A 57,671-nucleotide genomic window follows, 5' to 3' on the forward strand; every position below is an offset into this window, starting at 1 on the left:
TTCAGCAATCAGGGCATCATAAGCAGCATCGTCTTGAGTAATGTTAGTAACAAGCTCGCCTAACCAGTTCAACGCACCTAAACCTGTGTTTTGATAGTCACGTTGAGCCAATGCACTCATATTACGAGAAGCGATCTGCATCGCGTAGCTATGACCAGCACCAGATAAACGAGACTGCCAGCGTGTCTTACGTTGTTGCAACAACTCAATAATTCGCTCTTTTTCATCAAAGCGGAGTTGTTCAAATGCTAATTTTAATAGATGAATTGCATCAAACTTCTGCGTTAGAGATTTAGTCGTTAATGTTAACCAAGCGCTAATTTTGTCTTTATCATCAACTTTACTGCGTAATGAAGCGCCCATTCCTAAACCACCACTTACAGCTGTTTGTAAGTTTTGTAATTCAAGATAGTCATACTCACCTGCACCAACTTCACCCATTAAGATAGAGAGCAAATTAAAGTATGGCGATTTAACAACATCATCAGGAATCTGAATGAGAACTTGTTGATAGTAAATACCATTCGTTCCTGCATGATACAAATTCAACGGCGTATCCATTCGATTACAGATAATTTCGCGCAATTGACCTTGTACAATATGCAAGTCAGCTGGAACGTCTTCTAGGCCTACTTTTGGTAATAGCTCAAGATTATCTGGCGTATCTTGACGCTCTTGTAACGCTTTGGTTTTAGCAACGATCTCTGCTTTGTCTTCTTCAGTGAGCTTTTCACCAATCGCAGCTAAACGTGCTTTTTCAGCTTCTTGCTCTTTCGCTGACTTAGTTGCATCAGGTACTAAAGTCATTTGTACGCGGTGCGGATTATCTAACAAATGTGTTTGAATTAAATTAGATAACCACATTGGGTCTTGAAGTTCTTCTTTGACCTGAGCAATAGCACTGTCAACATCCCAAATTTGAATCGGGTCGTTATGGTGAATAGCACCACTTAAACCATTTAAGATCAGGCTTAAGCCATATGGTGTGCCATCACCATTAATTTCACGTTGATGCAATTCGATTTGATGCAAAATTGCATCAACTAACGATGAGTCAATTGGTTTTGCAGCCACTTCACGTAAAACATTTAAGACACCATCTCTAAAGCTTTGTGCATGCTCTGGATTTGAACCTTGAACGCCGCAATAGAAGGTCATTTCAAAATTACTGTCGTCTACTCCCATTAAAGGACCAGTCGACTGAGCATAACCACAAGTTTCTAAATAATGACGTAGTGGTGAAGCAGAGTTTTCTAGTAAAACACCTTCGACCAAACGCATACCTAGACGCAGTTTGATATCACTCGCTTGTGGTAACAACCAAGACAACACATGGTAAGTTTTGTCTTTTAACTCATCACCATCAACAGCATAGGTTTCAGTGACTTCAACAGGAGCTGTTAAACGTTTTTCTGGTTTTGAATATAAAGTTGTACCCGCAGTAAATTTATGTAGAGCTAGTTTTTCAAATTGCTCTTGTAACTCATACGCCGTTTGGTTACCGAAAGTCATAAATACCGCATTACTTGGATGGTAATGAGTTTTATAAAATTCGACTAACTGTTCATAGGTTAAGTCAGGAATGTCTTTTGGATCACCACCTGAGTTGTAGTGATATGTAGTTTCAGGGAATAGATGATGAGCCAACTGATGATAAAGCTGGTCAGACGGCGCACTCATCGCACCTTTCATTTCATTGAACACTACGCCTTTATATACAGGCTGACCGTTTTCAAGTTCAATACGGATTCCTTCTTGAGCAAAATCAAGAGGATTCAAATTTGCCGAGAAAGCTGCATCAAGATAAACAGAGAGTAAGTTTTGGAAATCTTTCTTATTTTGAGTTGCAAATGGATAGGCTGTCCAATCTGCTGCTGTAAACGCGTTCATAAATGTATTTAATGAACGGCGAATCATTAAAAAGAATGGGTCACGAACAGGAAACTTTTCAGAACCACATAAAGCGGTATGCTCTAAAATATGTGCAGTTCCTTTAGAGTCCATTGGTTGTGTTCTGAACGCAACAAGAAATACATTTTCATCATAATCAGTTGCCAAGTGATAATGCACCGCACCTGTGACTTTATGCTTATATTCAGACACTAAAATATCTAATGCTTCAACATGGTGCTGACGTAGCAACTGAAACGCAGGGTGAACAGTTTGAGAAATGGTTTCAGTGACATCTACAGTCATGTGATCTCCTAATATATCGGATAAGTGAATAAGTCTCATTATAGCCTGAGTCGGCTTGAGATTGGCGAACAAAAGCCAAGTAAAATACTATGTTTTTGTTGAGTATTAGTTTTCATGGGCATAGCTTTGATATCAAGCACATAGCCAGCTTAGTTGTATCCTACCAGAACAAAACCTTTTAATACTATCTATATGCTACACGACAAATAAAAAAGCTCACCAAAATGATGAGCTTTTTAGACTTTTTCAATTAAAAACGATAGCGAAGTGCAACTTGAGCATTTAAAGGATCGCCCATCATATTTGAATCATTTGCTCCACTATGGCCTGAAACAAAATAATCGCGATCAAACAAGTTATTTAGATTTAAGTTCACATCATAACGTTCACTTTGATAACCTAAAGCTGCATTTACAACCGCATACCCTGGTAAAACGTTTTTGTTATCTGGCGCACTAAAGCGTGATGATTCACCACGACCACCTACAGCTGCATACCAATGATCATTAATTTGATATTTTAACCACAGGTTAGCTGTGTTGTTTGGCGTAAGCGCTGAGTGATTACCCGTAAATCCAACAGTCGACTTTTCAATCTTACCATCCATATAAGAATAGCCAGCTAGCACTGACAACTGATCAGTCAACTGACCTGTTAATGAAAGTTCAATACCTTTTGTTTTTTGCTCGCCTGCCAATAGTGCTTGATTTGGATTAGCTGGATCTTGGTTTTGAATATTGGTTTGGCTCATTTCAAATAAAGCCAATGTCACATTCAATTGATCATTCACATCCCACTTTGCACCCACCTCATAATTTTCAGTTTTTGTTGGTTTTAAATCATCACTGTTTTGATAAAAAACAAATGAATCAGCCAAAGGCTGGAAAGAACGATTATAAGAAGTATAAAGTGAAAGATTATTTACTGGCTGATAGACCACCCCAATTCGTGGAGAATAAGTATTGTCAGTACGGTTTAAGTCTAAATTCGTACTCGTTTTATCATCACGATCTTGAGATAGATTGTCATAACGTAAACCAACTAAAACTTTAAGCTGATCTGTTACTGTCATTAAATCTTGCAGATACACACCATAGTTTTCAAAGGTATTACTATTGTTATTGCGTGCAACTGTTGTTCCGGTATTAATAGGTGCCCAGTAGTCTAATTTAGGATTATATAAATCAGTGGTTGTCTTAGCACCTTGCCAAAGTATCTCATCTTTATGCTGTTTGCTATATTCAGCACCAATTAAGGTATTGTGCTTTAAGAAACCTGTATTAAATAAACCACTTAATTCTTGCTGAACATATATACCATCTTCATTACGCAGGCGTTTATTTTGAGTCAAAGTAATTTTTGTCTTATCAGCAGGATGTGTATCAACACTATATTGACGATCTAATGAGTAGTTATAGTGGCGAACTGCACCATGATATTTGAGTTGATCATTAAACTCATGATCTAAGCTGATAGTCTGGCTTGAGATTTCAGTATCGACATCCCCAACTTCTTTACCGTTTAATGCACCATAAAAAGTTTTAGGATTTGTCTTAACTGGTTTACCTGTAATTGGATCTGTCGGGAAACCTTGATCAGCTAGACGATCATCGTGCAAGTAGTCGGCCTGAAGTAAAAGTTTGGTTTTATCAGTAATATCCCACTGTACAGATGGAGCCACCGCCTGTCGTTTTAAAAATGCCTGATCGCGATAACCATCTGAGTCTTCAACTGCACCAGTTAAACGAACTTTAACATTCTCGGCTACTTTTTCATTTACATCGACTTCTGCACGACGTTGCCCTGTAGTACTGCCAATCAGGCTCACTTCACGCAAGGATTGATCCATTGGCTTTTTATTAATTTTATTGACTAAACCTCCCGCCGAACCACGTCCATATAATACAGAAGCAGGTCCTTTTAGTACCTCAACTCGTTCAACATTCGACATATCACGAAAATACAAAGCATCATCGCGAATACCATCTACATAATTATCTGTGATTGCAGAGAAACCGCGAATCATGACCTGATCACGTTGCCCATCCCCCACACTAAAGCTCAAACCAGCAACGTTTTGCAAAGCACCTTGCATAGAAGTCACTGTCTGCTCTCTTAGAATTTGTTTCGGTACAACATTTACAATTTGAGGAACATCTTTTAATTGCATAAGTCCTTTAGTGGCACTTGATGCTTGTCCTACCTCTTGTTTTAAACTGTTTTCCTTCTCAGCTTTTACTGAAATCGTTGGAAGGTTGGTTACAGCCTGTGAGTCTGTCTCTGCTGCATATACATGGCCTGTTATAACCCCAACTGATGAAATAAATAAAATAGAACGTTTCATGTAAGTTCGCTATGAATAATTTCAGGCGAAGTTTCAATGAAATACTATACATTTGTAAATATTATCAAGAATCATTATTAATTGATAATATTTATTAAAAAGAATATTTCGATTGCTTAGGCAAACAATAAAACTCTACTAACTGCTGAATTACCTGAATTTTATTCAATAAACTACAGCAAATGTGAGCAATGGTGTAAAATTATCAGTCTGATTTTTTTATTCTGTGACAACACATATGGCAACTGTAGATCTTTTTGCAATTGGTAATGCATTAATCGACCAAGAATTTAAAGTGTCTGATGATTTTCTTAGTCAGCAAGGCTTACAAAAAGGCACCATGCAGTTGTCTGACGGTGAAACACAATCTGCCCTTTATGAAAAATTAAAGCAAACTCAAGACTACAAAGGCCAAGCAAGTGGTGGTTCTGCTGCAAATACAACTGTAGCTTTTAGTGCATTAGGTGGAACTGCTTTTTATGGTTGCCGCGTTGGCAACGATGATTTGGGTTCAATTTATCTGCAAGGTCTAAATGATGCAGGCATCCAGACTACGCCAAAGTCAATCAGTGAAGGTGTAACAGGCACCTGTATGGTACTTATTAGTCCAGATTCTGAGCGTACCATGCATACCTATTTAGGAATTACAGCTGAACTCTCTCAAGACCAAATCGATTTTGAGCCATTAAAAACAGCAAAATGGCTTTATATTGAAGGCTACCTTTCTACGAGTGAAACGGCACGTAAAGCGGTAAAACAAGCTCGAGAAATAGCTAAAGCTCACGGCGTTAAAATTGCGTTATCTTTATCAGACCCTGCAATGGTTCAATACGCACGTGAAGGCTTAGAAGAGCTTATGGATGATGGTGTAGATTTATTGTTTTGTAATGAACAAGAAGCTTTAATGTATACCAATACTTCTACTATTGAGGATGCACTCACTCAGTTGCGTTTTAAAAACCATACTGTTGTGATTACACAAAGTGCCAAAGGTGCTTTAGTTGCAAATTCAACCCAACATTTTCATGTACCTGGCCGTCACGTAGAAGCTGTAGATACCAATGGCGCTGGTGATGCTTTTGCTGGTGCCTTCCTCTATGCATTAAATCATCATGAAGATTTAACTGCTGCGGCGCAGTTAGCTATCTTAATTTCTAGTGAAGTTGTGTCTCAATTTGGTCCTCGTTTAGCCATTAATGACTATGCTAAACTTCTCGAAAATTTTCAGAAGGAATGTGCTTGAAATGGAAAGGATCTGTATGACGGAAGAAGTTCCTGAGCGTGAAGCTAGAGCTTTTGACACTTTACAAGGAACGACTATTTTCATTACACAGCGTGATGGCTCATTCTATGCCTATCAGAATTTATGCCCGCATTTGCAAACCGAACTTGAGTATTTAGAAAATCAATTTCTAGACCAAGACAAAGAATATATTCAATGCTCTACTCACGGTGCTTTATTTAACGTGGAAACTGGCGAATGTATTTCAGGTCCTTGTTTAGGTGATTTTTTAAATAAAGTTGAGATTAAAGTACATTCAGATGGCGGTATTTATATCGTAGACTGAGATCATCAACATTAGAGTTTCTACCATGGCTGATTTCTTTTTTAATTATTATCTTATGCCATTTCATTTAAGTGTTGTGGCTTTGATATTGCTCAGTGTGGTAGAAACTATTGGTATGTATATCGGGTTACGGCCGAGTCAACTCCTAAAAAAAATTGCACCAGACTGGCTTACTAACTCACCTATACTTAATGTTAAGTTTTCTAAAGCTCTAATTTTTGTTTTTTTACTCATTAATTTCAGTTTTGCTGGTTACTTCTTACAGCTGTCTTTCTTTGCTATACAACATTACTTTATCACCCCTTTTTACTTAATCATCCCTGCACTGGTCATTGCAATCTTTTTTACCGTATTTATGATTCATTGTCTTGATCAAGTGATTAAACCAAAGCATACACATACCAATTACAATCTTTTAGGGCGACTAGCAACTATCTCTAGTGGTAGTGCCAGACCCGGTTTTTCAGCTCAAGCACGTGTACGTGATGAGTTCGGCCAACTACACTACGTGCAAGTTGAACCAGAATATGGCGAGCTAGAATTATATTCACAAGTCATTCTTATTAAAGTGCATAAGAGCCATTATGTTGCCAAAAAAATCTCCTTATCAAACGATCTTTTTGCACCCGATTAATTTTCCATAATTTTTGTCTTTTATCAGTTTAATAACTTTATTATTCCCTTCTATCTTTTTATTTTTTAATTAAAATTAATCCAACTATTTTAGTTAGAAATAAAAATAACTTTATTATATCCAACCATTTTAATCAGAATTAAATTTAACCATACCATTTTAATCAACTTAAAATATTTATTTACAAGTGTTTTAGTTGGATTTAATAATCAATCCAAACTATTTTAGTAAGATATTTTATTTAAAATTATTTAAATACATAAGACACTGTTTTATATAAAAAAGATAATTAAGTTTTTATTTAAAGTATATTTATTGTTTATTTTTAATATATTTTGATTAATAATGAAATTAATATGTATCGAGGTTTATTTTATGAGCCTTAAAAATCCAGATATTAATGCCAAATTAGTTAGAGAAATTACGATTATTCTAATAATTAAAGTCGTGCTTCTCTTAACAATCAAACATATTTGGTTTGACGCTCCCACTATCCCCCAAAATTTCGACAATCAAGTCGCTGAGCATATTGCAGGCGATAACACTTCCCACATTAAGGAGACACGTTGATGATTTCTGAAAGCGTGGTTGATCTTTCGCGGTTCCAATTTGCCATGACCGCAATGTATCACTTTCTTTTCGTACCTTTGACCCTAGGCCTTGCATTTATTCTGGCTATTATGGAAACCACTTATGTGATATCTGGTAAAGAAATTTACAAAGATATGACTAAGTTTTGGGGAAAATTATTTGGTATTAACTTTGCCTTAGGTGTAACTACAGGCTTAACCATGGAGTTCCAATTCGGGACAAACTGGGCATATTACTCACATTATGTAGGTGATATTTTCGGTGCACCATTAGCAATTGAAGGCTTAATGGCATTCTTCCTTGAGTCAACATTTATTGGTTTATTCTTTTTCGGATGGGATCGCCTGAGCAAAGTACAACATTTAGGTGTAACTTGGTTAGTTGCTCTTGGCTCTAATATGTCAGCGCTCTGGATTTTAGTTGCGAATGGCTGGATGCAAAACCCGGTAGGTGCAGCATTTAACTTCGAAACCATGCGTATGGAGCTTGTCGATTTCGGTGCACTTATTTTCAACCCAGTTGCACAGGTTAAATTTGTACATACTGTTTCTGCCGGATATGTAACAGGTGCGATTTTCGTACTTGCCATTTCAAGCTACTATCTACTCAAAAAACGTGATCTTCCTTTCGCCCGCCGTTCATTTGCAATTGCCGCAATTTTCGGACTCGCTTCTACACTTTCAGTGATTTTGCTTGGTGATGAATCTGGTTATGAGCTAGGTGATGTGCAAAAAACTAAACTCGCTGCAATTGAAGCCGAATGGGATACTCACCCTGCTCCTGCCCCATTTACGTTATTTGGTGTACCCAACCATGAAGAAATGCGAACAGACTATGCAGTTAAAATTCCATATGCATTAGGTCTAATTGCAACTCGTTCAACAACTAAAGAAGTCACTGGTTTAAAAGACTTAATGCAACAGCATGAAGTTCGTATTCGTAACGGTATGCTTGCTTATGCTGAACTTGAAAAACTACGTGCTGGTGATCGCTCACCTGAGTTGTTAGCTTCATTTGAAAAAAATCAAAAAGATTTAGGTTATGGCCTACTTCTTAAAAAATATGCACCAAATGTTGTAGATGCAAGCGAACAAAACATTCAAGCAGCTGTGAAAGACACTGTTCCAAATGTTACAGCGTTATTCTTCTCGTTCCGTGCAATGGTTGCATCTGGTTTCTTAATGTTGCTTCTTTTCATTTTAGCGACTTGGGCTGTTGCGAAAAGAAATGCTGAGAATAAACCTTGGCTACTTAAATATGCATTATTTGCCTTACCACTTCCATGGATTGCTGCACAAACTGGTTGGTATGTAGCTGAGGGCGGCCGTCAGCCATGGTCTATTGGTGAGATTTTACCAACACACTTATCAGCTTCAAGTTTAAGTACAGGCGATGTGTGGGGTTCCATCCTCGCGTTAGCAGCGTTTTATACCGTCCTTTTAATTATTGAAATGTACTTAATGATTAAATTTGCTCGCTTAGGACCAAGCTCACTTCACACTGGTAAATACCATTTTGAAAAACAAGAGCAAAAAGCAGCTGTTAATGGAGAGGCTTTATCATGATTGAATACGAACTCCTAAAAATCATATGGTGGGTGTTAGTTGGGGTCTTGCTTATTGGGTTTGCTTTAACCGATGGCTTCGATATGGGCTCAATGGCACTCATGCCTTTTGTTGGCAAGACTGATAACGAACGACGTGCTGCTATTAATACCATAGCACCACACTGGGATGGTAATCAGGTCTGGTTTATTACAGCAGGTGGCGCGTTATTTGCTGCGTGGCCAATGGTTTACGCGGTTGCATTCTCCGGAATGTATTGGGCCTTATTACTTGTGCTATTTGCCCTGTTCTTACGCCCTGTAGGTTTTGACTATCGTTCTAAACTCGAAAATAAAAAATGGCGCAACTCTTGGGACTGGGGCCTTTGTATTGGTGGTGCGGTGCCTGCTCTAGTTTTCGGTGTAGCATTCGGTAATTTATTCTTAGGTATTCCTTTTAGTTTAGATAGCACATTGCGCTCTGAATATTCGGGTAGCTTCTTTGCTCTTCTTAACCCGTTTGCTTTAGTTTGCGGCGTTGTCAGTTTATCTATGTTGTGTGCGCACGGCGGTGCTTGGCTTATGCTTCGCACAGACGGCGCTTTAAAACAGCGTTCTGCTAAGGCCACTCAAATTATGGCAGCAGTATTCTTGGTTTGCTTTCTTGTTATTGGAGCTTGGTTATACTTCGGTCAAGTTCCTGGTTATAGCTATGCTGCTGCAATTGATACAAATGCTGCACTTAACCCTTTAGCTAAACAGGTAGTCACAAATAACAACCCAGGTTGGATGAACAATTACACTAATTATCCAATTACCAAGATCGCTCCAGTTCTCGCAATTTTAGGGGCAATTATTGCATTCTTTACAGCATCAAAAGCAAAAGCAGGCTTAAGCTTTGCTGGCACAAGCTTAATGATTGTAGGTGCGATCTTAACTGCTGGGTTTGCACTCTTCCCATTTTTATTGCCATCAAGTGTCAATCCAAACTCTAGCTTAACAATGTGGGATGCCGTATCAAGCCATCGTACTTTAGGGGTTATGACTGTTGCTGCATGCATATTCGTTCCGATCATTTTGCTCTACACCAGTTGGTCGTATTACAAAATGTGGGGCGTGATTACCAACAAACATATCGAGTCAAACTCGCACAGCTTGTACTAATAAGGAGAAGCATATGTGGTATTTCGCATGGATTCTTGGAATTTTGATGGCATGTTTTGCGGGTGTACTCAGTGCACTTTATATCGAACATCATCAAAATTTAGATGAGGAATAAATCATGGCAAACGCAATGACAGCACCAAATCAACGAAAAGCTCAAGCATTCGCAATGGCCATTTCATTTCTGTTGGCATTGCCGCTTGCTGTAATTTTACTGGTGCATCCTTCCCTCATGTTAGATGCAAACGGACACTACAATCATAGCCAGCTTATGCTGGTGATGGTGGGTATTTCTGGAGGCTTCATTTACGGGGTTGGTTTTGTACCACACTTCTGGTTATGGAAATGGTTATTTAGCCCATGGGTAGCTTGGCCTCTCATGTTGCTAGGCTATTACATCTGGTTTTTAACCTAAAAAAAGGACCTCATTTGAGGTCCTTTTTCATTTCAATTAGTTTAATTGGTATAAGTGGTATTCCAACGTCTGCTTCAGCCGGATATGGTTCTACATGACCTGTTTTTGCATAACCACGTCTCTCATAATAAGCAATTAGCTCCGAACGTACATTTAAAACATACATGAGTGCACTGTCCAATTCTGGTGTTTTTCGCAAAGCGAACTGTTCAGCATACTCCAAAACACAGCGACCTACCTTCATATTCTGTAGATTAGGATCAGTACAGAAAGTCCCTATCTCAACCGTATTTTTTTGAAATGTCAGACCAATACATGCAACAATTTGTGAAGAATCTATTTCTGCAACCAATAATACTGAGTTAGGTAATTCTAATTGCTGTGTCAATTGTTCTTGACTAATACGTTGGCCTTTTACGAATTCAACTTCAGTTGTCCAGCTTCTACCTTGTTGTGTTCTATAAGAATGATTAATCAAGTCTAAAAGTGATGGAATGTCACTTAGTTCAGCTAAACGGAAATTTAAATTCATCATAAATATGCTTAGGCTATTTTAAATATTTAAAAAATAAAGCCGATATTAAATCGGCTTTATCTTGAATAGCAATTGCTTAATTTGATTGTTCAGCTAACCACGCCATAAATTTTTGACGCTCAGCCTTAGAAGATTTTTGCCAAAGCTCGACTAGACGCTGATCATTTGTTTGTGCAACACCTGCCGAAGGTACTGTTGCGGCAATAGATGTTGTAACTTGAGAAGTAGATGGCTTGGCAGCAGCATAAACAGGTTCAGGCTGTGGTTTAGAAGGTTTTGTCGTAAAGTCAGCCACCTTACCCAACAAACCCGTTGCAAACCAAGGTTTTGCTTCGTTGTTTGCACCAGTTTGCTGAACAACCAGTTCGTTATTTGAGTTATATAAAGCGACTGTTGGTTGCTCAGCATATTTCTTTGCTTGCTCATATTTTTTTGGTACACCCACCATAGCAAGCTTATAAGTTTGACCATCTTTTAAAGTTGGAGTTTGAATTGTAACAACACCAGACTTAACAATATCGTGTTCACCATTTAGATGTTCAAAGTATTCTTGATAACGCACACTTAGGTTTGTTTCACCCGCATCAACTTTGTAGTTATTTTTAGAGGAACGGAATAATCCTGAATTGACTTCTTGACCGTTCACCGCAAGGATTACAATTTCCTCAGGTGCCGTAATTGTAACTGCTGAAAATACCGAACCGCTTAGTAATAAACCAATTGCAGCAACACTTAATCTTAAAGTCATCTGTTCACGTCTCTATAATATTTAATAGTTTGTAAAAACATGAGCAATATGCAATATGATTATGACGATTTTATGACACTATCTGTTTTAGCATAGCTACACTTAAAACTTTTAAAATATACTATTGAATTATAATAAATAACTATTTTTCATGTTAATTTTGAACACAAAAAAAGAGTACCATTGAGGTACTCTTTTGATTAACTAAAATTAGTTAAATGTTTTGAAACGATCTTCATCGTTAATAAATGCTTTCTCACCAGCTGGTGCTTCAACAGAACCAAATACTAATTGAGCACGTAATTTCCAAGTTGATGGGATATCAAATGCTTCAGCAGCGTCAGCATCAACAATTGGGTTATAGTGTTGTAAAGAAGCACCTAAACCAAGTTCTGAAAGCGCAGTCCAAGTTGCAAATTGTGCAATTGCGGTTGAATGTTCAGACCAAACTGGAAAGTTGTCTGCATATAGTTCAAATTGCTCTTGCAAGTTTTTAATAACAGCTTGATCTTCGTAAAATAGTACTGTACCAACACCGGCAACGAAACTATCAATTTTTGCATTAGTACCAGCAAAAGCATCTGCAGGAACAATTTTACGTAATGCCTCACGAACCAAATTCCAAAATTTAGTATGTGATTCACCATATAGAGTAACTACACGTGAAGATTGCGAATTAAACGATGAAGGACTATGTTTAACGGCTTCACGAATTGTTTCTTCAATTTTTGTGCGATCTAATGCAACATTTTTACCAATTGCATAAATAGTACGACGGTTTTTAATTTTATCTAAGAAAGTAGACATTTTTATTTCCTACCTATTTGTTTGACCATTGGCCGTTGTTTGGGAATGAATATAGTCTATGAAACTCATTTCTTATAATCAGCATTAAAAATATGACAGTTCGTTTTATTTTCGCAACAATAAAAAAAGATATGGATATAAAAAAACCTCACTATTTCATGAGGTTTTTTAGAGTTTAGCTGTAAATTACTTTTCTGTTTCAAATAATGCCGCTACAAATGATTTTGCCGAGAACGGTCTTAAATCATCAATTTTTTCACCCACACCAATAAAACGAATTGGTACATGAGTACGACTAGCAATATTAAACAGTACACCACCTTTTGCAGTGCCGTCCAACTTAGTAATAGTAATACCAGTTAAACCTACTGCTTGATCAAATTCTTGTACTTGGTTAATTGCATTTTGCCCCGTACCTGCATCTACTACTAACATAATTTCATGAGGTGCCGTAGCATCAATTTTTTGCATAACACGCTTAACTTTCTTAAGCTCTTCCATTAAGTTACTTTTGTTATGTAAACGACCTGCGGTATCTGCAATTAACACATCAATACCTTTAGCACGCGCACTTTCAAAAGCATCGAAGATAACCGAAGCACTATCTGCACCATGGCCTTGAGCGACAACAGCAATGTCGTTACGCTCACCCCAAATTTGCAATTGTTCAGTAGCAGCTGCACGGAATGTGTCACCTGCTGCTAACATAACTTTCTTGCCTTCGCCTTGTAAACGCTTAGCCAGTTTACCAATAGTGGTTGTTTTTCCAACACCATTCACGCCCACCATTAAAATCACATAAGGTGATTTATTAGGGTCAATATGCAAAGGCTTCACACGTGGAGCCAGTAAAGCAACCAACTCTTCTTGTAATGCTTTATAAAGCGAATGTGAATAAATCAAATCGCCACGTGCAGTACGTTCAGTCAAGTTGGTAATAATCGTTTTTGTTGCATCTACACCAATATCTGCAACTAATAATTGCTCTTCAACTTCTTCAAGCAGCTCATCATCAATTTCTTTACCACCAATTAAGATATTTACCATACCATCGGTGAAATTACGGCGAGTTTTGCTTAAACCTTCTTTCATTCGCCCAAAGAAACCTGATTTTGGTTGCTCTGGTTCAGTTGAAGGTGCTGTCTCGACAACTTCTGGTGCTTTTACTTCTTGCTTAACAGGTGACTCAACGATAGGAACATCGATAGCAGGTAAATTAGGCAATGTGACATCGTCATCCCCGATCTCAGCATCTATCAAGAATTTATTTTGCATATTCGATTGTTGTTGCATGCCGATTCCTTGAAAAGCAGCGTGTTAAAAAATAGAAAGTTTAGCATAAATTCAAGTTTTTGCCTGCTCCAATAGCGAGCAAAACCTTTCTAAAATAAAGACCATGCTTATTGAGTATCTTCTTGTGCTAACGCAGGATATTCCTTGATGTGATCATGTTCAAACTGATAAGCGTACATTAACTTTAGATACTCTGCCCTATGAATTTTTGATTGATTCATTATCAACTCTGCCATATCTTGAGTTCTAGGATATGTAGCCTGTCGAGAAAGTTGTACAATTCGTTGATACTGTTCCGAGTTCACAGGACGAAGCAATGCTAAATAAGACAGCATAAAAATACAGCCAATGATAATAATCACAACCAGATTAAAACATTGGTCTGCCTTTAACTCAGACTTTAATTTAAGAAAATTTTCTTTGAATGTGAGCATGCCCTACCTCTAATTGATGTAGTGTAGGGTTCAATGCACTTCAGCACAAGGTCAAAATCCAGTAAGACTAATATTCTTTAGCCTTACTGGATGATAAACTTTAGCTTATTAAAGAACGTATTACAGAGAAGTATAAGATTGCTGCAATAATTACTAGCACCAGTAACATAGCAAAAATACTTAATCCTTCTTCAGCATCAGCTGGATGCAATTCATCTTCATCTGCAATTTTTCTAAGTTCACCATCATAAACCTGATAGAACCAAGCTTTTTGATTAGGATCCAATTGGCGAGCATAGTCAAAAACCCGTTTACGTTGCGCCAAACAATAATCACCTAAATGTATTTCTTGATGGAAAATTGCTTCGTCTAATAATTTACGATGGTAATGAGCAAGCTCTATGATTTGCTCCTCTTTAGGAGGAGTATCAAAAACAAAGCCATCGATAGTATTTGTCATAGTTATTCTCCTTGTCTTTTATTCTCATATTGATTTTACTCAAAATTATTTGTGAATAATGTTTAATCATGTATCCTAATAGTGAACCAACTAATGCTGAACAATAGTTGACAAATCCATTAATTTGTAATATTAGTTTAACAATTCTAAGTTACATTAGTTCAAAGGCAGTGGCCTTTAGAAAAAGTAATCATAATTAAAATAAGGAGTTTTATATGATTCAACGTATCTCTCATCATGATTTAGAACATGTATACGCAACTGCAGTTAATACAATTCACTCTCAAATGAATTTCCAAGATGCTGTTGCGCAGTTAGAAGAAGTTGCGCGTGCTGGTCACGGCAAAGCTGCCCTATTCTTAGCAGAGCTATATTATCAAGGTTTCCGTGTAGAACGTGATTCCATGAAAGCACAATATTGGCAGAAACTAGCCACCATGCAAGCATAAAGAGACGTCACTTAGGTGGCGTTTTTTTATACCTGTAAAAAGTTCAATATAAATTAACCATAACTATGTTCATCTTGCGCTTCGCCAAAGCTTAAGTCGCTTTGTCTTGCTCAGGTGGCGTTTTTTTATATCTGAAAAAACTAAAGTTATTAATTTTTTCTGCAACCCTACTTCACTATTCTTAGTCATAACACAGCATTATTTTTTAGTATTGATTTATATAGATATTTCAAGTCATCAATATTTGTTTACGATTTGACACCTGTTTAAACTGAAATGTCATGTGGTTTTCTTATAATAAGCAAGACAAGTTGAAAACCTTTAAATTTAAAATGAACAGTTTAAGTAATCTACAACCGGTTTCTAAAGACTTGATGATCAAGATTTATATTTTAAGAACCATGATGTATTGTGGAGTTCTTTGGGGACTATTTGATGAAGGCTGGGCCATTAAATCAGATCAGGAAGATTTTATTTTTCCTTTTTGGTTAAATGGAGTGCAAGCACATCGATATGCCAAAACTCATTGGCCTAATTACAAGCCAAGAAAAATTACCCCAAAAGACTTTCATGAATCTTTATTACCTACTTTAACACGGTTAAAAGTTACCCCTGCATTATTTAACTCATCTCATCGTAAGTTGAAGTTATCTACTCAACAAATGCATCATTTCTTTTTTAATCATCCAAAATGGCAGGTAGCTTAAAGTTTTTAAGCTACCAAACTTAGAGTGCTTTTTGAGCGTTTAAGCGTAAAACTAATATTTGAATGACTCGTAAGTCTTTGCTTTTTTCAAAAATCGAGCTAATTTAAATCAAAATGATAAAACAACAGGACAGAAGAAATGACTATCGTTGCACAAGTAATTAAGAACAAATCTGAACAAGCCATTTTTACAATTTCACCCGAAGCGACTGTCCTCGAAGCAATTACGATTATGGCGGAAAAAGGTATTGGTGCTTTAGTCGTAGCAGAAGGTGAAAAAGTTGTTGGAATATTATCTGAACGCGATTACACACGAAAAGTAACGCTTATGGAGCGTTCGTCTTATAGCACCACAGTTGCTGAAATTATGACGGCAAAAGTAATTACCGTAGGTTTAAACAATACAGTTGAAGAATGTTTACAACTCATGACTGATCGTCATTTACGACACTTACCTGTATTAGATAATGAAAAATTAGTTGGTTTTATTTCAATTGGTGACTTAGTTAAAGCAGCCATGGAAGATCAGAAAGTTTTAATTGAACAATTAAAGCAATATATTTCAGGCTAAATACAAAAATAAAAATGGGCGATTAACGCCCATTTTTATTGTCTTTAAAAATTAAAGATAATTCGTAATTAAAGCAACTAAACGCTCTAGCAAAATATCAGCTTGAGCTTGTGTCATGTTAATTGGAGGTAATAAACGAACCACCGAACCTGCCGTAACGTTAATAATAAGTTTGTATTCATCACGAGCAATCGCAACAAGTTCAGCACAATCTTTAGGTAGTTGAATACCGATCATCATACCGAAACCACGTACTTGCACATTCTTATCCGACAATTGGGCACGTAATTGATCAACAATATAATTACCTACTACTGCTGCATTCTCTACCGCATTTTCCTTCTGGATTGTGTCAATTACCGTATAAACCACACGAGAACCCAATACTGTACCGCCATAAGTAGAACCATGACTGCCTGGCCCTAACAAACCTACAGCCTTACCTTGAGTCATTACAGCACCTACAGGGAAACCATTACCCAATCCTTTTGCTGTAGTTAAAACATCCGGAATAATATTTGTATGTTGATACGCAAAGTATTTACCGGTACGACCATTACCAGTTTGGATTTCATCTAGCATCATCAACCAGTTATGCTGATTACAAATTTGGCGAACTTCTTCTAAATAGCTAAATCCTTGAGGTGCAGTATTAATACCACCTTCACCTTGGATTGGTTCAATTAAAATAGCAACGATATCTGGATGCTGTAAGGCTGCCTCTTGAATGGCTTCAATGTCACCAAATGGGACTCGAATAAAGCCTTCCACCAAAGGTGCAAAACCGTCTTGTACTTTCTTGTTACCAGTTGCAGAAAGTGTCGCCAAAGTACGACCATGAAATGATTGTTCAGCAACAATAATCTTTGGCAAGCTTATACCTTGTTGAGTACCAAATTTACGAGCAATTTTAATCGCTCCTTCGTTTGACTCAGCACCACTGTTTGAAAAGAAAATTTCTTCCATACCTGAAACCTCAGCAAGCTTTTGCGCCGCCGCAGTTTGCCATGGAATTTCAAATAAATTGCTCGTATGCACGAGAGTAGCTGCTTGTTCTGCAATAGCTTCTGCAATAGCTGGATGAGCATGTCCTAGTCCACATACAGCAATACCAGTAAGTGCATCTAAATATTCTGTACCATCTTGTGTATAAAGATATGCCCCTCGGCCTCGGACAAAACTGATCGCTTGGCGACCATAAGTAGCCATTAAGTGTGTTGGTTGATCAGGTTGTACTGGAGCCAGGGTAATATCAGTCATCACGAACTCTTTCTGTATGAGGTTTTAAGAAGGGTTTATATAAACAAAAACTTGCACTGATGAAAAGTCTCATCCTTCATTTATCTAAAATTTCGTCTGCTTTTTGCTATCGCTTCGGTTTATACAATAAAATATTGAATATTCTGTGCAACTTTAAGCAACAAGGCGGTTTGCAAAGCGATGTGAACACCCCCTATAATGCTGCAAGATTAGTTGAGGATCTATTTATGACTGAACAAGCACGTGATACTGAAGCGTTAATTCGCGATCAAATTGCGAAGCATCCCGTTTTACTTTACATGAAAGGCACTCCACAGTTTCCACAATGTGGTTTCTCTGCACGTGCAGTAGAGGCGCTCAGTCAAATTGGTCGTCCATTTGCATATGTGAACATCTTAGAAAACCCTGATATTCGTGCAACTTTACCAAAAATTGCAAACTGGCCTACTTTCCCACAATTATGGGTAAACGGCGAGCTTATTGGTGGTAGCGATATCATGCTTGAAATGTTCCAAAATGGCGAATTAAAACCATTAATCGAACAATACAGCGCAGCTCCAGAAGCTTAATAATAAAAAAGCCAATCGAAAGATTGGCTTTTTTATACTTATAAATTTAACAATCACTTATACCGATATAACGAAATAGTCCATCAACACCAAGATCTGCTTTTAAAATAGTTAAATTTTTATACGGTGTGGTAGTTATCGCTTCAAAAATATTCATGTTCGGATCTTCATGCAACTCATCTACGTTTTGATTCATAACTTCTTCAAAACGATCAGCTACAAATTCAAAGCCTAAATCCATTGCAATAAACAATGTATGTTCACAAGGTTGGACGTACTGCTCTTGTGTCCAATCAATAACTGAAAGCTTACAGATTGGGCAAAGGATATTGGCCGATGCATTTTCTAATTCAACTAACTGGTAAGACATACTTTTAAAAAACCGAGAAAAATCTATTTTATGAAAAATAATATGTAAACGCTATATTTGTTTTAAGCTTCATAAAATAAATTACAAAAACATTTCAATGTAATGACATTATAATTTCAAATTATTTAATTCCCTTTACTCTCTTGTATTTATCGGCTTTTTACAAAAAATTAAAATCAAACTTTATCGTTGCAAAACTAATAATGTAAAATCTTTAGTGTTGCATAAATAGGATATTTTAATGCTCACAGATCTTGATGATTTTTATTGTTTTGCCCTTGTTGTTGAGCATGGTGGATTTAGTGCTGCCGAACGTGTTACGGACATTCCAAAATCAAAATTAAGTCGTCGTGTTTATAATTTAGAGGAAAATTTAGGGGTTCGCTTAATTCAGCGCAGTTCTCGTCATTTTGCTGTTACCGATATCGGGATGGATATCTATAGACACGCACAAGTTATGATGAATGCTGCTCAAGCAGCCCATGATTTAGTTGATCACTTAAGTATTCAACCAAGAGGCGTAGTCAAAGTAAGCGTTCCTGTAGACATTGCCCAAAACCAGCTACCTAAAATTTTACCGGCATTCTTAAAAAAATATCCCGAAATTCGTTTACAACTTATTGTAAGCAACCGTCGCGTTGATGTGATTAATGAAGGTATTGATGTAGCTCTACGTGTCAGATCTAAATTAGATGATGACCCTAGCTTAGTACTTAGACAGTTTGCGCTCATAGAACAAAGTTTATTCGCAAGCCAAGCTTACTTAAATGAGTTTGGTAATATTAAGTCACCTGATGAGTTAAGCGATCATCGTATTTTAAGCTTGTCCGAAGAGCATTTAGATCAACAATTTATTTTACATGGTCCAGATAGCCAACTGAAAAAAGTGAAAGTTAGCCCCACTGTAATGGGAACAAATCTTTATATGCTTGCCCAACTTGCAAGTCAGAATTGTGGTATTGCCTTATTGCCAGAAACAGCAGCTGAAGATTTTGTAAAATCGGGTCAGCTTGTACAAATCTTACCGGACTGGAAAGCAGCTCACGGTATATTTCATGCTGTTTACCCATCTCGTAGAGGATTACTCCCAGCAGTGCGTGTATTTATTGATTATCTTGTGGAACATCTCTCAGAGCATTAATAAATTAAGCTCCATAAAAAAGTTCGATAATATATCGAACTTTTTATTTTATAACGATTAAATTTTTGGATAATTTCCTACCCCTTCTGGCCAAGGTGTAAGTAGCTCAAAACCTGTATCTGTAACTGCAACCATATGTTCCCATTGAGCAGATAAAGAAAGATCTTGAGTAATGACGGTCCAACCATCATTTAATTCTTTAACTTGAGGTTTGCCTGCATTCACCATAGGTTCAATTGTAAAGACCATACCTTTCTTTAGAACCAAACCTTGTCCACGTTGTCCATAATGCAGAATATTAGGCTGCTCATGGTAAACTTTACCAATGCCATGCCCACAATACTCTCGAACAATGCTATAACCCTCGCGATGAGCAACCGATTGAATAGCGTAACCAATATCACCTAAAGTAGCGCCAGGTTTAACTGCATGAATACCAGCAACCATTGCCTCATAAGTTGTTTCAACCAACTTTTTCGCATGTGGATTTACGTTTCCAACGTAGTACATACGGCTCGTATCGCCAAAGTAACCATCTTTAATAATCGCTACATCAATATTAATAATATCGCCATCTTTTAAAACTTTATTTGGAGATGGAATACCATGACACACTACTTCATTGACTGAAGTACATATTGTTTTTGTGAAACCGTGATAACCAACATTGGCTGGTATGACCTTTAAAGTATTTACGATGTAATCATTGCAAATATTGTCTAAATACTCAGTTGTTACGCCTGGCTTAACGTACTTCCCTATCATTTCTAAAACTTGTGCAGCCAAATGCCCAGAAATTCTTAATTTTTCCAGATCTTGTTCTGTTTTAATTGTAACAGTAGAAGCTCTCATTCAATTTTATCCTCGTAGGCACTGTTTTGATCACACCTACAAAAATGTTAGTTAATTTATAGTATTTTAGAATGGATATATGATAGGCGGAAAGCTTTAAATGTCCAAATATTCAACATTCATAATAGTATTTTATATTTTTATTTTTACATAATTTTTTTAAAAAATCAGAGTTAAAAACTATTTTCTCTATTTCTTTCAAAGGTTTTTCAAATAGATAACTTAACCAGTTGATATTTTTCATATCTCTGACTGATTTAGAAAACTTGAAAAATCTCTTTTTCACATAAAATAGCGCTTGATCATGCTCTCTTTTACTCTAAAATTCTTTCTTTTTTGTTAAATTTAATTTATGCAACAACTTCGTACTGGAGATATTATTGCCTTAGGTTTTATGACCTTTGCCCTCTTTATTGGGGCAGGTAATATTATCTTTCCTCCCATTGTCGCACAGCAAGCTGGTGATCATGTATGGTTAGCGGCCATAGGCTTTTTGATTACTGCTGTTGGCTTACCCGTAATTACGATTATGGCACTCTCTCGCATGCAGGGTTCCATTGAAATCATTAGTTCACCTTTAGGCCGTATCGCAAGTCTGATTTTAACAGTAGTATGTTATTTATCAGTTGGTCCTTTATTTGCTACACCACGAACTGCAACAGTTTCTTATGAAATTGGTTTTTCCTCTTATTTCGGAACATCAAGCAGTAGTCTTTTAATTTATAGCGCAATCTATTTTACATTTGTTACTTTAGTTTCGTTATATCCAAACAAGCTTTTAGATACAGTTGGACATGTTCTAGCACCTCTAAAAATTATCGCTTTAGCAATTTTAGGTATTGCAGCGGTTATGATTCCTGCGGGCTACGTTCCTGCTCCAATTAATCATTACGTTAACTCTCCTGTTTCGGAAGGTTTCGTAAATGGTTATCTTACTATGGACACTTTAGGTGCTTTAGTATTTGGTATCGTTATTATTCAAGCAATTTATTCGCGTGGTGTTACAGATAAAAAGCTAGTCACCAAATATGCAATTATTGCTAGCCTTATTTCAGGTGTTGGTCTTACTTTAGTGTACTTAAGCTTATTTAAATTAGGTTTAGGTAGTCACGAAGTTGCTCCAAATGCCGCAAATGGTGCTGTAATTCTGCATGCCTATGTTCAACATGCTTTTGGAAATATGGGTTCATTATTCCTAACTGGACTTATTTTCTTAGCGTGTATGGTAACTGCAATTGGTTTAACTTGTGCGTGTGGTGAATATTTTGCTCAACTCACCAAGTTACCTTATAAGCTTTTAGTATTTATCTTAGTTGGTTTCTCTTTCATTATTTCTAATCTTGGATTGACCAAACTCATTGCTGTATCAGTACCGGTTTTAAGTGCAATTTATCCACCAGCTATTGTGGTTATTATGCTCAGTTTCTTCTGGAAATTTTGGCATAAACCATCTTTAATTGTTGGTTCAGTAACAAGTATTGCTTTAATTTTCGGAATTATCGATGGGCTTAAGGTTGCGGGTTTTGGAGATAATCTTCCTATGTTCCTTCAACATTTACCATTAAATGAACAGAATTTAGCATGGTTGATCCCATCTTTAGTTGTTCTTGTGGTAACTACCCTTATCGACAAAGTTAAACATAAAAGCATTTAACCTGGTGTTTTTTTGAAATCGAGTTTTACCCAAACATGATTTTATATATTGAATAAAATGCTGCGTTTACCCAACCAGCATTTTATTTCCAACACTAGTATTTAATGACAATTCAACTATAGATATAATTAATTTTTGCTGTAATATTACATTAAAATAATTTTTAGCTTACTCAGTAAAGAAGAGCATAAATGAAAAGTAAATATTATTTAACATTAGCAGATGCAGAGTTTTTAATGGAAGAAGCTCAAAAATATGCAATCGAACACAACTTCAAAGTCAGTATAGCTATTGTTGATGAAACAAGCTCTTTATTACTTATGAAACGCCTAGATGGTGCCTCTCCTCTCAGTACACATATATGCCTAGAAAAGGCTAAATGCTCATCAATGAGTGGCCGTCCGTCAAAATTTTACGAAGAACTTCTTCAAAATGGCCGTCTTGGTTTCTTAAGTCTACCAAGTGCTAAAGGTATGCTAGAAGGCGGAAAAGCGATTATTTATGAAGGCCAGATTTTAGGTGCAATTGGTGTTTCTGGTGTCCAATCTTTTGAAGATGCTGAAATTGCACAACACGCAATTGATGTCTTCTTAAAGAAACAAAGCAACTAAAGTAAATTGAGAGAAAAGAGAAATTATTACACTTTTCACCTAAAAATTTCTCTTTTCTAAAATATTAAGTATTTTATACAAAAATATTTAATATTTACCTTTTTTATACCTTAACTATTTATAAATATAGAGGTTTTCATAAAACTGTTCAAAAATTTTTCAATTGACTATTGAATTAAGCTAAAAATACAAGTACAACATTAAACTTATTCTTGACTAAAACATTCGGTTTTAGCGCAACCACAAGGAGGGATGGAGATGTTATCATTACATTTCAACAAACAAGTCTTCATTAACACTCTGAACAGTAAAGATTCAGTTGTTTATGGAGTAACAACACTTGCTCTTATGCTGACTCTACTGTTTCAAGGTATGATTAAAGGGAATCTGAAACCCGAATACTTTATGTATGCCATGGTTGTTTCTTTTGTATTTTGTGTATGGGCCTTTGTCGACCACAAAATGCGAAAATTAGCTAAAAGACGACTTAGTCAACAGAAATAAGAATTCAAAAATGGATGAGCAATCATCCATTTTTTATTTATTTAAAAATAGAAAAATCGTTCCCATTACCAAAATAGCAGTTGCCAGCAGCTCAGTAATAATTAAAGCAATCATCATAAATGTCATCAGCCATGTCGGCAAATTAACCTGCCCTAACCTATGCGGTTGTTTAAACTGATTGGTCGTATCCTGTAAAAACCCATGAATGATATAAACTAAAATTGAGAAACTAAAAAACAGTATATTTGCCAATACACACCATACAGCAATATCCTCATTTAAAACCGTGAAATAGCTCAATACAGCTAGAATGAGCGTAGCTGCTGCATAAAGCAAACTGCTTCTATGTGCAATATCTACATAATAATGTGCACGGCTTAATTCAGAACGGCGAATTTGCCAATATTTCCATACCCCGGTTAACATTCCTATCCATAAAAAGACACCACTAAAAACAATAGCCAACTGTACGGCTTTCGATAAATCCATCATTTCCTTTATTCGTTTTATTAAAATTTGATGAGCTATATAACATAAATCTTGACTTTATAGTCACAATTTAATCAAGTGCCTTTTCGGAACTCATGTACATTAAGATAAATGATTAGCCAATTAACTTTAAATCTATGGATAAGACTTTTGAATCTTTTTGGATTACCTGTAAAGATGGTTATCAGCTTGCAGCTCAATTTTATCCTGCTCAAGAAAAGAAAACTGAATATCCTATTCTCATTTGTCCAGCAACAGGTATAACTAAAAACTTTTATCACTCTTTCGCCGCATGGTTAAGCCAACAAGGCTACGATGTATTGAGTTTTGACTTTCGTGGTATTGGCGAGTCCCTACATGGCGCTTTAAAACAAAGCACCGCAAGTATTACCGACTGGGGAACACTTGATATTCCTGCTGCAATTGATGCTTTATTAATAAAAACGAAAGCAAATCAAGTTATTCTTATTGGACATAGTGCTGGTGGACAACTACTAGGAGTCGTACCTAATTATAATAAAGTCGCAAAAGTAATAACGGTTGCTGGTTCAACTGGACATATTAAAGGCCTTAAAGGAAAAACCAAGGTTTTAGCACCAGTTATGTTTAATCTTATCTTCCCTATTTCTAGTCTCGTTAAAGGCTATGGCGCAACTCAATTCATTGGTATGGGAGAAAACCTACCTAAAAAAGTTGCTCAACAATGGCGAGAGTTTTGTAGTCGTCCCGGATATGTAAAAAACGCTATAGGCAAGAAGATTTTTCATGATTTTCATTCAGATATTCAATGTCCAATTACTGCTATTTGGGCTGATGATGATGAGATTGCAACCAAACGGAACGTACAAGAATTATTAAGTTTATATCCAAATGCAAATAAAAAAATGATTGAACTTAGCCCAAAAGATTTAGGCTATAAATCAATTGGCCATATGCTGTTATTTAAAAAATCACATCAAAAACTTTGGTCTATTTTAGAACAAGAAATTAAACATTAATCACTGCTTTTATTTTCGCCTCTAAGTCAGTAATCCGGCTTAGAGGTTTTTTTGTATTAAAAACGAGCAGCTTTTTACTTAAATGCGTCGATATACCGTTAAAGTTCTGCTAAGGTAATTCATCTGAAGCTGTTGTCAAAAAACAGGTATATTTACTTGTTTAATGCAAACAGCTTCTTTTTTTCTGTTTTAGCTAAAGCCAAAGAAATTGTTCAAGGATAATTATGCTAGCACTAGAGCCTCAACATATTCATATGAATCAACATGCTGTTGATAAAACACATGCATTAAAGTGTCTAGTAGATATATTAGAAAAAGATGGGTTAGTTACGCCTGAATATATAACGGGACTCATCAATCGTGAACAACAAAGCGCGACTTATTTAGGCCAAGGCATTGCCATTCCCCACGGTACTCCTCAATCACGTGAATATATTTTAAAAACAGGGATTCGCTTAGCCCATTTTCCCGAAGGTGTGATCTGGGATGGAGAAAATAAAATTTATTTAGCTGTAGTGATTGCAGCAAAATCTGATGAACATTTGCAAGTTTTGCAAATTCTTACTCGTGCATTAATGCATGACGTCAGCGAACAAGTAAAGAATGCGTCTAAACCTGAGCAGATTATCGAATTACTACAAGCTCAGCCATTATCTTTAGCACTTCATGAAAATCTTATTCAAACCGAAATCGATGCACAAGATATCGAAGATTTATTTTGGGCAGCTTCTCAAACACTCAAAAAACATAATTTTGTAAAATGTGGTTTTCTAAGTTCACTTGATCCAGAACAAGCCATTCAACTGCAAGATCAAATCTGGTCCATTTCAAGCAATCACTTTGTTCAGCAACCAGCTATTAGTATTACTAAACCATCACAGGCTTTAGAACTAAATGGTAAAAAGCTGAACACCCTCATTTGTATAGCAGCCAATGACCAACTCGATAATGAAAGATTTAATCGTTTAATTGATATTTTATTTAACCCTGAGCAAGTTGCCGAGCTAGATAAAACTCAAACGCCAAACGAAATTGCAAAAATTATTGGAGCTGACGTTGTTCCGGACTGGCCTCAACGTTCAGTAGTATTAGCAAATGCACACGGCTTACATGCCCGACCAGCTACACACTTAGTCAATCTTACAAAAACCTTTCAAGGCGACATCCAAGTTGCAGTAGACGATGGTAGCTTTGTTTCTGCCAAAAGTTTAACTCGTCTTTTAGCGTTAGGTTGTAAGCGTGGCCAAACTCTACGTTTTATCGCTGAGCCAGAAACCGATGCCGTAGAGGCTTTAGATCAAGTTATTTTGGCAGTGCAGCAAGGCTTAGGTGAAGAAGTTGAAGCGCTACCTGTAACCAGTGAAACACCTGACCAACTCCCTGCTCAAACGGCAATATCCAATGCTACAACATTGGGTAACAATACGGGCATTGCAGCATCAAGTGGCTTAGCCTTTGGACCTGTCCATGTGATTAAACCAAAGATTTATCAATATGAACGTATGGGTTCAGGCGTAAAAGTCGAGAAAGAAAATTTAGATATTGCCCTACATGCAGTAAAAAACAATATTCACCAAGTTATAGCCAAAGCTGATGCTTCTGAAATTAAACAAATCTTTCGAGCTCACCTAGAAATGCTTGATGATCCTGATTTAATTAATGGTGTATATCAAAAAATTTATCAAAATTTATCAGCACCGGCTGCGTGGCATGAGCATATTGAAGCTGCAGCTAAAGCACAGGAAGCACTACCAGATCGTTTACTCGCTGAACGCGCAACAGACCTACGTGACATTGGTGATAGAGTTTTAACCCAATTATGTGGTGAAGTAGTAATTGAAGAGCCTAAAGAGCCTTATATTCTAATCATGCATGACGTGGGGCCAAGTGATGTCGCTCGTCTAAACAAAGACCGTGTCGCAGGTATTCTAACTGCTATAGGCGGTGCAAGTGCGCATAGTGCAATTGTCGCACGTGCTTTAGGCATTCCAGCTATTGTTGGTGCTGGTGAACAAGTCCTAGAAATTGATCCGAAAAGCACTTTACTTATTAATGGTGATACTGGAACTTTTGTTTTAAATCCAGATGCAGCGCAAATCGAACAAGCCAAGCAAGAGCGTGAGCAACAGCGTCAAATTCGTGAAGAAGCTGAACGCCATAGCCACGAGCCAGCAATTACCTTAGATCAACACCAAATCGAAATTGCAGCCAATTTGGGTAAAGTTCAAGCGACAGCACAAGCAGTAGAATGTGGTGCTGAAGCAATTGGCCTACTTAGAACCGAACTTGTTTTTATGTCTCATAGCAGTGCACCTAATGAGGCTGTTCAAGAGGCTGATTACCGAGTTGTATTAGATGCACTTGCAGGTCGCCCGCTTGTAGTACGTACATTAGATGTAGGCGGTGATAAGCCTTTACCTTACTTACCAATTGCTGAAGAAGAAAACCCATTCTTAGGGTTAAGAGGAATTCGTTTAACTTTAAGACGCCCTGAGCTTTTAAAACAGCAATTAACCGCTCTACTAAAAGCATCTGATAATCGTCCGTTACGCATTATGTTCCCTATGATTGGACGCGTTGAAGAATGGCGTGCAGCCAAAGCAATTCTTGACGAAGTAAGAGCCCAACATCCATGTGACAATTTACAAGTTGGTATTATGATTGAGGTTCCGTCTGCTGCTTTACTTGCACCGGTTCTTGCACAAGAAGTCGACTTTTTCAGTATCGGCACAAATGACCTGACCCAATATACTTTAGCGATTGACCGAGGCCATCCAATACTCTCAGCGGAAGCAGACGGATTACATCCAAGTATTCTTAATTTGATTGATCAAACAGTAAAAGCTGCCCACAAACATGGCAAATGGGTAGGAATCTGTGGTGAGCTTGCAGCAGACCCGAAAGCTGTACCTATTCTCATGGGATTAGGCGTAGACGAACTGAGTATGTCACCAAATAGCATTCCTTTAGTAAAAGCTCAAATCCGTACACTAAGCTATAGCCATGCTCAAAAGCTTGCACAACAAGCTTTACTATGCGATAGCGCCCCTGCTGTGCGCCAGCTATCTGAACAAGACTTATAAGATTGGGAATAGTAATGGCTAAAATTTTAACAATTACTTTAAACCCTGCAATTGATGTAACCATTCAACTGAATGAGTTATTAGTAGGTGAAGTGAACCGGCAAGAGTCGGTAGAAATTCATGCGGCTGGCAAAGGCCTAAATGTTGCTCAAGTATTAAAAGACTTAGGTCATGATGTAATCGTAAGTGGTTTTTTAGGTGAGCATAATCGACAAATTTTCGATACACATTTTGCACAAGCTCAATTTCAACCCGAGTTTATTTATATTGATGGTGAAACACGTCAAAATATAAAAATTGCTGAGCATTCTGGGCGGATGACCGATTTAAACGGCAAAGGTTTCTTTGTTTCTGAAACAGACAAACAAAGCCTATTTAATAAGATTGAAGTTCTGTTACCACAAGTCGAGGTCGTTGCAATAGCGGGTAGCCTTCCACAAGGTTTTAGTATTGATGAGTTACAACATCTTATTCAACTGATCAAAAAAAATAATAAGAAAGTTGCACTAGATACCAGTGGTAAAGCGTTGGTTGCTGCAATTGAATGTCAACCTTGGATGATCAAACCGAATACCGATGAGTTGGTTGAAAGTTATCAACGTCCTGCCGCAAGCTATGCCGAACAAAGAAAACTTTTTGATAGCTTAACCAATATTGAACATGTGGTTATCTCAATGGGTGAAGATGGCGTAAATTGGTTACACGCCACTCACCCCTTACATGCTCAAGCACCAAAAGTTATTGTAAAAAGTACAGTAGGCGCTGGTGATTCACTCTTAGCCGGCATGATCCATGGACTTGTTAACCAACTGCCTCCTGAAGAAACCTTAAAAACTGCGACTGCCATTGCAAGCCATGCTGTAACACAAATTGGTTTTCGAATCCCTACTCCTGAGATTCTAGACCAACTAAAAGCACAAACTATTATCAATTCATTGAGTGAATCTGATGCAAACTGCTAAACATTTATTATTTGTCACTAATAGTCCGCAACAGCAAGTCAATGCTTTAATCTTGGCTCGTAAACTAGCTTTAGTCGCAACTCAACACGGCTATAAACACAGTGTCATTTCACTCGATGAGTTTGAATCAAGCGATCATTTTGATCATGTCATTATTATTGGACAACAACCTAAAAATCTAAATATTTTTGGTCAAAACGCTTTATCTTTAGTTTCTATTGAAGATATTAAAGATGATGCAGACAAAGCGCTTTTAACAGCACTTGAACACTCAAAACTAGCAAATGAGTGGGAACAAAAACCTAAGCAAGTTTCAAATACATTAACTCATTTTGTTGCCATTACTGCTTGCCCAACTGGAGTTGCCCATACATTTATGGCAGCTGAAGCATTACAACAAGGTGCAGAAAGACTTGGGTATCAAATCGATGTAGAAACTCAAGGTTCTGTAGGTGCGAAGAATATTTTATCACCTCAAGCGATTGCTGATGCCGATATTGTTATTCTTGCTACTGACATTGAAGTCAACACTGACCGCTTTATAGGTAAGCGTGTCTATAGATGTAGCACTGGTTTTGCTTTAAAACAAACCGACAAGGCTTTTGCTGAGGCAATTGCTAATGCTCAGGTTTTAGAACAAGGTAAACAGCAAGCAACAACCGAAAATAAGGATAAAACTGAAAAAGTTGGTGTATATAAACACTTATTAACTGGTGTTTCTTATATGCTGCCTATGGTTGTTGCGGGGGGCTTGCTAATTGCACTTTCTTTATGTTTTGGCCTAAATGCAGCGGAACAAGCTGGTAGTCTGCCAGCCATATTAAAACAGATTGGCGCAGCAGCATTTACCCTCATGGTACCCATGCTATCGGGTTATATTGCATATTCCATTGCAGATCGCCCCGGTCTTGCACCCGGTTTAATCGGGGGTTTATTGGCAGCACAGTTACAAGCAGGATTTTTAGGCGGTATTGTTTCTGGCTTCCTTGCAGGTTATATCGCGTTATTTATTGCTAAAAAAGTTAAGCTCCCAACTAGCTTAGAGTCCCTTAAGCCCATTTTGATTATTCCATTATTAGGAACATTATCTGTTGGACTGATTATGTTCTATGTGGTAGGTCAACCTGTAGCGCATATTTTTGAGTTAATGAAAGATTTCCTCAACAACATGGGCACAACAAATGCTGTATTAATGGGAATTATTCTGGCAAGTATGATGTGTATTGATTTGGGCGGACCAATCAATAAAGCTGCTTATGCTTTTACAGTTGGACTACTTACCACCAATACCTATATGCCAATGGCTGCCACGATGGCAGGTGGTATGGTTCCTGCAATTGGGATGGCAATTGCGACCTTCCTCGCTAGAAATAAATTTAGTACTGGTGAAAAAGATGCAGGTAAAGCTGCGTTTGTGCTTGGTTTATGCTTTATTTCAGAAGGTGCAATTCCATTTGCAGCAAAAGATCCAATGCGTGTTATTCCAACCTGTATTCTAGGTGGCGCAGTAACTGGTGCATTAGTTGCTTTATTTCACTGTGAGCTTGTGACTCCACACGGCGGTGTATTCGTACTACTGATTCCGAATGCAATCAATCATGCGTGGTTGTATCTTGCAGCAATTGCGGCTGGAAGTATCGTAACGGGAGTAAGTTACGCCATCATTAAAAAGAATCAAGAAGAAAAATTATTAACAAAATCATAATTAAAAAAGGGAGAATATAAATTCTCCCTTTTTATTAGTACTCAGTTTTATAGATTATCAATTAATTTGAACCAGATATGTCATCAGTGGTTCTAAGGTAAAACACTAAAAATTTAATTTGAGGCCACACTCATCTTTTAATTTCAAAATTTTTAGAAGTACATTTGGATTTTTCAGATATAATTACCCCTACTCCCAAAAATAATTTTAATATTTAAAATCAATAACTTAAAAACAAATATGCATTAATTTTATAGATAATTCATCAATTATGTTAAATGTATGGTAAATTTTCATTTTAAAAAAACAATTAAATATATGATTAATTTAAATATTTACCTAATAAATGGATTTATTTTTTTAAGTTATGACTTTGTAGACAAAAAATTTTGATAGAAATGTCACGTTCAAAACACGTTTTTTTTTCTACGATTCTCATGCAAACAAATATCGTTCATTTTACGACCAAGCGAGTAGCCAAGTTCAAATAAACGGTAAGGAATAAGTTTTATCAGAAGAGGAAAATTTATAGTTTGTCCTTGTTAATTCAAACAATATAAATTTTGCTCAAGACTTAAAGTCCTGATATAACTTGCTTAGTGAAACTATATTTTTCAACTATTAAGATTAGTTTCATAAAAATGCGATCCACCAAGGTATGGGGAAAAGTCAATGACAAAGAAGTATGCGCGCTTTTTACCTACAACAGAATCTTTCACTCTTGAAGATTTTCCATATTATTGGATTACTCAGGTCCATGCTCAATATGTTCAAAATATTGATAATGCCCTTAAAAAATATGGCCTCGATAATTCTCGTAGACGTATTATGCTTGCACTCAGTAGCAAACCTCATGCTAGCGTATCTGAGCTATCTGACATGATTATTTCAAAGATGTCCACGACAACTAAAATTGTTTATCGCTTAAAAGATGAAGGTTTAGTTGAAACATATTCTTGCCAAACAGATGGTCGAATTACACGTGTATATCTTACTGAACGTGGTATTGAAATGATCAGTAAAATTAATGATCTTACGAGTGTGGTACTTGAACAATCATTTGAAGGTATTACCCCCCTACAGTTAGAAAAAATGATGGAAAGCTTAAAAATGCTTTTAAAAAATCTATCGCGTTAGTTATTTTTTCATAATTTGCAAAATTTATTAGATTTAAAGCTCTCTCATGAGGGCTTTTTTTATACGTGATAATTATGATAAAGAACATGGATTTCATAAAGTAATCAATTAAACATTCTGCTTGTTGACTTGTTCTTTCAACTCCAGTAGAAACTCTTTTTTATTCTCTACATTGTAATGATAGGAAAAATGGCTAAAAGAAAATATAAAAGTGATAAGTTTCAGGTACGTCGTATTAATCGCCAATGGTGGGTACTTGAAAAGGACTTGGAAACTAACTGCTATGCTAAGCATGAACAAGTAGCTACAAAAACATTAGCTAATAATTATGCTGATGATTATATAGAGCAATACTATATGAATCTCTATATTCAACAACAGTTGAAAAAACCAGAAGCCGTATAAATAAAAAAGCCATTATGGCTTTTTTTTTATTTATAATTTAACAAGTTAATAACAAGTGAGATAATAAAATTTTGGCATAAAAAAAACCTACATCTTGGGGAAAATGTAGGCTATAAAATGCACAAAAAGGAATTATATATCCTTTTTGACAAAAAGAATTCTACGATATCATAAGACCTTATTTTATATTACTTTTGTAAAGTTAATAGTGCTTATTGTATTAATGCTTAATAACTTAAACTGATTCTTTATATAAATTTTTTAAAAGAAAATATTCAAAGTAATTCATTTTTTTCTTATTTAAATATTTTATTTGATATAAATTTCTCAGTTAAGCCTTCTATTACAGCTATATAAACACCTGTTTTAACAAGTTTTTTACAAAAATAAGCATAATTTTTTAAAGTTAAAACTCTATTTTTTATAATTTTCGTAAAATTAAAAGTTAATAAATAACATATGCATACATGAGTAATAACAGTTCGAGTTTAGAAAAACATTTATTCAAGTCTAAAAAAAAATCAAATATTCAGTTTTTATAGCTTTTGTGGGGACGACACAACTATTACAATACAGTTTATAAATAGTTTAACTCTTCAGCAGTTTTAGGCATGTTATGACTTCAATGTCGAACACTACCCAAAAGCACTTTATTGTTGAGCAGTTTCCTCTACCGACTTGGGTCAGTGATGAAAAGGGCTTAATTTTATACTGCAATACGGAGTGTACAAAGTACTGGCGCGATACTTCTCCTCCATTGTTTCAGCAATGGTTAGATTTCGTGTACCCTGCCGATTTAGAAGAAGTTAAAAATAAATGGTTAGATGCTATACGGCTCCAATCAAGAGTTGAGTTTAAATGCCGTCTTTTGCATAAGAGTCACCACTATCGATGGTGTAAACTTTCTATTCAATTGTCGAAATACCATGAATCTTCTCAGGAAAATGAATGGTTTGTTAGTTTCCTAGATATTGACCAAGATATTCAAGAACAACAAAGCTTACGCAAAGATATCGATATACAGAACCAAATGCTCGATATTAGTGTGGATTGTATTAAAGTTTTAAATACTGATGGTACAGTATCTCATATGAATAAATCAGGATGCCTTGCTCTAGGTGTACCTGTAAATGAAAAAAAATTTGGCATGCGATGGTTAGACCTTTTACCATCTCATATTCGTAAGCGTGGAAGAGTTGCTTTAAAAAAAGCCTTAGAAGGTAAAGTAGCTCGATTCGCTGGCATGAGTTGTTTACCTCATCAAGATCCTGAATATTGGGATAACATGCTTACCCCAATCCAGCATACAAATGGCGAAATTATTCAAATATTGTGTGTTTCCCGGAATGTCACTCAACAATATCTTACTGAAAACCGTTTAAGAGATATTAGTGAAAGAGATGAACTTACTGGATTATTTAATAGACGCTCATTTAAGCTTCAACTAAAACGTACTCTAGCCTACTCAAGGGAAACGCAAACAAGTGTAGGACTACTTTTAATTGATTTAGATCATTTCAAACACATTAATGACACCATAGGCCATAGTGCTGGTGATCACTTATTAAAAATACTATCCAAACGTTTTAATCAATGTGTAGACCATGAACGATGTTCTGTCGCTAGATTAGGTGGCGATGAGTTTGCAGTTATTGTCAGCCATCTAAAAAATGAAAATGATGTGCGCGAGCTTGCTGAAGTATTGCTTCAGCAACTTAATCAACCTATTACGTATGCCGGGAATGTACTCAACGGCGGGATGAGCATTGGCTGTGCCATTTATCCTCAAGATGCTGTTGATCAATCAAGTTTATTAAGCTGTGCAGACATGGCACTGCATGACTTAAAAGCTCGAGGTCGTGGCGGTATACGTATGTATAACCCGAGTATGATGCAATTAACCGAGGCAATCGCGTCTCAACTTAACATTGCCCGGCAGCTTATTCGTCACCATACCATCCAACCTTATTATCAACCTAAAGTTGATTTAAAAACACATACTGTCGTGGGCTTTGAAGCATTACTCCGTTGGCACACGACGTCGGCTCAGACAGGTTTACCTTCTCAGATTGCTGAAGCTTTCAAAGATTACGATTTAGCAAGTAAAATTGGTGAAATCATGCAACATCAAGTTTTGCATGATATGGCTAAATGGATAAAATTAGGTTTTCAGCCCCTTCCAGTATCTCTAAATGCTGCACCAGTTGAGTTTTTAAGAGATAATTATGCAGAACGGCTATTAAAAAAAATTAATCATCTTGAAATTCCTACACATTTAATTGAAGTAGAAGTTACTGAGCATATGCTTGGGGACCGTGGTTCGGAATATGTTATTCGCGCACTCAATAAACTAAAACAACATGGTGTACGCATTGCTTTAGATGATTTCGGAACAGGATTCTCTTCTCTAACACATATAAGAGATTACCCAATTGACTGTCTAAAAGTCGACTGTAGTTTTATACAAAAGATGCAAAATGACCCATCAATTTATTCAATTGTTCAAGCCATTGGCTTACTTGCTCCAAATCTCTCACTTGGTCTAATTGCAGAAGGCATTGAAACACCAGAACAAGAAGAATTACTTCTTCAATTTGGCTATAACATTGGACAAGGCTTTTTATTCGAACAAGCTATCGATGCCAATCAGGTTGTATCTATTCTCAAACAAGGTCAGGCTTACTTAGAAAGTCATTATTCAATGAGTTAATCTCTACCTTTAAAAAGTAGTCGCTCACTTTGCACACTAAAAACACACAATAGAAATCATAAAATTGGCGATAATATAACCATAACGATAACAAGCTTAGGTTCTTCAACAATAAATATTGTCATAAGACAATAAGGAGCAATATATGAGTTATCACCATATTTTAGTTCCAGTCGATGGTTCTCCTACTTCACTTATTGCGGTTAACCATGCTGCAAGCCTTGCTAAAGCGTTTAACAGTAAAGTCACTTTAGTATATGCGCTTACTATTGATCCTTTTATTTCAGTTGAAATCATCGATAGTACAGAAATTGCGCAAGATTACTTTAATAAAGCGAGAGCTTCGATTCAGGGCATCTTAGATCAGGCTAAAGAACAATTTAATCAACACGGAATTTCTGTTGAAACAAAGATTGTTGAGGGTCAAACAATTCACACAGAAATTATTAAAGCAGCAACTGAGCTAAAAGCTGATTTATTAGTAATCGGTTCTCATGGGCGAAAAGGTTTTAAAAAGTTTTTCTTAGGAAGTGTAACTCAAGCACTCTTAGGAGAAATCCATGTACCAGTGTTGGTCGTAACTGAATAAATACATCTAAAGTTATGTAAAAACCCAGCGATAGCGCTGGGTTTTTTGCGTAGATTACTTTCCGTTATACGTAAATTTAATGAGAGAACCTGGATTCTCTAAATTATTTGTTACCGAACCATCATCTTTTTGCACATTACCAGCCGTATCTGTCAGTACATATAGAATATTACCCTCCGGACTTGCAATCACATCACGATAACGGTTATTGCTTTTAAACATCGGGATAGCATCATCTAAAGTCACACTATACGTCGGGTCTAGCTTAATACGGAAAATTACCCCACGTTTTAAAGATGGTACCAATAATGTATTTTCCCATCCTGGAATCGCTTTTTTGCCTCCCGTATATACATATGCCGATGCCGGCGCGACTGTTGGCCAACAAACATAAGTCATATCACCACAAGTTGGATCATTGTAGTTATAGGTATCTTGAACGGTATACAACGTTTTCAAAGGGGCTATAAAGTTTTTACCAGTCCATTCGGATTCTTTAGTCACCGGAACCCCTTCAGCTACTTTTATTCCGTTTTGTCCCAAATCCTTAACTTGTGATTTATTGGTTGCAGCCGAATAGTTAGCATAAGCATAACCACTATCATCTTTATAACCCGCTACATTTGGCCAACCGTAGTTCCCACCTTTTAAAATGAGATTAATTTCATCATCAGAATTTGGTCCTTGCTCAGATTGTAAAAGCTTTCCGTTTGGAGCAAACGCTAAACCTTGTGGGTTACGGTGCCCTAAAGTGTAGATATGACTCACTACTCCGTTAAAGCTTGGGTTATCTTTGGGAATACTTCCGTCCAGATTTAGGCGTAATACTTTACCCATATATGTATGGTAGTCTTTACTATTGAGCTCTTGCTGGGTTGGAGTGTGCTGTGCCTGATTTGGTAAGAACAAATAAGCTAGCTGATTACGGCCTTGGTCACCAATTGTATAATAGATTTTTTGGTCTGGACCAATGACGAGACGACCCGACTGATGGTCTTTCGATGATGGCAAGCCAGCAATCAAATCGACAGGTTTTTCAAATGTATCTGTTGTTTTGTTATAGGTATATCTACGGATAATCGTTTGGTTAGGTAGTTCTTTTTCTGTAGATTTTGGATTTTTAAAAGTGCCCGAAATATAGATATAAGGGTTATGTTTAAAGTCAGGATGAAAAGCAAAACCTAATAAACCATTCTGACCATCAGCATCATTTACAATTTCAGGAACCTGAAAAACGGTTTTTGCGCTACCAGACTCAGGATTTACTCTCAAAATTTTGCCAGTCGCACGCTCGGTTAACCAAATCTGATTGTCTGGTCCCCATAACAAAGCATGAGGTTTATTCAAGTTAGACAGAATAACTTTTTTATCAAAATTTTGTGTTTTTGCTTTAGCAAATTGTGCTGGGGTAAGAGGAATATCCGCAAATGCCGTATTAAAGATAAATAGTTGTGCAGCACCTAAAAGAGTGATCTTCGCTAATAAATGTTTATTCATAATTCCACCTTATAAATTTTTTAAAGAGTTAACCCACACTAAAAATGTTTGATTTGTATGCGTTCTCTATATCTTTTGTATTATGATGAATAGCATATTTATTAAAATCCAAATTTCTGAAAGGCTCTGTTGCATAAAAGTAGCTATTCAAAACCAATAAATATCTTAGAAATGCCCTATGGTTCCCCCCTACCAATAATTCATTTATTTTTTAAAACGATTAATCCGAAGAAAATCTTTGTTAAAGTAATTGAAAAGTAAAAATTAATACTGAAACAAACAATTCAAATTATAAAAATATACATAACACAAAGCCAAAAGTTCCAAGCTAGGACTAAAGCAGAAATCAGGTTTAGTTATGTGTGCAAATTTTAAACCCCTTAAAAAAGCTCATGCTCATCAATTAGGCTTATTTGAACCTACTTTTGACTACAACTCGGATGTCTATCCAAGCGATGACTGTCCAATGATCTTATCTCAACAAAATGAATGGGAATGGAGAAAAGTTAAATTTGGTATGCTACCTCCATATGCAAAAGAAATAACTTTTAAATACGCAACTTATAATGCGAGGACTGAAACGGTTGAACAAAAACGTTCCTTTAAGCATGCGTGGTCACACGATCAATTCGCACTTATACCTGTTGAAGCTATTTATGAACCTAAATATATCAATGGAAAAGCTCATTGGTATGGCATATTCCGTCAAGATGGAAAGCCATTTACACTTGCAGCAATTTATGAAGAAACCATAATTGATAAGCAGAAAGTTAGAACAATGTCATTATTAACAATCAATGCAGATCGACATTCTTTTATGAAACAGTTCCATAAACCAGATGATGAAAAACGTTCAATTATTGTGATACCTGAAGATCTTAGAAATGATTGGTTAAATTGCAAGCATGATGAAGCCTCTGACTTTTTCCTAGATATGCCATTAAATGAATTTACGTCTCTGCCTAAAGTAGAGATGAACAAATCATAAAATAGTTAGATGCCTAATAAGTGAAGGTAGCAAGCTTAAATGGCTCCGCCTAATAACTTATGTTATCCTTCGCACCTCTTTAAAATTTCAAATTTTCATTATCCATGACACTTACGCCACCTTAAGTTTATTTACCCTTCTCTTTTGTAAATAACTCATCACTGTCTAGTGATGTGGTGTAGTCGCTTGTGTGTTGGTATATCACATCACTAGCCTTTCTAAAATTTAAAATTCTAGGCTATTTCCATGTTAACGAATCTTCGAGAACAATGGTTCTCTAATGTCCGTGCAGATATTCTTTCTGGGCTTGTTGTTGGTCTGGCTTTAATTCCAGAGGCGATTGCCTTTTCAATTATTGCAGGTGTAGATCCCCAAATTGGTTTATATGCATCTTTTTGTATTGCGGTTATTATTTCTTTTGTAGGTGGTCGTTCTGCCATGATTTCGGCAGCAACAGGTGCTATGGCCTTAGTCATGACGACCCTAGTGAAAGAACATGGTCTTCAGTATTTATTCGCAGCTACTATTTTGACGGGTGTCATACAAATCGTAGTGGGATATCTTAAGCTTGCTAAGCTCATGCGCTTTGTTTCTAAATCGGTTGTGATGGGTTTTGTAAATGCTCTCGCCATTCTCATTTTTATGGCTCAACTACCAGAGTTAATCAATGTAAGTTGGCACGTCTATCTATTAGTCGCTATTGGTTTAGCAATTATTTATCTATTCCCTTATGTACCAAAGCTTGGAAAATTTTTTCCATCTCCCCTTATATGTATTATTATAGTCACATTACTTACCCTCCTTTTTGGTATTGATGTGCGAACAGTTAGCGATATGGGAGCACTACCAAATACTCTACCTATTTTTTTAATTCCAAATATTCCTCTTAATCTAGATACACTTCTTATCATTCTTCCTTATTCATTAGCGTTAGCTGCAGTTGGCTTACTTGAGTCGATGATGACAGCCACAATTGTTGATGAAATGACGGATAGCCCGAGTAATAAATTTAAGGAATGTAAAGGTCAAGGTATTGCCAATATTGCCTCGGGTTTTATGGGTGGGATGGCTGGATGTGCAATGATTGGACAATCAATGATTAATGTTAAATCAGGTGGCCGTACACGCTTATCTACTTTATGTGCAGGTATATTCTTGCTGATTTTAGTCGTATTTTTAAGTGATTGGTTGAAAGTTATTCCTATGGCTGCACTTGTTGCTGTCATGATTATGGTATCAATCAGTACTTTTGAGTGGAGTTCACTTACGCAATTTAAAACTCATCCTAAAAGTAGCAATATCGTCATGATTGCAACCGTTGTAGTAGTTGTAGCTACTCATAACCTAGCACTAGGCGTATTGACGGGTGTATTACTTTCCGCGCTTTTCTTAGCGAATAAACTTGAAAATGATGTACACGTGATAACCTCATTAGAAGGCAACTATCGTTTATATGATTTAAGAGGACAAATCTTTTTTAGTTCTTCAGATAAATTCATGCAAAGCTTTAACTTTAAAGAAGAAGTAAAAGAAGTCATTATTGATCTGACTCATTCACATATTTGGGATATCACTTCGGTTGCAATGCTTGATTCAGCAGTGGAAAAGTTTCAAAAGAATGGCATACAAGTTACTGTACGTGGTTTAAACGAAGCCAGTTCAGTCATGATTGACAAGTATGGTACACATGCAAAAATTTAAAAAAGGTCCTGCGGGACCTTTTCAATCATAGAGAATTATATTTTTAAGGAGATTTATATAATAAACGGTTTGGGCTACCAGATGGATTTTTCACCACATCACTAGTCGCTTGATTTAGCAGATTGGATGTTATCGTTTGAGGTGTAGCTGTAGGTGTACTTTGAAAAAGTTCAGCAACTACTCCAGCAACATGTGGAGTTGCCATGGAAGTGCCATTTAATACTTTAGTGGCCGTATTACTCCCAATCCAAGAAGAGTTAATTTGACTTCCGGGCGCAAAAATATCAACACAGCTTCCGTAGTTAGAATAGCTTGCTCGAGTATCAGTATTGTCAGTTGCAGCAACTGTAATTGCATTACTTGTTCTAGCCGGAGAAGAAGTACATGCATCTGTATTTGAGTTACCAGCAGCTACGACCATTACATAGCCATTATTATATAAGTTTTCTACTGCACTATCTAAAGAAGAGCTTGCCGCCCCACCTAAGGACATGTTTACAACAGCTGGTTTACTTCCATTTTTCAAAATCCAATCTAAACCAGCAATAACATTACTCGAAGCACCGGAACCATCACATCCTAAAATCCGAACAGGGACAAGTTTTACATTCTTGGCAACACCATAAGTGGTACCACCTACCGTTCCAGCAACATGTGTGCCGTGCCCATTACAATCAGTCGTACCATTACCATCAGATATTGCTGTATATCCATTTAATACACGACCTGAAAATTCTTGATGAGTAGACAATATACCAGTATCAACAATATAAGCTGTTGTCCCGGTACCAGTTTGCGAATAAGAATATGTTGAATTTAATGGTAAAGCTTTCTGATCAATACGATCTAGTCCCCAATCAGGATTAGTTTGTGTCGTTGCATCAATATTCACTACAGTATCATTTTCTACAGAAAGAACTTGAGGGTTCTTTTTCATCGCTTCAATGAACGCTGTGCCTGCAGTATCAGGTAAATAAATTGCAAAACCTTTAAGAGCACTGTCGTAGCTTTGTAAAATTCTGCCACCATGCTGTTTTGCAATATTCTGTGCAAAATCTTTCGCAGGCCCAATATCCTTATTCAAAATGACAATATATTGATTTTTAATAATTCCTTTTGCTTGAGAAGAATCTATTGCAGAATTTAAAAGATTAGGTGCCGCATAAGCTAAATGAGTCGCAGCCATTGAAAGAAAAACAGCAGAAACCTTGCGAATCTTCATGTGTATCTCCATATATTATATTTCAAGTATTTTTATGATAAATAATAAATTTTTTATTTCAGGATTAAATTCAAGATGGAAATCTTAAAGATTTTTATCTGTTTTTAAACCTAAATCATATTTTCATAATTTTTTATTCCACACAATATGCTTCAACTTTTTCAATAAAAATTGTGATAGAAATCTAATTTAAATTTATATATTTTATTTTTTTATAGTGAGATGTATTTTATTATTTTGGAGAAATAAAATAAAAAAAATAATCATAATGAGCAATACTATAGTTGCTAGTGATAAGTAAGTTCCAACAGTATTAAAACTTTTCAAAAACTTCAAAATATCCATAACAATATGATAATTAATAAATTAGTAAAATTATTTCAAAATTTATCAATTCATGCAACTCCAAGTAATTTACAATTTTTTTAACTATAAGTCATACGTATAATAAATGTATAGATATTTTATTTACTCTAATTACCATTTAAACTATCTAATTCTAATAATTTTATTTAAATAAATTAATTTTATGAAAAAATCTTTTAATAAAAAATACCCTCATATCTAAAATATGAGGGTATTAAAATAAACAACTTTACAGACGCAGTATATGCATAAGTAAATATACACCTTTAAAGATATATTTACAATGCTTCTTTAAAATTTTCATTTAATTCGACCTGATCCTTCCTACTAACTGCTGCTTTAGTATGCTAAATATTTTTTAGCTAAGGATGATGCAAAATAAAAAAGTCCGTATCTTGGGAAGCTACGGACTATAAAACTCATCTAAGCAACAGCTAAACAGTTTGTCGATTAGAGAGAAAACACTATCCTTTTAATCTAATTGAGTTATTAATTTAGGTCAACTTGAAATCAAACATAGTGATAAAAAGCCACTTAAATGTGAACTATTCTACATTTTCACTTAAACATAACCAAAAATGAATATATTTATTTCAAATTTAATAAAACATATTATTTGATGCAGCATCTCTTAGCAAAAAACAAGCTATTGATTTAAATAGTAAAATATAATTAAACTATTCTTATAAAGTTCAGCGCCTACATCCATATCTATTTAAATATATATTTAAAATAGTAGTCTAAAATGGAATAATGATTAACTCCAGAAATAGTCTCGAAAGAAACTAACTCATGACCAGTACTACATCTGTGCTCAAAATAATTTTGGCTTTGCCACTGCAATTCACTTAGCTCCAACTCTCCACACAAAATCCTACAAGGTATATCAGTCTGCTGTTTCTGATAAATAGGGCTATATTTCAAAATATCCTCTTCTGATAAGTTTAATGCATGATTTAAATGAGTCTCCTTTATAGGAGATAAATCATAAATACCACTTAATAAAGCCAATTCTGATAATAAAGGATGGTTTAAACATACAGCTGCAAGATGTGCACCTGCTGAATGCCCCACTAATTGAACTTCATTCGTTTTCCAATTTTGTTTAGCAATAAAATCTAGAGCTTTCTGAATTTGCATAATCATTTCTGAAATATGACTTTGAGGAGCCAAGTCATATTCTAAAAGTACACACTGGGCTCCTTTTGCCAATATATACGGCACTATAAAAGCAAAATCCGATTTATCACACCACTGCCAATAGCCTCCATGAATAAAAATCACGGTTTTATTGGTGTGTTCACAAGGAAAAAAATCCATCGTTGATCGGTTCTGTGAACCGTACTTTATATCTTTTATATGGTGATAGGTCTGATAACTCAGCAAGCTTCTATACTGAAAGCTTGCTAGTATTTCCCCTTCATTTGCTACCGTTGTAGCATTATCGTATTTTCTCATATAGCGATCACTTCAACGTTTCTTCACCAGAATTGAGATTTAGCTTTACAGTTGAACGTTTTAAGTAAAAGCAAAATATCAGAACAAGAACTAAAGGCACTCCAAACTGTAAAGTGGATTTAAACTCATTGGTAAACCAGGTAGTTACTGTAATACTTAAAATCGCAATAAACCCAAACAACGAGATAAATCGACTAGCGGGAATTTTAAATTTTAGCTCGATGTTTTGCTGTGTCATTTGTTTTCTAAAAAACATATGTGTCACAAAGATACTGCCCCAAGTGAACAATGCACCAAACATCGATAGCGCAATCATAATTGGAAACGCAGAAGCCGGATTAATCGTATAAACAATACTAGCAATACCAATCCCTACCGCAGATAGCAACAGCGCATTTACTGGCACACCATTACTACTGATTCGGCCAAAAACTTTTGGAGCATCACCTGCACGTGACAAACTAAACAACATACGGGTTGAAATATAAAGCATGCTATTCATCGCAGATAAGGCAGCTACAATTACAATAAAATTTAAAATACTATCTGCATATGGGATACCAACAATCTTCATGACCATAACAAAAGGACTAGTTGCATCTGCTCCAATCAGAACAGTCCACGGCACCAAAGTAACGATTAGAAATAAGGATAATAAGTAAAATAAAATGAGTCGTAGCGCTGTGCTTTTAAATGCCTTTTTTACTGCTTTTTCAGGGTCTTTAGCTTCACCAGCTGCGACAGCAATCATTTCTATACTTAAGTAACTAAATATAGAAATAATGACTCCGATCCATACTCCACTAAAGCCATTTGGAAAAAAGCCCCCATGACCTCTCAAATTAGTAACTACTTGATTCATTCCCTGATTACTTTGCGTCAATATACCAATAGATAAAAGAATAAATACGATAATGGCAAAAACTTTAATTGTGGAAAACCAGTACTCGACTAACCCGAAGGCTTTTACACTATAGGCATTTACAACAAGTAAGGTGAGTGAAAAAAATCCAATCCAGACCCAAGAGCCTACATTCGGAAACCAGAGCTTCATATAATCAGCAACGGCGGTAATTTCGGTACCTACAGCCAGCACAATACAAGCCCAGTAACAGTAGCGAACTAAAAAACCAGCAAGTGGACTTATATAATGTTCTGCATATGCACCAAATGAGCCCGAAGTAGGATGCTGAACCGTCATCTCAGCCAAACAAGCCATAAGTGCAAAAGCAATTAAACCACCAATCGCATAGCTGACTATAACTGCGGGACCTGCAAAGCTAATTGCAAATTTGCTTCCCATAAATAATCCGGTTCCAATTGCTCCACCAATCGCAATCATCCCCATCTGTTTTGCAGATAACTTTTTATGCAGCCCAGCTTCTCTATTTTGTATTTCATCAAAATTACTCATAGGCCCTCCTAGCCATTTGTTTTATTTTGATTCCTTATATCAGGTCACTTCACCGCGAACTAAATAACGCTTGTTTTTCCACTCACTATTCAGCATGGTTTCTTTTAAATGCTGTACTGCATTCCAGATATCTTCAAAGCCCAGATACAAAGGTGTAATACCGAATCTCAAGACAGCAGGTTCACGATAATCACCAATCACGCCACGTGCGATAAGTGCCTGAATGATTTCATAACCAAACTCATGGCGATAACTGACATGACTACCACGATATTTATGATCTAAAGGAGTAATTAACTCAAATCCAAATTCAGAACATTCTTGCTGTACCAGCTGAATGAATAAATCAGTTAATTTCAGCGATTTTTCACGGATTTTTTGCATATCAGCATGCAGGAAAATATCTACTCCGCACTCAATCAGACTCATAGAAATAATTGGCTGAGTCCCACATAGATAGCGACGAATACTATTCGCTGGTTCATAATGCTGGGCCATATCAAATGGCTTTTTATGACTCCACCAACCGGATAATGGTTGCCAAAACTGATCACGGTGTTTTTCATTGACCCATAACAATGCTGGAGAACCAGGTCCACCATTTAAATATTTATACGTACAACCAATCGCGAAATCACTATCAGCTTGATTAAGATGCATAGGCGCAGCACCAACTGAGTGACATAAATCCCAAATAACTAGAGCATCTTGAGAGTGAATCTGTTTATTAATAGATGTCATATCGTAGAAATACCCAGTACGATAATTCACATGAGAAAGAACTACTACAGCAACATCTTTTTCTAGAACTCGAGCTAAGTCTTCTACTCCATCAATCAATTCAACTTGATAGCCCTTTTGAATTAAATCAATAAAACCTTCAATAATATAAATATCTGTTGGGAAAGCATCCTTTTCCGCAACAATTATTTTATGTTCAGGAAATTTTTCAGCCTGAATTTTTACCGCTGCTGATAAAACTTTAAATAAGTTTAGTGTAGTTGAATCTGAAATAACAACTTCACCCTGTTCTGCACCAATCAATGTGGCTACCTTATCGCCCAGTCTAGTAGGTAGCCCCCACCAATCAGCCTTATTCCAACTATTGATCAGATCTTCTCCCCATTCTTGGGAAATAATATGCTGAGCGACAGACAAAGATTTCTTTGGTCTAGCGCCTAAAGAGTTACCATCTAAATAAATGACACCTTCTGGTAATGCAAATTCATCTTTAAATTTTTTGAGTTCGTCTTCCTGATCCCAATACAAACACTGTTCACGAGTAATCATTTGGTATTGCACCTATTTCAACATTTCCTTTGTATTTGAATTTTATCATGGTGATTCTTTCGATTTATTCGATAATATTTGATCAAAAACAGATAATTTCGTATAGAATTCTAATTAAAATTAAAAAACATGTATGGAATTCGAAAATGAATGTAGATGCAATTGATTTAAAAATTTTGAAGTATTTACAAGATAATGCCCGCTTAAGCAATCAAGGACTTGCTGATCTCGTTAATCTTTCAGCCTCTGCTTGTCACAGACGTGTCAAGATTTTAGAAACCAACGGAATTATTGAAAAATATCAAGCGAAAGTTAATTATGAAAAATTAGGAATAAAAATTGAGGCGATAGTTGAAATAAAACTTGCTCAACTCACCGAAAATGACCACAACTTTTTCTTAAGCCAGATCAAGAATTTTGATGAAGTCATTAATGCCTATATCATTACAGGCGAATGTAACTATGTACTGCATGTGGCCACTAAAGATCTAAATTCTTTTTCTCATTTTGTTATTAATACACTCAATAAAATTAAAGGAGTGATAAGCATTAATTCTAAGATTATCTTACAGAAAATTATACAAAAGCCACTCTAGACTATGTGGTTAAATTAAAAATTATATTTAAAGAGCTTTTACCATGATCGAAACCAAACGTTTAATCTTAAGACAATGGAAAGAAACTGATGCTACCTCCTTTATCGAAATGGGTTTAGATAAAGATGTTATGCGTTTTTTTCCAAAGCTTTTATCTGCTACTGAAAGTATAAATTTAATTCAAAGAGCATCGGCCCTTATTGATGAAAAAGGTTGGGGATTTTGGGCTTTAGAATTAAAAGAAAACCATGAATTTATCGGTTTTATTGGTCTACATGACCAACCAGAACAATTTGATTTTTCTCCATGCATTGAAATTGGCTGGAGACTTGCTACAAAATATTGGAAAAAAGGTTATGCCACAGAAGGAGCAAAAGCAGCTTTGGACTATGCCTTTAATGTTCTGAATAAAGATAAAGTGGTTTCTTTTACAGCAACGGTAAATAAGCCATCACAAGCCGTCATGGAAAGACTAGGAATGTGTAAAGTTAAACACTTCAATCACCCCAAGCTTCCAGATGGACACGCCCTTCAAGAACATGTTCTTTATGAAATAAATAATCCTAATTTTGGGTTATAAAGGTGTAAAATAGGATATATTTCAACCGTTCCAATGAATATAAAATAAAGGTTATTCATCGAAGTCATAACCTACCGAAGTGGAATGCTCCCAATATTCATTAATTTTATCTGCAATAGCTTCCTTATCCATTGTAGTTAAAACATAGAAAAGTTTTGCCTCTTTGTTTTTCCTCAAAATTAATAAATTGTAATAGTCATATTCGGGGCCATTTAGCCCCAATGATGGCTGTTCTTCACAATGCTTCTCAGCCTTGTAATGCCATTCAAGTTTATAAGTATCAATACCATTAGCAGCATTGATCACTATGCCATCATTGGCTCCGCCAATAAATCCAATTTTCATTGCCTGCTCTAAATTGTTATTCGGATAATTTTTAATATAACTTTAAACAAGTACGGTTCAATTTATAAAATGTTTGCCAATACGTATCCTATGTAAATCAAAATAACGAATTCATTATTTCATGGCACGTAAATATTCATAAGCCTCTTTTTCATTACTCTCTAGATGAACTGTTGCTTCTGTCTCATCATTTAAAGTTTCATTTATTATTTTGGTACCTTCATAAGAAATTTGATGACCTATTTGGAAATCTGCTCCTAATGCATCAATCACAATGAATTGTCCAGCAGCATTTGAAGCTATAAAAAAACTATTATTACGATAGCCATATCTAATTGTATATAAGCCCACTTTTATTCCAACTTTTAATAATATTTAAATAATGATAATTCCATAGAGTTCATAGAAAAGCAAAAATACTTATCAAAAAATGATCTCCTAACAAATACAACTCTATATTTTTTAATATATTTTTATTAATCCTCCACACTATTCCTTTTATATAAATATTTTTCAAAAAATTTGTTTCAGCGATCTTATTGAGTAGTCTAAATCTAAGAACTCTCTTGTTATCTCTCTGTTTACCTAGTACAGACTATTTAAATTATAAAATGATGAAATAACCATAAATCAGTCCGTTTTATCGTCTTTAATGATTATAATCTTAAATTACTTTTCTTCCATGTCTGTTTCAATTGGAGCTCTCAAAACATGCATAAAATAGTGCTTTTCGATATGGACGGAACTTTATTGGATTTGGCTTTCGATGATTTTATCTGGAATGAATGCTTACCTGAACGACATTCTCAGACGCATCAAATCCCTTTAACACAAAGCCATGAAATATTAAGCCAGTTTTATCGTAGCAATAAACATACTCTTTCCTGGTATTCTTCACAGTATTGGACAAAAACGACAGGTGTAGATGTTTTAAATCTTCAAAAAGAATTTCAGCATAAAATTAAAGCACGATCAGGATGTATGGAGTTACTTAATACTCTGAAAGAACAAGGCTATCAATGCTGGTTAGTGACCAACGCAGACTGTGCAAGCTTACAGTTAAAACTTGATAACATCCCTATTCAAGATTTTTTTGATGTGATTGTATCTAGTGAACAAATTGGTTATGCGAAGGAAGACCTTAAGTTTTGGCAAGAATTACAAGGCTTGCATTATTTTGAACCCCAAAACACTATTTTTTTAGACGATACTATTCAAGTTTTAAAAACTGCAGAAAAATTTGGTATAAGACACTTGTTTACTATCTTACAGCCCTCAACTCTTAAGAGTAAAAGACAGCTACAAGATTTAGAGTATAAAGCACTAGATCAGCTTACAGAGCTACTGTCTATTTTGAATCAAACTGATAGAAAGGATAATGATGTCAAAATTGCGTGAAAACGATGCTGTAGAAACCATGCGTGTCGACAAATGGTTATGGGCAGCACGTTTTTTTAAAACCCGTTCTATTGCTAAAGCTGCAATTGAAGGGGGAAAAGTGCATCACAATAATGAACGTGTAAAAGTTTCTAAAGAAATTCGTGTTGGAATGGAACTTGTTGTTCAACAAGGTTTTGATAAAAAGACAGTTGTTGTTAAAGCACTTTCCAATACCAGAGGACCGGCTCCTATTGCACAACAGCTTTATGAAGAAACCGAAGTAAGTATTGCAAGACGGGAGTTGATTGCTTCGCAACGAAAATTGCATAATCTAGCTCGACCTGACCATAGACCAAGCAAGAAAGATCGGCGACAAATCAATCGGTTTAAACAGGATAACGATCAACATTATGAAGACCACTGGTCATATAATGATGAATAAAAACGTCGAGTTGTGTCGCACTCACATATACAATATATAGAAGCTAGAGAAAAAATCTGTCAGTATTAGCCCTGTGAAACAAGTTGAGATTCAATGCATCCACTTGGGTTAAACGTGATGAACATAGAGTATTGAGGTTTTTGAGATGGATGAGAATAAAAGCAAAGCATTACAAGCCGCTTTGAGCCAAATTGAGAAACAATTTGGTAAAAATACGGTTATGCGTCTCGGTGACAACACTGTTCAAGCAGTTGAAGCCGTATCTACAGGTTCTTTAACTTTAGACATCGCATTGGGGATTGGTGGTTTACCAAAAGGCCGTATTATTGAAATTTATGGTCCTGAATCTTCTGGTAAAACCACAATGACATTACAAGCAATTGCTCAATGTCAAAAGTCTGGTGGTACATGTGCCTTCATCGATGCAGAGCATGCCCTAGATCCTCAATATGCACGTAAGCTTGGTGTAGATATTGATAACCTACTCGTTTCACAACCTGATAATGGTGAGCAAGCGCTTGAAATCGCTGATATGCTTGTTCGCTCAGGTGCAATTGATTTAATCGTTGTGGACTCAGTAGCTGCTCTTACACCTAAAGCAGAGATTGAAGGCGAAATGGGTGACTCTCATATGGGTCTACAAGCACGTCTTATGAGCCAAGCACTTCGTAAAATTACTGGTAACGCTAAACGTTCAAACTGTATGGTTATCTTTATTAACCAAATCCGTATGAAGATTGGTGTTATGTTTGGTAGCCCAGAAACCACGACTGGTGGTAACGCTCTTAAGTTCTATGCTTCAGTTCGTCTAGATATTCGTCGTATTGGTCAGGTAAAAGAAGGCGATGAAATTGTTGGTTCAGAAACTAAAGTTAAAGTCGTTAAGAATAAAATGGCTCCTCCTTTTAGAGAAGCTATTTTCCAAATTCTATACGGTAAAGGTACTAACCAATTAGGTGAACTTGTAGATTTGGCAGTACAGCAAGATATCGTTCAGAAAGCTGGTGCATGGTATTCATATCAAGGCAATAAAATTGGCCAAGGTAAGAATAATGTGATCCGCTATTTTGAAGAAAATAAACACATTGCTGAAGAGATTGAACGCAATATCCGTGAGCAATTGTTGACTACAGGTACAAATGGCACAGTGCAAATTGAAGATGATGAAGAAGAACCAGATCTTTTATTAGAATCTTAATTACACCTAAGTCATAAAAACGCCCTTCGGGGCGTTTTTTACAAGGAAATATATATGTTCAAAAGAAACAATGAACAATCTCAACAGCGTCCACCACTCACTGGCCAGCGTTTGCGCTCATATGCTTTTGCTTTACTTACTCGACGAGACTACTCTAAAGCAGAACTCATTGAGAAATTAGCCCGTTATGCACAAAATATAGAAGAAGTGAACCAACTCGTTGAAGAGTTATCTGAACAAAATTACCAAAGTGATCAGCGTGTTGCTGAGCAAATGCTTGCAAGTCAGATTCGTAAAGGTAAAGGACCGAAACGCATTCAACAAGCTTTAAAAACTAAACAGATCGAAAATGATTTAATTGCCGACGAAATTCACGAAATTGATTGGGTAGAACAAGCTTATCAACTTAAAGTTAAGAAGTTTGGAGAAGAGATAGAGAAAGACCCAAAACTTAAAGCAAAGCAGATTAGATTTCTACAATATAGAGGATTTGATTTAGATGTAATTTTAAAAGCGATCCAAAGAAAATTGGATTAAAGGAATGGTGGCAACCCCACTAGCAAAACTTCGGCACATCATAGATCTGCTACCGTTGCTACCTTCCGGTCCTGGCGGGGTTCACAGAGTACAATTGCGAAGCCACCAGCGGGGCTACCATTGCAAAACAAAGTATAGAGATTTTTAAAAGAGTTGCAACCCTTCTCTGGCTTTTTCAGCAAGTTTTTGTTTCGATTGATTAATTCATCAGCAAAAATTGCTTAATCCCCCCAAAATGTAGTTTTCTGAACTTATGCTCTTTTCTTATTTTGCATAAAATATGCTTGAAGATTGTAAACTATCCTTGCATTTAAACTGTTAACTGCTTTAATTGCATTGATCAATGAAAAACCTTAGATATTTAGAGAATTGTTTTTATATTCCTGTGTCAAGGTGGCTTTTATATAAAATTATGGATTTATACACATGCAAATGAAGAAGCATTCTTTATTATTTATTGCCTTAATGAGTACCACTTCTCTATACGCAAACATTCCTATTGAGTCTCGTGGTTTAAGTCAAAATGATGGCAGTGCATCTAATACTTCTTCAAACAATATTTCAGTTCCTACAAACTTAAACTGGGAGCTTATGCAAAAAAATCAACAACTAGAAAATGATATCCGCACTTTAAGAGGTCAATTAGAAGAACAAGCGAATGATATTGACCAATTAAAAAAAGACCTTGCGAATAGATATACCGATTTAGATCAACGTTTAGAATTATTACATCAAAAAGTTGACCCTGATAGTACTACACAAGAAGACGGTACAAATACCAATACTAATAGCGCCACACCTGCTAGTCCATCAGTATCCCAATCTCAGCCTGCAGATGGAAATAAAGTAGTTGCCGCCCCATCTCAAACGTCTGAACAACAATCTAATACACCAGTAACCAACACTCAACCAGCGACTACTGCTCAAAACCAATCTAATCCACTTGAATTAGAAAAAGCCGCTTATACAGTAGCTTTAGATGCTTATAAACAAGGTGGAGCAAAAAAAGCAATTGCTCCGATGCAAAACTTTATTAAAAACCATCCTAACAGTATTTATACAGGCAATGCTTATTTCTGGTTAGCCGAGTTTCATTTAGCTACAGACCCGGTGAACTACAATGAAGCAAAGAAAAACTACAATATTGTCGCTAGCCAATATCCAAACTCTAGCAAGGCACCTCGAGCACTCTATCAACTATATAGTATTGCCAAAGATGTCGATAAGAATACTGTATCAGCTAATCAATACAAAAATAAGTTACTTACTCAATATCCTAAATCTGAAGAAGCTAAATTCTTTAAAAAATAATTTAGGCATAAAAAAAGACACTGTTAAAACAGTGTCTTTTTTTATGCCTTATTGATTAGCGTACAATTCCACGCTCGGATTGCTCAAGAGAGTCAATTAATAATTGAGCTTCTGGAACAGAAGGCAAAATTTCACTTTTAATTTGCTCAACAGCTTGAACAGAGGTTAGACCAGATTTAAATATCAATTTATAAGCTTCTCTTAAGCCCTGAATTGTATTTTTAGACCAACCTTTTCTTCGCATACCTTCAATATTTATACCAAAGGCATGCGCAGGATTACCAGAAGCCATAACATAGGCTGGTACATCTTTAAGAATCAGTGAGGCCCCACCAATCATGCTATAAGAGTCAATCTTACAGAATTGATGAATTCCAGAATTACCACCGACAATAACATGATCACCAATATGTACGTGTCCAGCAACACCAACATTATTAGCAAAGATATTGTGATCACCTACAATACAGTCATGTGCAATATGAGTATTTACCATCAATAGGTTATGACTACCTATCTTAGTCAATGAATTATCTTGCACAGTGCCTCTATGTAAGCTGCAATGTTCGCGAATTAAATTATTGTTACCAATTTCAAGCCAAGTTTCTTCACCTTTATATTTGAGGTCTTGACAAACTTCGCCAACACTTGCAAATTGAAAGATCTCATTATTTTGACCAATTCTGGTAAAACCACCTACTACCACATGAGAATGTAATTTAGTACCAGCACCAATAGTCACTTGAGGACCAATAACACAATAAGGTCCGATTTGAACATCTGAAGCAATCACTGCAGATGGATCAATAATGGCGGTAGAATGGATTAAATCGTGATTGCTCATGCCTGCTCTGTTTTTTGGTGTGAAATCATAATCTCAGCGGTTGCCGCTACAATGCCATCAACGCTAGCTGTACAATTGTATTTGTAAATACCGCGCTTCTGCATTACCAACTCGGATTTTAATACAAGTTGGTCGCCTGCAACTACTTGTTTTTTAAATCTAACTCTTTCTGCACCAGCAAACAGGAACAAAGAACCTGGTTTTGGCGTCTCATTGTTCATAATAAAACCTAGAACGCCTGAAACTTGAGCTAGTGCTTCAACAATTAGAACACCAGGCATAATTGGATATTCTGGGAAATGTCCTTGTAGAAACTCTTCATTGATAGAAACATTTTTATAACCAACAATACTATTGTCAGTAACTTCAATCACACGATCAACCAATAAGAATGGGTAACGATGCGGCAAATATTGACGAATCGTTTGAATCTGCATTGGTAATTCAGGGATGGCAAATTTAGGTGTAGTTGACTCGGTCATAATATTCTATTTACGCAAATTAAAAGTTGATTCAAGAGACTCTATTTGAGCTTGTATATGATCAAGTCGTTTAGTGATTTGGGTCAATGGCACATCTGCTAATTGTCTCAAGCGCACAATCGTCTTTTTCCACTGGCTATTTTCGAACAATCCAATTCCTGAAGAATAAGTTCCAGCCTCAGAAATATTTTTTGTGACCATTGACATTCCAGTTAAAGTCACATTATCAGCAATTGAAAGGTGACCTGCTACCCCACATGCGCCTGCTAGAATACAGTTTTTGCCAATTTTTGTACTACCCGCAATGCCACAGGTAGCTGCAATAGCAGTATTTGAACCAATATGAACGTTATGTGCAATTTGCACAAGGTTATCAATAATTACACCATCTTCTAAAATTGTATTATCAAGAGCACCTCGATCAATACTACAATTTGATCCAATTCGAACATCATTTCCGATTAGAACTGATCCTAACTGAGCAATACGGTGCCATTTACCTTGATAGGGAGCAAAACCAAAACCTTCACTACCAATTACAGTATTTGAATGAACACGCACCCGGTCGCCCAATTTAGAACTACCTGTAATGGTGACATGAGAGTCAATAAAACAGTCTTTCCCAACTTCTACATCATCATCAAGTTTGGTATGTGATTGAATGATTGTGTTATCACCTACTACACAATTCTCACCAATGACTACATAGTGACCAATATAAGCAGCTTCTGAAATAACAGCAGAAGGATGGATTTGAGCAGTACTCTCTATACCTTTTGAAGTAAGCTTTTTATCAAATACATGAGTAAGGATTGCAAAAGCAAGATAAGGATTATCAACAATAATAAAATTATCTTTTTCAGGAAGATATTCTTTTAAAGTAGCAGTAACAATGAAAGCCCCTGCACGACTTGCTTTAGCTTGTTCGAGATATTTATCACCATTTACGAAAGTAAGATGATTAACCTCTGCATTTTCCAAACTTGCTAAGTTCGAAAATTGAAGACTACCTTCACCAATTAACTCACCTTTAACAAGGTGAGCTAATTCATCTAAACGAAATTGTTGCACTTTCATTAATTTATTTCATTGAATTAACCTTTTGTATCATTTTATCAGTTAAATCATACTTAGCGTCATAGGCAACAGTTGAATTTTTATTCAAAATAAAGTCAAGATTATTTTCTTTTCGTAATTGCTCAGCAGCTTGCTTAACTCTAGACTCAAAAGTTGTGTTCATACTTTGCAAGCTAGTTTGAACTCTAGACTGTAAGCCCTGTTGTGTTGAATTAAATTCATTTAACTTTGATTGATACTGAGATTGTAATTTTTTAATCTCATCTTCTTTCATTTTTTGACCTTGGGTCTGCGCTTGACGTTGAAGCCCTTCTAACTCTTTACCTAATTGCTCAAGTTTAGTCGTTGTTGGTTTCACAGACTGATTCAAGCTTGCGTTTTGTTGTTTCAAATAAGTACTGCTCTCAACAACTTTAGCAAGATCAATCACCCCATAACCGGCTGCATTAGCTGCTACCGAAGCCACCGTCAAGCCTAACCCTAACATTAATGTATTTAATTTTTTCATGTAAATTTCTTTCCTTATTTCGTTGTTCAATAAGATCGTACTTAGAAAGTACGACCAATTTCAAACTGGATTTCTTTAGTTTCATCACCCGGTTTATCATTTAACGGGAATGCATAGCTAAGTGATAATGGTCCAATCATAGTAATCCAGGTTACACCCACACCCACGCTATAACGTAAGTTACCTAAATCAAAGCCATAGTTATCTTCACAATATTTCTTAACATCTGTAATAGTTTGGCCATTAATCATCATGCCTTTATCACCGTATACAGAGTTATTAATATTACATTTGGTATCGAAGACCTGACCACCTTCTGCAAATAGTACAGGACGTACTTGACGAGTCCAATCACCTTTAAATGGCATAGGTAATGCTAATTCAGTACCAAATTGAACTAATGCATTACCACCCACATTTTCAGGTGAAGGATCATTCTGTTTTGTTTCTTGTAAATTTACACTGGCATATTTAGGTCCTAAAGTACTATTGTCATAGCCTCGAACAGAACCGTAACCACCCGCATAGAAGTTTTTATAGAATGGTAAATCGTTACCATAACCCAGCTTACCATAACCACGAAGCACAAAGCCTGATTTACCAATCGGTAAGAATGCTTGTGTATCATAAGTTAATTTTTGATAGTCAACATCACTACCTGGCAGGCCAATTTCAAGACCTACTCGGTGAGACATACCTGATGTTGGGAAAATCGGTCTATTTAAAGTGTTATATGACCAACCCAAGTTTAAATTATAAGTAAAGAACTCGCCATCAAAAGCACTATCATATTCTTTAAAACCACCTTCACATGTATCAGGTATTGGTTGATTTGTTTCAGGGTCAGTCTCGGTCTTACCAGTTGGACACCAATTCGACTTACCAGTTGCCTTACCACCATTTGCCAATAAATAGTCACGCACATAGGTAGAAACATAAGGGCCAGTCGTTACTTTAGTATTATCAATACCTAGAGATGCACTTAAGCTTTGGTTTTCATCAATTGGATAACCAAAGCTTAAACTACCACCAAAACTATCCGTTACGTAGTTGTTAACGTTATAGTTATCATTTAACTTAGTTTTACGATAATAAACGTTATAACCACGACTTACCCCATCAATAGTAAAGTATGGGTCAGTAACACTTAGATTATAATAGTCTTGAGTTTCTGAACGAGACAAATCAATTGCAACTCGGTTACCAGTACCCATAAAGTTAGTCTGACTAAGTCCAGCTTGGAACGTAATACCACCATTTTGTGAATAACCTACAGCTAATGTGGTAGTACCTGAATGTTGTTCTTCAACATTTACGTTCAAATCGACTTGGTCAGGAGAGTTTGGAATACGGGCAGGCTTAATATCAACTGTTTTAAAGAAACCTGTACGCTCTAAACGAACTTTAGACAAATCAATTTTTTCATTACTTGCTAAAGCACCTTCCATTTGACGCATTTCACGACGTAATACTTCATCAGAAGTTTTACTATTACCAGTAAAGTTAATACGACGCACTGTCACTTGCTGACCTGGGTTTACATAATAATTTAAGTCAACCACACCAGTTTCATTATTAATTTGCGGAACAATATTCACATCAGCAAAGTAATAACCTGCGTTACCATACTTTCGTAGAAGTAATTGCTTAACTGCATTTACCTTTTCTTGTGAATAGGTATCGCCATCTTTATAAATTTTTAGTGCTTGTAACTCTTCAGGCTTATAAAGTGCATCACCTAAGAATTTAGTTTGACCAAATTTAAATTGGTTACCTTCCTCAACAGCAACTTCAATAAAGATATGTTTTTTATCTTCACTAATATTAAGCTGGGAATTATTAATATTAAAATTAATATAACCCTTGTTAAGGTACATAGCACGCAATGCTTCAAGGCTTGCAGCCATTTTCTCACGCGCATAACGGTCATTACGTGTAACGATTGAAGCCCAACCACTTTCTTTAACAGCAAATGCCTGTTTGATTTCACTGTCTTTAAAAACAGTATTACCAATTACATTGATATCAAAAACTTTTGCTGGCGTTCCTTCGTTAAAATTAAGTTTTAATTCAACGCGGTTATTTGGTCGCGCAACGGTATCAACAGTAACACTAGCATCATAACGACCTTGTTGGGTGTATTGCTGCTCTAATTCTGTTTGAATGGTTTGCAAAGCAGATTTCTTAAAAACCTCACCTTCTGCAACACCCATTTTTTTAAGGCCTTGTTCTAATGCCTCTTTAGGAATAAGTTTATTACCCTTAAATTCGAGTTTTGAAATAATAGGGCGTTCAATGACATTAAAGACCAAAGTATCGTTATCTTTTGATGCTTTAATATCATCAAAAAGACCCGTGGCATACAATGTTCGAATTGCTTCGGCGATCATCGGTTCATTAACGCGATCGCCACTGTTGATTGGCAACATGGTATAAACATTTGCAGGAGTAAGACGGACTAAGCCGTTTACACGAATATCTCTAACAACGAAATCATCAGCTGCATATGCTTGTTGTACCGCTGCCATAGCGCTAACAAGTGCCAAAGGCATTAAAAAATGTGTGTGCCGCATGCCAGTTTTTTCCAGTAAGTTATAAATCCATATACGTTTACAAACGCATAAAGTCATTAAATAAAGCTAAAAGCATCATACTACCGAGCAGTACCATACCAATTTTTAGACCAAACATTTGTATTTGTTCAGAAACAGGTTTCCCTCGAATAGCTTCAATAATGTAATACACTAGATGACCACCATCTAACATTGGAATTGGTAATAAGTTTAAAATTCCAAGACTTACACTCATTAAAGCCATAAAAGAGATAAAAGTTTCCCATCCCATTTCTGCACTTTGTCCAGCAACTTTTGCAATGGTAATTGGGCCAGAAAGATTTTCTAATCCAATTAATCCTTTAACCATTTTCACTATTGAATTC

58 protein-coding genes, 1 other RNA gene and 1 pseudogene (2 of these 60 cut by a window edge) are annotated in these 57,671 nt (G+C 36.0%); 33 read left to right on the forward strand and 27 right to left on the reverse strand.

What is annotated here, in order from left to right:
- Positions 1–2,196 carry the 5' portion of an insulinase family protein gene (locus CSB87_RS01395; protein WP_004708492.1) on the reverse strand. 744 nt of this gene lie to the left of the window's left edge, so only the first 2,196 of its 2,940 coding nucleotides appear in the window; its start codon is at positions 2,194–2,196; its stop codon lies beyond the left edge, outside the window.
- 250 nt (positions 2,197–2,446) lie between these two features.
- Entirely contained in the window at positions 2,447–4,540 is a 2,094-nt protein-coding gene (locus CSB87_RS01400; RefSeq protein ID WP_004886942.1) for a TonB-dependent receptor, read from the reverse strand.
- Between the two features lie 238 nt (positions 4,541–4,778).
- On the opposite strand from CSB87_RS01400, the gene CSB87_RS01405 reads away from it, so the two are divergent.
- From CSB87_RS01405 to CSB87_RS01440, 8 genes are all read left to right on the forward strand, one after another.
- Positions 4,779–5,783 (forward strand): adenosine kinase, encoded by a 1,005-nt coding sequence (locus tag CSB87_RS01405; RefSeq protein ID WP_004708489.1) that lies wholly within the window; start codon positions 4,779–4,781, stop codon positions 5,781–5,783.
- Positions 5,784–5,799: 16 nt separating this feature from the next.
- Positions 5,800–6,108, forward strand: coding sequence for a Rieske (2Fe-2S) protein (locus CSB87_RS01410; RefSeq protein ID WP_002050689.1), 309 nt, complete (start codon positions 5,800–5,802; stop codon positions 6,106–6,108).
- Between the two features lie 25 nt (positions 6,109–6,133).
- Complete coding sequence (locus CSB87_RS01415; RefSeq protein WP_002050666.1) at positions 6,134–6,742, forward strand: OB-fold-containig protein; 609 nt, start codon at positions 6,134–6,136, stop codon at positions 6,740–6,742.
- Between the two features lie 375 nt (positions 6,743–7,117).
- Positions 7,118–7,312: a cytochrome oxidase putative small subunit CydP gene (gene cydP, locus CSB87_RS01420; protein ID WP_004886939.1), complete on the forward strand. Its 195-nt coding sequence runs from the start codon at positions 7,118–7,120 to the stop codon at positions 7,310–7,312.
- Positions 7,312–8,898: a cytochrome ubiquinol oxidase subunit I gene (locus CSB87_RS01425; RefSeq protein ID WP_004886938.1), complete on the forward strand. Its 1,587-nt coding sequence runs from the start codon at positions 7,312–7,314 to the stop codon at positions 8,896–8,898. The genes cydP and CSB87_RS01425 overlap by 1 nt, the downstream gene beginning before the upstream one ends.
- On the forward strand, positions 8,895–10,040 hold the full coding sequence (gene cydB, locus CSB87_RS01430; RefSeq protein ID WP_002050611.1) for a cytochrome d ubiquinol oxidase subunit II: 1,146 nt from the start codon (positions 8,895–8,897) through the stop codon (positions 10,038–10,040). Before CSB87_RS01425 ends, cydB begins: the two co-directional genes overlap by 4 nt.
- A gap of 13 nt (positions 10,041–10,053) precedes the next feature.
- Complete coding sequence (gene cydX / locus CSB87_RS01435) at positions 10,054–10,155, forward strand: cytochrome bd-I oxidase subunit CydX (protein ID WP_000270276.1); 102 nt, start codon at positions 10,054–10,056, stop codon at positions 10,153–10,155.
- The gene (locus tag CSB87_RS01440) at positions 10,156–10,455 is read left to right on the forward strand and encodes a cyd operon YbgE family protein (protein WP_079377014.1); all 300 of its coding nucleotides are present in this window, start codon (positions 10,156–10,158) and stop codon (positions 10,453–10,455) included. It abuts the gene before it with no gap.
- A 10-nt stretch (positions 10,456–10,465) separates the two neighbouring features.
- On the opposite strand, the gene CSB87_RS01445 is transcribed toward CSB87_RS01440, so the two are convergent.
- The 6 genes from CSB87_RS01445 to CSB87_RS01470 all read right to left on the reverse strand — a co-directional run bounded on the left by CSB87_RS01445 (position 10,466) and on the right by CSB87_RS01470 (position 14,732).
- Positions 10,466–10,990, reverse strand: a complete 525-nt coding sequence (locus CSB87_RS01445) for a GNAT family N-acetyltransferase (protein ID WP_004886934.1) — start codon at positions 10,988–10,990, stop codon at positions 10,466–10,468.
- Positions 10,991–11,066: 76 nt separating this feature from the next.
- Entirely contained in the window at positions 11,067–11,738 is a 672-nt protein-coding gene (locus CSB87_RS01450; RefSeq protein WP_004886932.1) for a DUF2057 domain-containing protein, read from the reverse strand.
- 210 nt (positions 11,739–11,948) lie between these two features.
- Positions 11,949–12,545, reverse strand: a complete 597-nt coding sequence (locus CSB87_RS01455) for a nitroreductase family protein (RefSeq protein WP_002050635.1) — start codon at positions 12,543–12,545, stop codon at positions 11,949–11,951.
- Between the two features lie 186 nt (positions 12,546–12,731).
- A complete protein-coding gene (gene ftsY, locus CSB87_RS01460) occupies positions 12,732–13,838 on the reverse strand; it encodes a signal recognition particle-docking protein FtsY (RefSeq protein ID WP_002050665.1) in 1,107 nt (368 codons plus the stop codon).
- 107 nt (positions 13,839–13,945) lie between these two features.
- Positions 13,946–14,272 (reverse strand): hypothetical protein, encoded by a 327-nt coding sequence (locus tag CSB87_RS01465; RefSeq protein WP_002050644.1) that lies wholly within the window; start codon positions 14,270–14,272, stop codon positions 13,946–13,948.
- Between the two features lie 100 nt (positions 14,273–14,372).
- Entirely contained in the window at positions 14,373–14,732 is a 360-nt protein-coding gene (locus CSB87_RS01470; protein ID WP_002050680.1) for a hypothetical protein, read from the reverse strand.
- 215 nt (positions 14,733–14,947) lie between these two features.
- Here CSB87_RS01470 and CSB87_RS01475 point away from each other — a divergent pair, with 215 nt between their 5' ends.
- The 3 genes from CSB87_RS01475 (at position 14,948) to CSB87_RS01485 (ending at position 16,458) form a co-directional block, all read left to right on the forward strand.
- Positions 14,948–15,181, forward strand: a complete 234-nt coding sequence (locus CSB87_RS01475) for a hypothetical protein (protein ID WP_002050673.1) — start codon at positions 14,948–14,950, stop codon at positions 15,179–15,181.
- A gap of 332 nt (positions 15,182–15,513) precedes the next feature.
- Positions 15,514–15,888 carry a DUF2750 domain-containing protein gene (locus CSB87_RS01480; protein ID WP_001087274.1) on the forward strand — a complete coding sequence of 125 codons (375 nt, stop codon included), beginning with the start codon at positions 15,514–15,516 and terminating at the stop codon, positions 15,886–15,888.
- Between the two features lie 138 nt (positions 15,889–16,026).
- On the forward strand, positions 16,027–16,458 hold the full coding sequence (locus CSB87_RS01485) for a CBS domain-containing protein (protein ID WP_002050640.1): 432 nt from the start codon (positions 16,027–16,029) through the stop codon (positions 16,456–16,458).
- A 51-nt stretch (positions 16,459–16,509) separates the two neighbouring features.
- Here CSB87_RS01485 and CSB87_RS01490 read toward each other — a convergent pair whose 3' ends face one another.
- The gene (locus tag CSB87_RS01490; protein WP_000129946.1) at positions 16,510–17,718 is read right to left on the reverse strand and encodes an aspartate aminotransferase family protein; all 1,209 of its coding nucleotides are present in this window, start codon (positions 17,716–17,718) and stop codon (positions 16,510–16,512) included.
- A gap of 227 nt (positions 17,719–17,945) precedes the next feature.
- Here CSB87_RS01490 and grxD point away from each other — a divergent pair, with 227 nt between their 5' ends.
- Positions 17,946–18,287, forward strand: a complete 342-nt coding sequence (grxD, locus tag CSB87_RS01495) for a Grx4 family monothiol glutaredoxin (RefSeq protein ID WP_000138830.1) — start codon at positions 17,946–17,948, stop codon at positions 18,285–18,287.
- Between the two features lie 46 nt (positions 18,288–18,333).
- Here grxD and CSB87_RS01500 read toward each other — a convergent pair whose 3' ends face one another.
- Positions 18,334–18,657 (reverse strand): hypothetical protein, encoded by a 324-nt coding sequence (locus CSB87_RS01500; RefSeq protein ID WP_002050660.1) that lies wholly within the window; start codon positions 18,655–18,657, stop codon positions 18,334–18,336.
- Between the two features lie 241 nt (positions 18,658–18,898).
- On the opposite strand from CSB87_RS01500, the gene CSB87_RS01505 reads away from it, so the two are divergent.
- Positions 18,899–19,798, forward strand: coding sequence for a LysR family transcriptional regulator (locus tag CSB87_RS01505; RefSeq protein WP_002050716.1), 900 nt, complete (start codon positions 18,899–18,901; stop codon positions 19,796–19,798).
- A gap of 57 nt (positions 19,799–19,855) precedes the next feature.
- Here CSB87_RS01505 and map read toward each other — a convergent pair whose 3' ends face one another.
- A complete protein-coding gene (gene map, locus CSB87_RS01510) occupies positions 19,856–20,650 on the reverse strand; it encodes a type I methionyl aminopeptidase (RefSeq protein WP_004886926.1) in 795 nt (264 codons plus the stop codon).
- A gap of 352 nt (positions 20,651–21,002) precedes the next feature.
- Here map and brnQ point away from each other — a divergent pair, with 352 nt between their 5' ends.
- The 3 genes from brnQ to CSB87_RS01525 all read left to right on the forward strand — a co-directional run bounded on the left by brnQ (position 21,003) and on the right by CSB87_RS01525 (position 23,419).
- Positions 21,003–22,304 (forward strand): branched-chain amino acid transport system II carrier protein, encoded by a 1,302-nt coding sequence (brnQ, locus tag CSB87_RS01515; protein ID WP_106105016.1) that lies wholly within the window; start codon positions 21,003–21,005, stop codon positions 22,302–22,304.
- A gap of 191 nt (positions 22,305–22,495) precedes the next feature.
- The gene (locus CSB87_RS01520) at positions 22,496–22,915 is read left to right on the forward strand and encodes a GlcG/HbpS family heme-binding protein (RefSeq protein WP_002050687.1); all 420 of its coding nucleotides are present in this window, start codon (positions 22,496–22,498) and stop codon (positions 22,913–22,915) included.
- A gap of 258 nt (positions 22,916–23,173) precedes the next feature.
- Positions 23,174–23,419 carry a hypothetical protein gene (locus CSB87_RS01525; RefSeq protein WP_000949688.1) on the forward strand — a complete coding sequence of 82 codons (246 nt, stop codon included), beginning with the start codon at positions 23,174–23,176 and terminating at the stop codon, positions 23,417–23,419.
- Between the two features lie 33 nt (positions 23,420–23,452).
- Here the strand turns inward: CSB87_RS01525 and CSB87_RS01530 are convergent, their stop codons facing one another.
- A complete protein-coding gene (locus CSB87_RS01530) occupies positions 23,453–23,908 on the reverse strand; it encodes a hypothetical protein (protein WP_004708460.1) in 456 nt (151 codons plus the stop codon).
- A gap of 137 nt (positions 23,909–24,045) precedes the next feature.
- Between CSB87_RS01530 and CSB87_RS01535 the strand changes: the two genes are divergently transcribed.
- The 8 genes from CSB87_RS01535 (at position 24,046) to CSB87_RS01570 (ending at position 35,497) form a co-directional block, all read left to right on the forward strand.
- Positions 24,046–24,906, forward strand: a complete 861-nt coding sequence (locus tag CSB87_RS01535) for an alpha/beta fold hydrolase (protein WP_031952597.1) — start codon at positions 24,046–24,048, stop codon at positions 24,904–24,906.
- Between the two features lie 224 nt (positions 24,907–25,130).
- The gene (ptsP, locus tag CSB87_RS01540; RefSeq protein ID WP_004886919.1) at positions 25,131–27,989 is read left to right on the forward strand and encodes a phosphoenolpyruvate--protein phosphotransferase; all 2,859 of its coding nucleotides are present in this window, start codon (positions 25,131–25,133) and stop codon (positions 27,987–27,989) included.
- Between the two features lie 14 nt (positions 27,990–28,003).
- Positions 28,004–28,951: a 1-phosphofructokinase gene (pfkB, locus tag CSB87_RS01545; RefSeq protein WP_004886917.1), complete on the forward strand. Its 948-nt coding sequence runs from the start codon at positions 28,004–28,006 to the stop codon at positions 28,949–28,951.
- A complete protein-coding gene (locus tag CSB87_RS01550) occupies positions 28,938–30,656 on the forward strand; it encodes a fructose-specific PTS transporter subunit EIIC (protein WP_004886914.1) in 1,719 nt (572 codons plus the stop codon). Before pfkB ends, CSB87_RS01550 begins: the two co-directional genes overlap by 14 nt.
- 672 nt (positions 30,657–31,328) lie before the next feature.
- Entirely contained in the window at positions 31,329–31,793 is a 465-nt protein-coding gene (locus CSB87_RS01555) for a MarR family winged helix-turn-helix transcriptional regulator (protein ID WP_004708449.1), read from the forward strand.
- A 189-nt stretch (positions 31,794–31,982) separates the two neighbouring features.
- Complete coding sequence (locus CSB87_RS01560; protein WP_006580896.1) at positions 31,983–32,198, forward strand: hypothetical protein; 216 nt, start codon at positions 31,983–31,985, stop codon at positions 32,196–32,198.
- A 616-nt stretch (positions 32,199–32,814) separates the two neighbouring features.
- Positions 32,815–34,908, forward strand: coding sequence for a GGDEF domain-containing protein (locus CSB87_RS01565; protein ID WP_004886911.1), 2,094 nt, complete (start codon positions 32,815–32,817; stop codon positions 34,906–34,908).
- Between the two features lie 145 nt (positions 34,909–35,053).
- Entirely contained in the window at positions 35,054–35,497 is a 444-nt protein-coding gene (locus CSB87_RS01570; RefSeq protein ID WP_004708443.1) for a universal stress protein, read from the forward strand.
- Positions 35,498–35,551: 54 nt separating this feature from the next.
- Here the strand turns inward: CSB87_RS01570 and CSB87_RS01575 are convergent, their stop codons facing one another.
- Positions 35,552–36,994 carry a glucose/sorbosone family PQQ-dependent dehydrogenase gene (locus CSB87_RS01575; protein WP_004886909.1) on the reverse strand — a complete coding sequence of 481 codons (1,443 nt, stop codon included), beginning with the start codon at positions 36,992–36,994 and terminating at the stop codon, positions 35,552–35,554.
- A 358-nt stretch (positions 36,995–37,352) separates the two neighbouring features.
- Between CSB87_RS01575 and CSB87_RS01580 the strand changes: the two genes are divergently transcribed.
- Both CSB87_RS01580 and CSB87_RS01585 read left to right on the forward strand, forming a co-directional pair.
- Complete coding sequence (locus CSB87_RS01580; protein ID WP_004886908.1) at positions 37,353–37,982, forward strand: SOS response-associated peptidase family protein; 630 nt, start codon at positions 37,353–37,355, stop codon at positions 37,980–37,982.
- A gap of 246 nt (positions 37,983–38,228) precedes the next feature.
- A complete protein-coding gene (locus CSB87_RS01585) occupies positions 38,229–39,683 on the forward strand; it encodes a SulP family inorganic anion transporter (protein ID WP_031952603.1) in 1,455 nt (484 codons plus the stop codon).
- A 43-nt stretch (positions 39,684–39,726) separates the two neighbouring features.
- Here CSB87_RS01585 and CSB87_RS01590 read toward each other — a convergent pair whose 3' ends face one another.
- The 5 genes and pseudogenes from CSB87_RS01590 to kynU all read right to left on the reverse strand — a co-directional run bounded on the left by CSB87_RS01590 (position 39,727) and on the right by kynU (position 45,433).
- A complete protein-coding gene (locus CSB87_RS01590; protein WP_004886904.1) occupies positions 39,727–40,905 on the reverse strand; it encodes a S8 family peptidase in 1,179 nt (392 codons plus the stop codon).
- A gap of 252 nt (positions 40,906–41,157) precedes the next feature.
- A pseudogene (locus tag CSB87_RS20025) lies at positions 41,158–41,250 on the reverse strand (hypothetical protein); the annotation flags it as partial.
- A gap of 732 nt (positions 41,251–41,982) precedes the next feature.
- Complete coding sequence (locus tag CSB87_RS01595) at positions 41,983–42,729, reverse strand: alpha/beta hydrolase (protein ID WP_004886903.1); 747 nt, start codon at positions 42,727–42,729, stop codon at positions 41,983–41,985.
- A gap of 7 nt (positions 42,730–42,736) precedes the next feature.
- Entirely contained in the window at positions 42,737–44,143 is a 1,407-nt protein-coding gene (locus CSB87_RS01600) for an amino acid permease (protein ID WP_004886902.1), read from the reverse strand.
- Positions 44,144–44,182: 39 nt separating this feature from the next.
- A complete protein-coding gene (kynU, locus tag CSB87_RS01605; protein ID WP_004886901.1) occupies positions 44,183–45,433 on the reverse strand; it encodes a kynureninase in 1,251 nt (416 codons plus the stop codon).
- Positions 45,434–45,579: 146 nt separating this feature from the next.
- Here kynU and gigD point away from each other — a divergent pair, with 146 nt between their 5' ends.
- The gene (gigD, locus tag CSB87_RS01610) at positions 45,580–46,029 is read left to right on the forward strand and encodes an Lrp/AsnC family transcriptional regulator GigD (protein WP_004886900.1); all 450 of its coding nucleotides are present in this window, start codon (positions 45,580–45,582) and stop codon (positions 46,027–46,029) included.
- 43 nt (positions 46,030–46,072) lie between these two features.
- Positions 46,073–46,609, forward strand: a complete 537-nt coding sequence (locus CSB87_RS01615; protein WP_004886899.1) for a GNAT family N-acetyltransferase — start codon at positions 46,073–46,075, stop codon at positions 46,607–46,609.
- 51 nt (positions 46,610–46,660) lie between these two features.
- On the opposite strand, the gene CSB87_RS01620 is transcribed toward CSB87_RS01615, so the two are convergent.
- Complete coding sequence (locus CSB87_RS01620; protein ID WP_004708422.1) at positions 46,661–46,954, reverse strand: hypothetical protein; 294 nt, start codon at positions 46,952–46,954, stop codon at positions 46,661–46,663.
- Positions 46,955–47,068: 114 nt separating this feature from the next.
- Positions 47,069–47,305, reverse strand: coding sequence for a hypothetical protein (locus CSB87_RS01625; RefSeq protein WP_004886896.1), 237 nt, complete (start codon positions 47,303–47,305; stop codon positions 47,069–47,071).
- 360 nt (positions 47,306–47,665) lie between these two features.
- On the opposite strand from CSB87_RS01625, the gene CSB87_RS01630 reads away from it, so the two are divergent.
- From CSB87_RS01630 to CSB87_RS01645, 4 genes are all read left to right on the forward strand, one after another.
- A complete protein-coding gene (locus CSB87_RS01630) occupies positions 47,666–48,352 on the forward strand; it encodes an HAD-IA family hydrolase (RefSeq protein ID WP_004886894.1) in 687 nt (228 codons plus the stop codon).
- On the forward strand, positions 48,336–48,776 hold the full coding sequence (locus CSB87_RS01635; protein ID WP_002049587.1) for an RNA-binding S4 domain-containing protein: 441 nt from the start codon (positions 48,336–48,338) through the stop codon (positions 48,774–48,776). Before CSB87_RS01630 ends, CSB87_RS01635 begins: the two co-directional genes overlap by 17 nt.
- A gap of 145 nt (positions 48,777–48,921) precedes the next feature.
- Positions 48,922–49,974 (forward strand): recombinase RecA, encoded by a 1,053-nt coding sequence (recA, locus tag CSB87_RS01640; RefSeq protein WP_004886891.1) that lies wholly within the window; start codon positions 48,922–48,924, stop codon positions 49,972–49,974.
- Between the two features lie 54 nt (positions 49,975–50,028).
- Positions 50,029–50,511 (forward strand): regulatory protein RecX, encoded by a 483-nt coding sequence (locus tag CSB87_RS01645; protein ID WP_004886889.1) that lies wholly within the window; start codon positions 50,029–50,031, stop codon positions 50,509–50,511.
- 14 nt (positions 50,512–50,525) lie between these two features.
- Here CSB87_RS01645 and ffs read toward each other — a convergent pair.
- Positions 50,526–50,622, reverse strand: an RNA gene (gene ffs / locus CSB87_RS01650) — signal recognition particle sRNA small type.
- Between the two features lie 315 nt (positions 50,623–50,937).
- On the opposite strand from ffs, the gene CSB87_RS01655 reads away from it, so the two are divergent.
- Entirely contained in the window at positions 50,938–51,822 is an 885-nt protein-coding gene (locus CSB87_RS01655; RefSeq protein ID WP_004886888.1) for a YbgF trimerization domain-containing protein, read from the forward strand.
- Positions 51,823–51,877: 55 nt separating this feature from the next.
- Here CSB87_RS01655 and lpxA read toward each other — a convergent pair whose 3' ends face one another.
- The 6 genes in view from lpxA to rseP are tightly spaced (at most 41 nt apart) and all read right to left on the reverse strand, a layout consistent with a single transcriptional unit that may run on beyond the window.
- Positions 51,878–52,666, reverse strand: a complete 789-nt coding sequence (gene lpxA / locus CSB87_RS01660) for an acyl-ACP--UDP-N-acetylglucosamine O-acyltransferase (protein ID WP_002049604.1) — start codon at positions 52,664–52,666, stop codon at positions 51,878–51,880.
- Complete coding sequence (fabZ, locus tag CSB87_RS01665; protein ID WP_002049600.1) at positions 52,663–53,148, reverse strand: 3-hydroxyacyl-ACP dehydratase FabZ; 486 nt, start codon at positions 53,146–53,148, stop codon at positions 52,663–52,665. The genes lpxA and fabZ overlap by 4 nt, the downstream gene beginning before the upstream one ends.
- A gap of 6 nt (positions 53,149–53,154) precedes the next feature.
- Positions 53,155–54,225, reverse strand: coding sequence for a UDP-3-O-(3-hydroxymyristoyl)glucosamine N-acyltransferase (gene lpxD, locus CSB87_RS01670; protein WP_004886885.1), 1,071 nt, complete (start codon positions 54,223–54,225; stop codon positions 53,155–53,157).
- Positions 54,226–54,229: 4 nt separating this feature from the next.
- Positions 54,230–54,733: an OmpH family outer membrane protein gene (locus CSB87_RS01675; RefSeq protein WP_002049593.1), complete on the reverse strand. Its 504-nt coding sequence runs from the start codon at positions 54,731–54,733 to the stop codon at positions 54,230–54,232.
- Positions 54,734–54,774: 41 nt separating this feature from the next.
- The gene (gene bamA / locus CSB87_RS01680) at positions 54,775–57,306 is read right to left on the reverse strand and encodes an outer membrane protein assembly factor BamA (RefSeq protein WP_004886883.1); all 2,532 of its coding nucleotides are present in this window, start codon (positions 57,304–57,306) and stop codon (positions 54,775–54,777) included.
- A 37-nt stretch (positions 57,307–57,343) separates the two neighbouring features.
- Positions 57,344–57,671: the 3' portion of an RIP metalloprotease RseP gene (rseP, locus tag CSB87_RS01685; RefSeq protein WP_004886881.1), read on the reverse strand. The gene runs 1,028 nt beyond the window's last position; only the last 328 of its 1,356 coding nucleotides appear in the window; its start codon lies beyond the right edge, outside the window; the stop codon is at positions 57,344–57,346.

Source organism: Acinetobacter sp. AR_0276, from assembly GCF_003000705.1.
GTDB classification, from domain to species: domain Bacteria; phylum Pseudomonadota; class Gammaproteobacteria; order Pseudomonadales; family Moraxellaceae; genus Acinetobacter; species Acinetobacter nosocomialis.

Bases quoted from the DNA above. Each gene is read 5' to 3' on its own strand.
- CSB87_RS01565 (WP_004886911.1), top strand. From the start codon at position 32,815: ATGACTTCAATGTCGAACACTACCCAAAAGCACTTTATTGTTGAGCAG.
- CSB87_RS01550 (WP_004886914.1), top strand. From the start codon at position 28,938: ATGCAAACTGCTAAACATTTATTATTTGTCACTAATAGTCCGCAACAG.
- CSB87_RS01675 (WP_002049593.1), bottom strand. From the start codon at position 54,733: ATGAAAAAATTAAATACATTAATGTTAGGGTTAGGCTTGACGGTGGCT.
- CSB87_RS01595 (WP_004886903.1), bottom strand. From the start codon at position 42,729: ATGAGAAAATACGATAATGCTACAACGGTAGCAAATGAAGGGGAAATA.
- CSB87_RS01465 (WP_002050644.1), bottom strand. From the start codon at position 14,272: ATGCTCACATTCAAAGAAAATTTTCTTAAATTAAAGTCTGAGTTAAAG.
- CSB87_RS01405 (WP_004708489.1), top strand. From the start codon at position 4,779: ATGGCAACTGTAGATCTTTTTGCAATTGGTAATGCATTAATCGACCAA.
- lpxD (WP_004886885.1), bottom strand. From the start codon at position 54,225: ATGAAAGTGCAACAATTTCGTTTAGATGAATTAGCTCACCTTGTTAAA.
- grxD (WP_000138830.1), top strand. From the start codon at position 17,946: ATGACTGAACAAGCACGTGATACTGAAGCGTTAATTCGCGATCAAATT.
- pfkB (WP_004886917.1), top strand. From the start codon at position 28,004: ATGGCTAAAATTTTAACAATTACTTTAAACCCTGCAATTGATGTAACC.
- CSB87_RS01490 (WP_000129946.1), bottom strand. From the start codon at position 17,718: ATGACTGATATTACCCTGGCTCCAGTACAACCTGATCAACCAACACAC.
- CSB87_RS01630 (WP_004886894.1), top strand. From the start codon at position 47,666: ATGCATAAAATAGTGCTTTTCGATATGGACGGAACTTTATTGGATTTG.
- kynU (WP_004886901.1), bottom strand. From the start codon at position 45,433: ATGATTACTCGTGAACAGTGTTTGTATTGGGATCAGGAAGACGAACTC.
- CSB87_RS01480 (WP_001087274.1), top strand. From the start codon at position 15,514: ATGAACAGTTTAAGTAATCTACAACCGGTTTCTAAAGACTTGATGATC.
- CSB87_RS01470 (WP_002050680.1), bottom strand. From the start codon at position 14,732: ATGACAAATACTATCGATGGCTTTGTTTTTGATACTCCTCCTAAAGAG.
- CSB87_RS01415 (WP_002050666.1), top strand. From the start codon at position 6,134: ATGGCTGATTTCTTTTTTAATTATTATCTTATGCCATTTCATTTAAGT.
- CSB87_RS01400 (WP_004886942.1), bottom strand. From the start codon at position 4,540: ATGAAACGTTCTATTTTATTTATTTCATCAGTTGGGGTTATAACAGGC.
- brnQ (WP_106105016.1), top strand. From the start codon at position 21,003: ATGCAACAACTTCGTACTGGAGATATTATTGCCTTAGGTTTTATGACC.
- CSB87_RS01585 (WP_031952603.1), top strand. From the start codon at position 38,229: ATGTTAACGAATCTTCGAGAACAATGGTTCTCTAATGTCCGTGCAGAT.
- CSB87_RS01560 (WP_006580896.1), top strand. From the start codon at position 31,983: ATGGCTAAAAGAAAATATAAAAGTGATAAGTTTCAGGTACGTCGTATT.
- CSB87_RS01615 (WP_004886899.1), top strand. From the start codon at position 46,073: ATGATCGAAACCAAACGTTTAATCTTAAGACAATGGAAAGAAACTGAT.
- CSB87_RS01555 (WP_004708449.1), top strand. From the start codon at position 31,329: ATGACAAAGAAGTATGCGCGCTTTTTACCTACAACAGAATCTTTCACT.
- CSB87_RS01410 (WP_002050689.1), top strand. From the start codon at position 5,800: ATGACGGAAGAAGTTCCTGAGCGTGAAGCTAGAGCTTTTGACACTTTA.
- CSB87_RS01620 (WP_004708422.1), bottom strand. From the start codon at position 46,954: ATGAAAATTGGATTTATTGGCGGAGCCAATGATGGCATAGTGATCAAT.
- CSB87_RS01505 (WP_002050716.1), top strand. From the start codon at position 18,899: ATGCTCACAGATCTTGATGATTTTTATTGTTTTGCCCTTGTTGTTGAG.
- CSB87_RS01525 (WP_000949688.1), top strand. From the start codon at position 23,174: ATGTTATCATTACATTTCAACAAACAAGTCTTCATTAACACTCTGAAC.
- CSB87_RS01635 (WP_002049587.1), top strand. From the start codon at position 48,336: ATGTCAAAATTGCGTGAAAACGATGCTGTAGAAACCATGCGTGTCGAC.
- map (WP_004886926.1), bottom strand. From the start codon at position 20,650: ATGAGAGCTTCTACTGTTACAATTAAAACAGAACAAGATCTGGAAAAA.
- CSB87_RS01475 (WP_002050673.1), top strand. From the start codon at position 14,948: ATGATTCAACGTATCTCTCATCATGATTTAGAACATGTATACGCAACT.
- CSB87_RS01535 (WP_031952597.1), top strand. From the start codon at position 24,046: ATGGATAAGACTTTTGAATCTTTTTGGATTACCTGTAAAGATGGTTAT.
- CSB87_RS01575 (WP_004886909.1), bottom strand. From the start codon at position 36,994: ATGAATAAACATTTATTAGCGAAGATCACTCTTTTAGGTGCTGCACAA.
- fabZ (WP_002049600.1), bottom strand. From the start codon at position 53,148: ATGACCGAGTCAACTACACCTAAATTTGCCATCCCTGAATTACCAATG.
- cydB (WP_002050611.1), top strand. From the start codon at position 8,895: ATGATTGAATACGAACTCCTAAAAATCATATGGTGGGTGTTAGTTGGG.
- CSB87_RS01450 (WP_004886932.1), bottom strand. From the start codon at position 11,738: ATGACTTTAAGATTAAGTGTTGCTGCAATTGGTTTATTACTAAGCGGT.
- cydP (WP_004886939.1), top strand. From the start codon at position 7,118: ATGAGCCTTAAAAATCCAGATATTAATGCCAAATTAGTTAGAGAAATT.
- CSB87_RS01645 (WP_004886889.1), top strand. From the start codon at position 50,029: ATGTTCAAAAGAAACAATGAACAATCTCAACAGCGTCCACCACTCACT.
- ftsY (WP_002050665.1), bottom strand. From the start codon at position 13,838: ATGCAACAACAATCGAATATGCAAAATAAATTCTTGATAGATGCTGAG.
- ptsP (WP_004886919.1), top strand. From the start codon at position 25,131: ATGCTAGCACTAGAGCCTCAACATATTCATATGAATCAACATGCTGTT.
- CSB87_RS01485 (WP_002050640.1), top strand. From the start codon at position 16,027: ATGACTATCGTTGCACAAGTAATTAAGAACAAATCTGAACAAGCCATT.
- cydX (WP_000270276.1), top strand. From the start codon at position 10,054: ATGTGGTATTTCGCATGGATTCTTGGAATTTTGATGGCATGTTTTGCG.
- CSB87_RS01580 (WP_004886908.1), top strand. From the start codon at position 37,353: ATGTGTGCAAATTTTAAACCCCTTAAAAAAGCTCATGCTCATCAATTA.
- CSB87_RS01455 (WP_002050635.1), bottom strand. From the start codon at position 12,545: ATGTCTACTTTCTTAGATAAAATTAAAAACCGTCGTACTATTTATGCA.
- lpxA (WP_002049604.1), bottom strand. From the start codon at position 52,666: ATGAGCAATCACGATTTAATCCATTCTACCGCCATTATTGATCCATCT.
- CSB87_RS01425 (WP_004886938.1), top strand. From the start codon at position 7,312: ATGATTTCTGAAAGCGTGGTTGATCTTTCGCGGTTCCAATTTGCCATG.
- CSB87_RS01530 (WP_004708460.1), bottom strand. From the start codon at position 23,908: ATGGATTTATCGAAAGCCGTACAGTTGGCTATTGTTTTTAGTGGTGTC.
- CSB87_RS01445 (WP_004886934.1), bottom strand. From the start codon at position 10,990: ATGATGAATTTAAATTTCCGTTTAGCTGAACTAAGTGACATTCCATCA.
- CSB87_RS01655 (WP_004886888.1), top strand. From the start codon at position 50,938: ATGCAAATGAAGAAGCATTCTTTATTATTTATTGCCTTAATGAGTACC.
- CSB87_RS01500 (WP_002050660.1), bottom strand. From the start codon at position 18,657: ATGTCTTACCAGTTAGTTGAATTAGAAAATGCATCGGCCAATATCCTT.
- recA (WP_004886891.1), top strand. From the start codon at position 48,922: ATGGATGAGAATAAAAGCAAAGCATTACAAGCCGCTTTGAGCCAAATT.
- CSB87_RS01590 (WP_004886904.1), bottom strand. From the start codon at position 40,905: ATGAAGATTCGCAAGGTTTCTGCTGTTTTTCTTTCAATGGCTGCGACT.
- CSB87_RS01570 (WP_004708443.1), top strand. From the start codon at position 35,054: ATGAGTTATCACCATATTTTAGTTCCAGTCGATGGTTCTCCTACTTCA.
- gigD (WP_004886900.1), top strand. From the start codon at position 45,580: ATGAATGTAGATGCAATTGATTTAAAAATTTTGAAGTATTTACAAGAT.
- CSB87_RS01600 (WP_004886902.1), bottom strand. From the start codon at position 44,143: ATGAGTAATTTTGATGAAATACAAAATAGAGAAGCTGGGCTGCATAAA.
- bamA (WP_004886883.1), bottom strand. From the start codon at position 57,306: ATGCGGCACACACATTTTTTAATGCCTTTGGCACTTGTTAGCGCTATG.
- CSB87_RS01520 (WP_002050687.1), top strand. From the start codon at position 22,496: ATGAAAAGTAAATATTATTTAACATTAGCAGATGCAGAGTTTTTAATG.